This window comes from Acinetobacter towneri, assembly GCF_017498585.1.
Classification (GTDB): Bacteria; Pseudomonadota; Gammaproteobacteria; order Pseudomonadales; family Moraxellaceae; genus Acinetobacter; species Acinetobacter towneri.
The window spans coordinates 1,094,690-1,152,360 of the sequence record NZ_CP071766.1 but is presented as its reverse complement, the minus strand read 5'-3'; the positions used below and the strand labels follow the sequence as shown (position 1 = coordinate 1,152,360).

General features: G+C 42.1%; 56 protein-coding genes and 2 pseudogenes (1 of these 58 cut by a window edge). 21 read left to right on the top strand and 37 right to left on the bottom strand.

The genetic code is table 11. From position 1 onward, the window contains the following. Positions 1–56: 56 nt before the first annotated feature. From acpP to J4G44_RS05470, 5 genes are all read right to left on the bottom strand, one after another. The gene (gene acpP / locus J4G44_RS05490) at positions 57–293 is read right to left on the bottom strand and encodes an acyl carrier protein (RefSeq protein WP_001279871.1); all 237 of its coding nucleotides are present in this window, start codon (positions 291–293) and stop codon (positions 57–59) included. An 83-nt stretch (positions 294–376) separates the two neighbouring features. Then, a complete protein-coding gene (gene fabG, locus J4G44_RS05485; protein WP_019837736.1) occupies positions 377–1,111 on the bottom strand; it encodes a 3-oxoacyl-ACP reductase FabG in 735 nt (244 codons plus the stop codon). Further along, positions 1,108–2,094 (bottom strand): ACP S-malonyltransferase, encoded by a 987-nt coding sequence (fabD, locus tag J4G44_RS05480; RefSeq protein ID WP_207973918.1) that lies wholly within the window; start codon positions 2,092–2,094, stop codon positions 1,108–1,110. Before fabD ends, fabG begins: the two co-directional genes overlap by 4 nt. 204 nt (positions 2,095–2,298) lie before the next feature. Then, positions 2,299–2,484 (bottom strand): 50S ribosomal protein L32, encoded by a 186-nt coding sequence (rpmF, locus tag J4G44_RS05475; RefSeq protein ID WP_000290730.1) that lies wholly within the window; start codon positions 2,482–2,484, stop codon positions 2,299–2,301. A gap of 76 nt (positions 2,485–2,560) precedes the next feature. Further along, a complete protein-coding gene (locus J4G44_RS05470; protein ID WP_179993626.1) occupies positions 2,561–3,118 on the bottom strand; it encodes a YceD family protein in 558 nt (185 codons plus the stop codon). Between the two features lie 98 nt (positions 3,119–3,216). On the opposite strand from J4G44_RS05470, the gene J4G44_RS05465 reads away from it, so the two are divergent. From J4G44_RS05465 to rluB, 6 genes and pseudogenes are all read left to right on the top strand, one after another. Continuing rightward, entirely contained in the window at positions 3,217–3,879 is a 663-nt protein-coding gene (locus J4G44_RS05465; RefSeq protein ID WP_207973917.1) for an elongation factor P hydroxylase, read from the top strand. Between the two features lie 91 nt (positions 3,880–3,970). After that, entirely contained in the window at positions 3,971–4,588 is a 618-nt protein-coding gene (locus J4G44_RS05460) for an L-threonylcarbamoyladenylate synthase (RefSeq protein WP_207973916.1), read from the top strand. A 68-nt stretch (positions 4,589–4,656) separates the two neighbouring features. Beyond that, a complete protein-coding gene (locus J4G44_RS05455) occupies positions 4,657–4,929 on the top strand; it encodes a hypothetical protein (protein WP_180059940.1) in 273 nt (90 codons plus the stop codon). A gap of 227 nt (positions 4,930–5,156) precedes the next feature. Next, entirely contained in the window at positions 5,157–5,951 is a 795-nt protein-coding gene (locus tag J4G44_RS05450) for a segregation and condensation protein A (RefSeq protein WP_179989214.1), read from the top strand. Continuing rightward, a complete protein-coding gene (gene scpB / locus J4G44_RS05445; RefSeq protein WP_154320996.1) occupies positions 5,948–6,541 on the top strand; it encodes an SMC-Scp complex subunit ScpB in 594 nt (197 codons plus the stop codon). Before J4G44_RS05450 ends, scpB begins: the two co-directional genes overlap by 4 nt. Positions 6,542–6,582: 41 nt before the next feature. Continuing rightward, positions 6,583–7,503: pseudogene (gene rluB / locus J4G44_RS05440) on the top strand (23S rRNA pseudouridine(2605) synthase RluB); the annotation flags it as partial. A 404-nt stretch (positions 7,504–7,907) separates the two neighbouring features. On the opposite strand, the gene bioD reads toward rluB, so the two are convergent. From bioD to ftn, 6 genes are all read right to left on the bottom strand, one after another. Beyond that, positions 7,908–8,558, bottom strand: a complete 651-nt coding sequence (bioD, locus tag J4G44_RS05435) for a dethiobiotin synthase (RefSeq protein ID WP_207973914.1) — start codon at positions 8,556–8,558, stop codon at positions 7,908–7,910. Next, positions 8,555–9,364: a malonyl-ACP O-methyltransferase BioC gene (gene bioC / locus J4G44_RS05430; protein WP_136144801.1), complete on the bottom strand. Its 810-nt coding sequence runs from the start codon at positions 9,362–9,364 to the stop codon at positions 8,555–8,557. Before bioC ends, bioD begins: the two co-directional genes overlap by 4 nt. An 8-nt stretch (positions 9,365–9,372) precedes the next feature. After that, positions 9,373–10,530 carry an 8-amino-7-oxononanoate synthase gene (locus J4G44_RS05425; RefSeq protein ID WP_004972348.1) on the bottom strand — a complete coding sequence of 386 codons (1,158 nt, stop codon included), beginning with the start codon at positions 10,528–10,530 and terminating at the stop codon, positions 9,373–9,375. Then, entirely contained in the window at positions 10,527–11,810 is a 1,284-nt protein-coding gene (gene bioA, locus J4G44_RS05420; protein WP_207973949.1) for an adenosylmethionine--8-amino-7-oxononanoate transaminase, read from the bottom strand. The genes J4G44_RS05425 and bioA overlap by 4 nt, the downstream gene beginning before the upstream one ends. A gap of 99 nt (positions 11,811–11,909) precedes the next feature. Beyond that, the gene (locus J4G44_RS05415; RefSeq protein WP_096902085.1) at positions 11,910–12,641 is read right to left on the bottom strand and encodes an alpha/beta hydrolase family protein; all 732 of its coding nucleotides are present in this window, start codon (positions 12,639–12,641) and stop codon (positions 11,910–11,912) included. Between the two features lie 188 nt (positions 12,642–12,829). Further along, a complete protein-coding gene (ftn, locus tag J4G44_RS05410) occupies positions 12,830–13,294 on the bottom strand; it encodes a heteropolymeric bacterioferritin subunit Ftn (RefSeq protein WP_004972356.1) in 465 nt (154 codons plus the stop codon). Positions 13,295–13,618: 324 nt separating this feature from the next. On the opposite strand from ftn, the gene J4G44_RS05405 reads away from it, so the two are divergent. Next, a complete protein-coding gene (locus tag J4G44_RS05405; RefSeq protein WP_004972358.1) occupies positions 13,619–14,680 on the top strand; it encodes an SDR family oxidoreductase in 1,062 nt (353 codons plus the stop codon). 88 nt (positions 14,681–14,768) lie between these two features. Here the strand turns inward: J4G44_RS05405 and ligA are convergent, their stop codons facing one another. The 5 genes from ligA to J4G44_RS05380 form a co-directional block, all read right to left on the bottom strand. Further along, complete coding sequence (gene ligA / locus J4G44_RS05400; protein ID WP_004972359.1) at positions 14,769–16,805, bottom strand: NAD-dependent DNA ligase LigA; 2,037 nt, start codon at positions 16,803–16,805, stop codon at positions 14,769–14,771. A gap of 184 nt (positions 16,806–16,989) precedes the next feature. Continuing rightward, positions 16,990–18,039, bottom strand: coding sequence for a cell division protein ZipA C-terminal FtsZ-binding domain-containing protein (locus J4G44_RS05395; protein WP_179988528.1), 1,050 nt, complete (start codon positions 18,037–18,039; stop codon positions 16,990–16,992). 1 nt (position 18,040) lies between these two features. Continuing rightward, positions 18,041–21,505 (bottom strand): chromosome segregation protein SMC, encoded by a 3,465-nt coding sequence (gene smc, locus J4G44_RS05390; protein ID WP_179988527.1) that lies wholly within the window; start codon positions 21,503–21,505, stop codon positions 18,041–18,043. Positions 21,506–21,515: 10 nt separating this feature from the next. Then, on the bottom strand, positions 21,516–22,211 hold the full coding sequence (locus J4G44_RS05385) for a GntR family transcriptional regulator (RefSeq protein WP_004972365.1): 696 nt from the start codon (positions 22,209–22,211) through the stop codon (positions 21,516–21,518). 219 nt (positions 22,212–22,430) lie between these two features. Beyond that, positions 22,431–23,240 carry a sulfite exporter TauE/SafE family protein gene (locus tag J4G44_RS05380; RefSeq protein ID WP_004972366.1) on the bottom strand — a complete coding sequence of 270 codons (810 nt, stop codon included), beginning with the start codon at positions 23,238–23,240 and terminating at the stop codon, positions 22,431–22,433. A gap of 28 nt (positions 23,241–23,268) precedes the next feature. On the opposite strand from J4G44_RS05380, the gene J4G44_RS05375 reads away from it, so the two are divergent. Both J4G44_RS05375 and J4G44_RS05370 read left to right on the top strand, forming a co-directional pair. Continuing rightward, positions 23,269–24,036 carry a biotin--[acetyl-CoA-carboxylase] ligase gene (locus J4G44_RS05375; RefSeq protein ID WP_004972369.1) on the top strand — a complete coding sequence of 256 codons (768 nt, stop codon included), beginning with the start codon at positions 23,269–23,271 and terminating at the stop codon, positions 24,034–24,036. Then, positions 24,033–24,773, top strand: a complete 741-nt coding sequence (locus tag J4G44_RS05370; protein ID WP_004972372.1) for a type III pantothenate kinase — start codon at positions 24,033–24,035, stop codon at positions 24,771–24,773. Before J4G44_RS05375 ends, J4G44_RS05370 begins: the two co-directional genes overlap by 4 nt. Positions 24,774–24,909: 136 nt before the next feature. On the opposite strand, the gene ffh is transcribed toward J4G44_RS05370, so the two are convergent. Next, positions 24,910–26,319, bottom strand: a complete 1,410-nt coding sequence (gene ffh / locus J4G44_RS05365; RefSeq protein WP_096902093.1) for a signal recognition particle protein — start codon at positions 26,317–26,319, stop codon at positions 24,910–24,912. A gap of 139 nt (positions 26,320–26,458) precedes the next feature. Here ffh and J4G44_RS05360 point away from each other — a divergent pair, with 139 nt between their 5' ends. Next, positions 26,459–27,268 (top strand): cytochrome C assembly family protein, encoded by an 810-nt coding sequence (locus J4G44_RS05360; protein WP_180168163.1) that lies wholly within the window; start codon positions 26,459–26,461, stop codon positions 27,266–27,268. Between the two features lie 316 nt (positions 27,269–27,584). Further along, positions 27,585–28,520, top strand: a complete 936-nt coding sequence (locus tag J4G44_RS05355) for a tRNA dihydrouridine synthase (protein ID WP_179989204.1) — start codon at positions 27,585–27,587, stop codon at positions 28,518–28,520. Between the two features lie 121 nt (positions 28,521–28,641). Here J4G44_RS05355 and J4G44_RS05350 read toward each other — a convergent pair. The 14 genes and pseudogenes from J4G44_RS05350 to acnD all read right to left on the bottom strand — a co-directional run bounded on the left by J4G44_RS05350 (position 28,642) and on the right by acnD (position 40,099). Further along, positions 28,642–29,709: pseudogene (locus J4G44_RS05350) on the bottom strand (DUF1176 domain-containing protein). Between the two features lie 146 nt (positions 29,710–29,855). Continuing rightward, the gene (locus tag J4G44_RS05345) at positions 29,856–30,197 is read right to left on the bottom strand and encodes a YegP family protein (protein ID WP_004972386.1); all 342 of its coding nucleotides are present in this window, start codon (positions 30,195–30,197) and stop codon (positions 29,856–29,858) included. Between the two features lie 240 nt (positions 30,198–30,437). Beyond that, a complete protein-coding gene (locus J4G44_RS05340) occupies positions 30,438–30,779 on the bottom strand; it encodes a zinc ribbon domain-containing protein YjdM (protein WP_004972388.1) in 342 nt (113 codons plus the stop codon). A 102-nt stretch (positions 30,780–30,881) separates the two neighbouring features. After that, a complete protein-coding gene (locus J4G44_RS05335) occupies positions 30,882–31,238 on the bottom strand; it encodes a DUF488 domain-containing protein (RefSeq protein WP_207973913.1) in 357 nt (118 codons plus the stop codon). 115 nt (positions 31,239–31,353) lie between these two features. After that, positions 31,354–31,731: a ribonuclease E inhibitor RraB gene (locus J4G44_RS05330; RefSeq protein WP_167845808.1), complete on the bottom strand. Its 378-nt coding sequence runs from the start codon at positions 31,729–31,731 to the stop codon at positions 31,354–31,356. Between the two features lie 166 nt (positions 31,732–31,897). Continuing rightward, positions 31,898–32,848, bottom strand: a complete 951-nt coding sequence (locus J4G44_RS05325) for an SNIPE associated domain-containing protein (protein WP_228291706.1) — start codon at positions 32,846–32,848, stop codon at positions 31,898–31,900. Between the two features lie 279 nt (positions 32,849–33,127). Then, positions 33,128–33,793, bottom strand: coding sequence for a pseudouridine synthase (locus J4G44_RS05320; protein ID WP_180059923.1), 666 nt, complete (start codon positions 33,791–33,793; stop codon positions 33,128–33,130). Positions 33,794–33,944: 151 nt separating this feature from the next. After that, positions 33,945–34,658, bottom strand: a complete 714-nt coding sequence (locus J4G44_RS05315; RefSeq protein ID WP_004972399.1) for an SIMPL domain-containing protein — start codon at positions 34,656–34,658, stop codon at positions 33,945–33,947. 119 nt (positions 34,659–34,777) lie between these two features. After that, entirely contained in the window at positions 34,778–35,029 is a 252-nt protein-coding gene (locus tag J4G44_RS05310) for a DUF6868 family protein (protein ID WP_004972400.1), read from the bottom strand. Positions 35,030–35,592: 563 nt separating this feature from the next. After that, entirely contained in the window at positions 35,593–36,165 is a 573-nt protein-coding gene (locus tag J4G44_RS05305) for a DUF4126 domain-containing protein (RefSeq protein ID WP_019837767.1), read from the bottom strand. 107 nt (positions 36,166–36,272) lie between these two features. Next, positions 36,273–36,416 (bottom strand): zinc ribbon-containing protein, encoded by a 144-nt coding sequence (locus J4G44_RS05300; RefSeq protein WP_096901556.1) that lies wholly within the window; start codon positions 36,414–36,416, stop codon positions 36,273–36,275. Positions 36,417–36,546: 130 nt separating this feature from the next. Next, entirely contained in the window at positions 36,547–36,966 is a 420-nt protein-coding gene (gene vapC, locus J4G44_RS05295; protein WP_004972405.1) for a type II toxin-antitoxin system tRNA(fMet)-specific endonuclease VapC, read from the bottom strand. Beyond that, positions 36,966–37,196: an antitoxin gene (locus tag J4G44_RS05290; RefSeq protein WP_004972406.1), complete on the bottom strand. Its 231-nt coding sequence runs from the start codon at positions 37,194–37,196 to the stop codon at positions 36,966–36,968. The genes vapC and J4G44_RS05290 overlap by 1 nt, the downstream gene beginning before the upstream one ends. A gap of 296 nt (positions 37,197–37,492) precedes the next feature. Then, entirely contained in the window at positions 37,493–40,099 is a 2,607-nt protein-coding gene (gene acnD, locus J4G44_RS05285; RefSeq protein WP_096901558.1) for a Fe/S-dependent 2-methylisocitrate dehydratase AcnD, read from the bottom strand. Between the two features lie 256 nt (positions 40,100–40,355). Between acnD and ygfZ the strand changes: the two genes are divergently transcribed. Together ygfZ and J4G44_RS05275 are read left to right on the top strand one after the other, a co-directional pair. Beyond that, positions 40,356–41,078: a CAF17-like 4Fe-4S cluster assembly/insertion protein YgfZ gene (gene ygfZ, locus J4G44_RS05280; RefSeq protein WP_004972410.1), complete on the top strand. Its 723-nt coding sequence runs from the start codon at positions 40,356–40,358 to the stop codon at positions 41,076–41,078. 191 nt (positions 41,079–41,269) lie between these two features. After that, positions 41,270–42,076: a tetratricopeptide repeat protein gene (locus J4G44_RS05275; protein WP_026438287.1), complete on the top strand. Its 807-nt coding sequence runs from the start codon at positions 41,270–41,272 to the stop codon at positions 42,074–42,076. 162 nt (positions 42,077–42,238) lie between these two features. On the opposite strand, the gene tnpA is transcribed toward J4G44_RS05275, so the two are convergent. After that, entirely contained in the window at positions 42,239–42,637 is a 399-nt protein-coding gene (tnpA, locus tag J4G44_RS05270; protein WP_004970281.1) for an IS200/IS605 family transposase, read from the bottom strand. Positions 42,638–42,696: 59 nt separating this feature from the next. Here tnpA and J4G44_RS05265 point away from each other — a divergent pair, with 59 nt between their 5' ends. Then, positions 42,697–44,004, top strand: coding sequence for an RNA-guided endonuclease InsQ/TnpB family protein (locus J4G44_RS05265; RefSeq protein ID WP_131260640.1), 1,308 nt, complete (start codon positions 42,697–42,699; stop codon positions 44,002–44,004). Between the two features lie 55 nt (positions 44,005–44,059). Here the strand turns inward: J4G44_RS05265 and J4G44_RS05260 are convergent, their stop codons facing one another. After that, positions 44,060–44,992 carry an AEC family transporter gene (locus J4G44_RS05260; protein ID WP_167845805.1) on the bottom strand — a complete coding sequence of 311 codons (933 nt, stop codon included), beginning with the start codon at positions 44,990–44,992 and terminating at the stop codon, positions 44,060–44,062. 124 nt (positions 44,993–45,116) lie between these two features. Continuing rightward, the gene (locus J4G44_RS05255) at positions 45,117–46,253 is read right to left on the bottom strand and encodes an NADH:flavin oxidoreductase/NADH oxidase (RefSeq protein WP_207973912.1); all 1,137 of its coding nucleotides are present in this window, start codon (positions 46,251–46,253) and stop codon (positions 45,117–45,119) included. Between the two features lie 288 nt (positions 46,254–46,541). Between J4G44_RS05255 and mutM the strand changes: the two genes are divergently transcribed. Together mutM and J4G44_RS05245 are read left to right on the top strand one after the other, a co-directional pair. Continuing rightward, positions 46,542–47,402, top strand: a complete 861-nt coding sequence (mutM, locus tag J4G44_RS05250; protein ID WP_207973911.1) for a bifunctional DNA-formamidopyrimidine glycosylase/DNA-(apurinic or apyrimidinic site) lyase — start codon at positions 46,542–46,544, stop codon at positions 47,400–47,402. After that, on the top strand, positions 47,399–47,677 hold the full coding sequence (locus J4G44_RS05245; RefSeq protein WP_004972420.1) for a peptidylprolyl isomerase: 279 nt from the start codon (positions 47,399–47,401) through the stop codon (positions 47,675–47,677). The genes mutM and J4G44_RS05245 overlap by 4 nt, the downstream gene beginning before the upstream one ends. A 91-nt stretch (positions 47,678–47,768) precedes the next feature. Here the strand turns inward: J4G44_RS05245 and mscL are convergent, their stop codons facing one another. Together mscL and typA are read right to left on the bottom strand one after the other, a co-directional pair. Continuing rightward, positions 47,769–48,203, bottom strand: a complete 435-nt coding sequence (mscL, locus tag J4G44_RS05240) for a large conductance mechanosensitive channel protein MscL (RefSeq protein WP_004972423.1) — start codon at positions 48,201–48,203, stop codon at positions 47,769–47,771. 199 nt (positions 48,204–48,402) lie between these two features. After that, positions 48,403–50,241, bottom strand: coding sequence for a translational GTPase TypA (typA, locus tag J4G44_RS05235; protein WP_180043559.1), 1,839 nt, complete (start codon positions 50,239–50,241; stop codon positions 48,403–48,405). A 172-nt stretch (positions 50,242–50,413) separates the two neighbouring features. Between typA and J4G44_RS05230 the strand changes: the two genes are divergently transcribed. From J4G44_RS05230 to J4G44_RS05220, 3 genes are all read left to right on the top strand, one after another. Then, the gene (locus J4G44_RS05230; protein WP_180006099.1) at positions 50,414–51,784 is read left to right on the top strand and encodes a uracil-xanthine permease family protein; all 1,371 of its coding nucleotides are present in this window, start codon (positions 50,414–50,416) and stop codon (positions 51,782–51,784) included. A 65-nt stretch (positions 51,785–51,849) separates the two neighbouring features. Beyond that, positions 51,850–52,887 (top strand): methyltransferase, encoded by a 1,038-nt coding sequence (locus tag J4G44_RS05225; protein WP_207973910.1) that lies wholly within the window; start codon positions 51,850–51,852, stop codon positions 52,885–52,887. Then, positions 52,884–54,347 carry an amino acid permease gene (locus tag J4G44_RS05220; RefSeq protein WP_136144722.1) on the top strand — a complete coding sequence of 488 codons (1,464 nt, stop codon included), beginning with the start codon at positions 52,884–52,886 and terminating at the stop codon, positions 54,345–54,347. Before J4G44_RS05225 ends, J4G44_RS05220 begins: the two co-directional genes overlap by 4 nt. A gap of 440 nt (positions 54,348–54,787) precedes the next feature. On the opposite strand, the gene omp38 is transcribed toward J4G44_RS05220, so the two are convergent. Next, on the bottom strand, positions 54,788–55,813 hold the full coding sequence (gene omp38, locus J4G44_RS05215; RefSeq protein WP_207973909.1) for an outer membrane protein Omp38: 1,026 nt from the start codon (positions 55,811–55,813) through the stop codon (positions 54,788–54,790). A 376-nt stretch (positions 55,814–56,189) separates the two neighbouring features. Between omp38 and J4G44_RS05210 the strand changes: the two genes are divergently transcribed. Continuing rightward, entirely contained in the window at positions 56,190–56,708 is a 519-nt protein-coding gene (locus J4G44_RS05210; protein ID WP_207973908.1) for a GspH/FimT family pseudopilin, read from the top strand. Between the two features lie 127 nt (positions 56,709–56,835). Further along, positions 56,836–57,671, top strand: partial view of a thiolase family protein gene (locus J4G44_RS05205; protein ID WP_207973907.1) — the 5' portion only. Its footprint extends 340 nt past the window's final position; 836 of the gene's 1,176 nt are visible here — the first part of the coding sequence; it begins with the start codon at positions 56,836–56,838; the stop codon falls past the right edge of the window.

Below are 57,671 nucleotides of genomic sequence, written 5' to 3'. Positions count from 1 at the left end.
CACATAAAAAAGCCACCTTGCGGTGGCTTTCATTTCAGCAGTGCTGAAATCAACAATTAACCAAGTTTTTTAGTTACGTAGTCAATTGCTGATTGAACTGTTGTGATTTCGTTAGAATCTTCGTCTGGGATTGTGATGTCAAAATCGTTTTCGAAAGACATTACAAGCTCTACTAAGTCTAAAGAGTCAGCACCTAAGTCATCCATAAAAGATGCTTCGTTTTTGATTTCTTCAGCTTTAAGACCAAGTTGTTCTGCAACCGCTTGTTTAACGCGTTGTTCGATATCGCTCACAGGAATTCTCCTCATTGCTTGTGGCGTTTTTAATGCCGTTAGTTTAATTGAATCTATAAAATTTTGAAAGTTTATACTTGAGCTTAGCTCATGTATAAACCACCATTTACGTGTAACACTGTACCAGTGATGTAACCAGCTTTGTCAGAAGCCAAGAAACTCACTGCATTTGCGATATCTTGTGGATCACCTAAACGGTTTAATGCCACTTGCTCACTCATTTTTTTGCGAATTTCTTCACTTAACTGATCTGTCATTTCAGTTGCAATAAAGCCCGGCGCAACCGAGTTTACTGTAATTTGACGACTGCCCATTTCTTTAGCAAGGCTTCGGCTGAATGCCTCAATACCGGCTTTTGCCGCAGAATAGTTGGCTTGTCCTGGGTTCGCAAAATGTGCCACCACAGAACTAATATTAATAATGCGTCCAAAACGTGCTTTGGTCATGCCTTTCAAGACACGTTTAGATAAACGGTAAACGGCCTTTAAGTGAATGTTGAGAATGTCATCCCAATCATCTTCTGACATACGCAGTAACAAATTATCTTTGGTGATGCCCGCATTGTTGACCAGCACCAAAACTGAACCATAGCTTTGTTCAATGTCAGAAACTAAGGCATCAATGGCAGCACCATCACGAACATCTAAAACTTTACCTGCACCGTTTTCTGCAAAACTTGCCGATAATTTTTCTGCGCCCGCTTCAGAAGTGGCAGTACCTACCACAAAAAAACCGTCTTGAATAAGTTGCTGAGCGATGGCGGCCCCAATCCCTCGGCTTGCACCTGTGACTAATGCAACTTTACGTTCTTGTGTCATGCAATTTTCCCTTCTGCCACCAAAATGGCATTTAGCGCATCTTCCATACGACTTTGTGTGTCGAGTGGGAATGCTTTTTCGATATTCGGTAAACGCTTCGCAAGATTCGCCAATACGTTGCCTGGCCCACATTCCACGATATATTCAATACCTTGATCTTGTAGGTATTGCATAGTTTGTGTCCACTGCACCGATTGATACAATTGCGCAGTGAGTGCCTGACCTAATTGCGCAACATCTGCCGCGATTCCAGCGTTGACATTTTGTATTACAGGAATACGCGGTAGCTCAATGGCAGTTTGTTCCAAAGCTTGTGCAAACTGTTCTGCCGCAGGTTTCATCAATGAACAGTGCGAAGGTACAGATACAGGCAGGGCAATGGCTTTACCACCATTTTCTTTGGCCAATCCCATTACAGCTTCGACTAAAGTTTTATCACCTGCAATGACCACTTGCCCTTGGGCATTGTAGTTCGCTGCTTCTACCGAGCCACGACCTTGCACATTCACTTGCTCGCATAGCTCAAGCACTTTGGCATCTTCTAGACCCAAAATAGCCGCCATTGCACCCTGACCTTGTGGTACAGCATTTTGCATTAACTTACCACGTAAGTTCACCAATTTGACTGCATCGCCCAAGCTTAGGCTGCCTGCTGCAACCAATGCGCTGTATTCGCCTAATGAGTGCCCTGCCAAGTATTTTGGTGCAACACCACCCAGCTCTAACCACACACGCCATAATGCGATACTTGCAGTGAGTAATACCGGCTGAGTAAATTCTGTTTGGTCTAAACCTTCACCACTTTGTGCAATGTGCCATAAGTCAAAGCCAATTGCTTCAGAGGCTTCTGCAAATGTTTCGCGCACACCGCTAAACTGTTCTGCAAGCTCAGCCAACATACCGGCTTTTTGTGAGCCTTGACCAGGAAAGACAAATGCAGTTTTAGTGGCTTGAGCTGCTTGCTCGAGTCGTTTAGCAGACATAAAAAATCCTTTAATTAAGATGCGCAAATTGTAGTTTTTAGCAGCTACAATCCACACCTTCTCATGTAAGCTCAGTTATGGAGCGAAAATTTAACACTTAATTTTGCTTTTAGTAATTGCCAAATACAACAAAAATCGGGCACAAAAAAAGGGAGCTTACGCTCCCATTTTTTCTACTAAGCTTGACGCTTAATACATCACCAATTATTCAGCATCTGCTGCTTTAGCGAATAATTGACGACCACGGTAGAAACCATCTTTAGTTACGTGGTGACGACGATGAGTTTCACCAGTAGCTTGGTCTACAGTTAATGCATTCTCGGTTAAAGCGTCATGTGAACGGCGCATGTCACGGCGAGAGCGACTTTTACGGTTTTGCTGAACGGCCATGATGGCTCCTTACAAAGATCGAAAAAATGGATCAGAACAAATTGAGTTGTCTTAACTGGAAATTATAACATAATTTTCAGTTAAGTTTACCTTTCAAACTTGCCAAAACATCAAACGGATTATCACGTTTTTCTTCAGCAATGTTCTGAATGGCAGGTTGATGCTTATGCTCGCAAGCATCATGCTTAGGAGATAAAGGCAACAACAATAACAATTCATCTTCTATAAGTGTCAGTAAATTAGCCGTCGCTGGCGAGTCATAATCGCCTTTGCAGGTGGCTTCACTTTCACCTAATACAATGAAATCAGCATCCTCATCCAAGCGCTCTATCAGTGACTCATCATCCACAAGAGCTAGATGAAAATCTGAAACGAGGTCTATTTCTACAGAACCCAAGCAACGCTGGCATTCCATTGGAACTTTCGTTTCAATATGACCATCTAGCCATGCAATGCGATGATACGCATCCATTGATAGCTTACAGTCTATGTTAACCAATTGATCATCAATTGATCCAACAGCTTCACGGGCGATACGAGCAAAGCGAGACAATGGCAGGTTACCTGACCATGTAAAGCCCTGTTCAGCCCATTTAAACGGCTCAATCTGTGCCGGAAAGGTATTTGCTGACATAATTAAGGCGGCAATTCTACAAATTCATCAGTACTCTGTCAAAGATTAAGATACAATTTTGTACTTATTTAGACAGACCAATTTTGGGTAACACAGTCATGCATCTGTTGCAGCCGCAAACAGAAGTGAATTTTTCATCACTTGTGAGCACACTTCCAACCACCAATTCTGACACTTCGCCCCCCCAAGTGCAACTCTCGGACTGGGCCAAACTGAATACAGAAGCGGAACAGGTGGACTGGCTCATCTTACACTTTAATCACTGGTTTTCCCACCTAAATGTGAACTTGGTCAAAGGTGATTTTGAACCTGAGTACTTTCCTGCCACAGCAACACAGCCTGCAAGAATTCAATTTGCACATGGTTTCTTTAATAGTGCCTTACATGAAATTAGCCATTGGAGCATCGCAGGCGAACAACGACGTTTACTGCCAGACTTAGGCTATTGGTATGCTCCCGATGGTCGTACTCAGGAACAACAAGCCTTATTTGAACAGGTTGAAATTAAACCTCAAGCCATTGAATGGCTGTTTGCTCAAGCGTTTGGACGAAAATTCCGTGTATCTTTAGATAACCTGACCGGTGAAGGTGGAGATGGCCGCACATTTAAAGACAATGTCTTTGCCCAAGTACAGCGTTATTTTAACGGAGAAGCCAAATTACCACGCGATGCAAAACGCTTTATTGAATGTATTTGTTACTGCACCCGAGGTGGCAAAACATTACAAATTGCAGAGTTTGAACGAAAAAATTTGGATTAAATGCAATAAAGCACAAGGCAATGATTGCAACTGACATCAATCCCCTTTCATAATGAGCCTAACGTCACACTTACGCTACTGAGGAATTCATATGTTGCATTTAAGAGTACATCCTGAAAATCCACAGCCGCGTCTAATCAGCCAAGCGGTTGAACGCATACGCGCAGGCGATGTGGTGGTCTATCCAACCGATGCTGCTTATGCGATTGGTTGCCAAATTGGTAATAAAAACGCGATGGAACGCATTTCACAAATTCGTGGTTTAGGCGCAAAACACCAATACGCTATTATTTGTGCCGATTTATCGGATATTGCCACCTACGCCAAAGTGGACAATGCCATATATCGTCTACTGAAAAACAATACGCCTGCGGTCACCACATTTATTTTACCTGCGACCAGTGAAGTTCCGCGTCGCTTGATGCATCCCAATAAAAAAACCATTGGTTTGCGTATTCCAAGCAACCCCATTTGTCGCATGCTGCTTAAAGAATTAGGCGAACCTTTACTGACCAGCACCCTGATTTTACCGGGGCAAGAAGACCCTTTAGATGATCCATACGAGATTGATCTACAACTCAACAAACGTATTGATGTACTGATTGATGGTGGCTTAGGCACACTTAGCACCACCAGTATTATTGATTTATCGGGCGACAACCCGCAAATTGTGCGTCGTGGTGTGGGAGATGTGAGTGCTTTTGAATAAGCATTCACCACCTGCAAAGCGATTGACAGCACTACGGTTTAAAAGCCTTACTTGCACGAATTAAACCCATGACTTTATTTCAGGTATTGTTAAATTTGCAGCAGTTTTCGGATGAGATGCACATTTATGTGCAACATCCGTGGACGCTAGAGTCCGATGCAATCGTGTGTTCCCAAACTGCATTCACAGCAACAATACCTGAACCTCCCGATTCTTATACTTACTTTTTAGATGCAGCACTATGTAAAGCACTTTTAGCGCAATCGCAAACTCGTAATCTGTGTTTACAAGACAGCTGCATGGCAATGATTGAATACGCATTACAGAATAAACAGAAATAAATACTTAAAGATTGAATGAGTTAATTTTTACAACTTGCCTTAAATCTCCCTCAATCCCGATTTATTTTAGGCTTTTTTTGATATTTGGTCGTAGAACAGATTTATTTCAATCACGATATCCTTTAGACTAACCGCTATTAATTCTGAGCTATTTCTCCATCTCCTTCTTATCTGAAGCGGAAATAGCATTTGCATGCTTTTGAAAATTCGCGTGGCCCAACACTGTAATGAATCAATCCCTCCACAATGCGATGGAACCTGCCCAACACATTCGTGTGTTAGATGAGTGGCAAGAGTCGATTCCTGAGGATTTGTATATTCCTCCTGCAGCATTTGAAATTCTGTTAGAGCATTTCGAAGGACCACTCGACTTTTTAATTTACCTGATTCAAAAAAATGGCTTCGATTTACTTCAGTTAGATATTGCCCCGATTGCATCGCAATATTTGTCGTATATGGATGCCATGAAATCGCTAAATATTGAACTGACTGCCGATTATATGGTGATGGCGGCATTACTGGCCGATTTAAAATCCCGCCTATTGTTGCCTAAACCTGCCAGTATCAGCAGCATTGAAAAAGACCCAAAACAAGAGCTGATTGACCGTTTAGAAACCTATTTAAGAGTCAAACAAGCAGCTGAACGCTTGGGGCAAATGCCTGTTTTAGAACGCGATACTTTTGCTACCAATGTTAGCTTAGGGCATACCGCAGTCAATAATGTCGGCTATGCAGCCGATCAATTACGTGATGCCTTGTTCTGCATTTTTAATCGTCCTGAACCTGTCACCCATCAAATTTTGCAAGAACCTGTTTTACTTGAAGAACGGATTGCATTTATTGAAGCCAAACTCGCATCGGGTGAAGTACTGAGTTTTGATGCGTTGCTAAAACCAAGTCAGGGACGCATGGGCATGGTTGTGACCTTTATGGCGATTTTAGAACTGACTCGCCAGCAAAAAGTGTGCATTATCAGCAGTGGGATTGAAACACCATTGAGCATTCAAGGGGCGCAGGCATGAATCCAGAACCCATGATTTCTAGCTTGTCTGAAGGCGAACAACAGCATGAAGTGCTGATGCAACTCGAAGCAATTATTTTTGCCAGTGACAGTGCTGTGTCTTTAGCGCGTCTGAAAGAAGCTTTTCAAGATAAATATAGCAAAGCGCAATTACGCCAGTTTTTACAACAATTGGCCATGTTACAACATGGTCGCTCGATTGAACTGATCGAAACCGCACAAGGTTTCCGTTTTCAGGTGCGGGCAAAGTATCGTACAATTATTACACAGGTGTGGCCTGAACGTCCGACCCGACTTTCGCCCTCACTGCTAGAAATACTGGCGGTGATTGCCTACCACCAACCTGTGACCCGAGCAGATATTGAACAAATTCGCGGAGTATCAAACAATAGTCAAATTTTACGCACATTGTTTGATTGGAACTGGATTAAAGAATCAGGTTTCCGAGAACTCCCAGGAAGACCTGCGTTGTTGGTTACAACGCCTCAATTTTTAAATGCGTTTGGCTTGAATTCCTTAAGTCAATTGCCTCCCCTACAGGATGCCAAGGAAGCTTTCATGGCACTCGATGCATCTGCGTCTGTGTCTTGAATAGGTAAACTGTTGATGATCATTTCTAAGGTTATGCTGTCATGAGTGAAAAGTTGCAAAAGGTACTCGCACGAGTAGGCTTGGGTTCTCGCCGTTATATGGAAGAAGTCATTGCCGCTGGTCGTGTGAGTGTCAACGGCCAAGTTGCCCAAGTGGGTGAACGTATCGAACCAGGTGATGAGCTTCGCATCGATGGTCGTAAAGTTCAGTTCCAAATTGAAGATGAAATTCGTCGTCGCGTTCTGATTTACTACAAACCAGAAGGCGAAATTTGCTCACGCAACGACCCAGAGCAGCGCCCAACTGTATTTGATAACCTGCCTGCAATTGCCAATGATCGTTGGGTAATGGTTGGTCGTCTGGACATTAACTCGACAGGTTTATTGCTATTCACCAACGATGGTGAATTAGCCAACCGTTTAATGCACCCATCGAACGAAATTGAACGTGAATATGCAGTTCGTGTGATGGGTGAAGTGACACCACAACTGAAAAACAACATGCTGCGCGGCGTAGTGCTAGATGATGGCCCTGCCAAGTTTGAATCTTTCTCTGAAATTGGCGGTGATGGTATTAACCGCTGGTATCAAGTGGTGGTAAAAGAAGGTCGTAACCGCGAAGTTCGTCGTATTTTTGAATCACAAGGTCTGAAAGTCAGCCGTCTATTGCGTACCCGTTACGGCACGGTAATTTTACCGCGTGAATTGCGTACAGGTCGCTGGATGGAATTGGATAAAAATGACATCGACAACCTTGCCAAAGCAGTTGAATTAAAACCACGTCAAGGCACAGGTTTGTACGGCATGGCAAAACGTCGCAATGAGCGTATGCAAGAAAAACCATTGGCAGCACGTCGTGGTGGTTTCTTGCGTCAGCAACGTCGTGACACCGAAGAAGCTGCACAAAACACAGGTTTTGAACCGCGTGAACGTCGTCAGGACGGTAACAGTTACGGCAACCGCGAACCACGCCAAGACGGTAACAGTTACGGCAACCGCGAACCACGCCAAGACGGTAACAGTTACGGCAACCGTGAGCGTCGTCAAGATGGTAACAGCTATGGCAACCGCGAACGTCGCCAAGACGGCAATAGCTATGGCAACCGTGAGCGTCGCCAAGACGGTAACAGCTATGGCAACCGCGAACCACGTCAGGATGGTAACAGCTACAGCAACCGTGAACCACGTCAGGATGGCAACAGCTACGGCAACCGTGAACGTCGTGACGAAAATGCACCACGCAAACCGTTTGGCAATAAAAGCTTTAAAAAATTCTAAAAGCTGAAATACGCCAAATTGATAAAAAGCCACACGTTCATGTGTGGCTTTTTTATTGGGCAAATTGGTTGGACAAAAAATAATAAAAATTAAATATTTGGCAATACAGGAATTTCAATCCACTGTGCTTTTGGAAAGCTTTTTAACAAATAATTTTTTAAATATTTGGCAGTATCCTGCGAAATTAAAGGGTCTTGTGATTCATCGTTCAAATTATATGCCAATGCATGTAAATTCAAACCACGTGTTTTTAAAGCTTCCAAACTGAGCAAAGTGTGGTTAATACTGCCCAAACGCCCAGAACTCACCAAAATAACAGGATATTGTTTTTGCTCAATATAGTCGATGGTGAGTAGGTCTGTGGTCAGCGGCACCATGAGTCCACCCGCACCTTCTAATAATACTGCATCATACTTTGCTGCCAGTTGCGCAGTCGCAGCCTCAATTTTAGCAAAGTCAATCTCACGACCATCAATTTGTGTAGCCAAATGCGGTGAAGCAGGATAGCTAAAAATTTCAGGCATGGTGAGTTTGTCATCATCTTCAGGCAACCATTCACTGCCCATAATTTTACGATGCTGCTCAATATCTTCTGAAACGTCTTGATTGCCTGTTTGAATCAATTTTTGGGTAATAGTCTGAATACCCTGTCCATTCATGGTCTTGGCCAAATAACCTGTGGCATAGGTTTTACCAATCCCTGTATCAATACCACTCACAAAATAAACTTGAGCTGTCATGGCATTCTCCGTGCAAGACAATAAATAGGATGATACGTGAGCGTATAACTTTTTTGCTGTGAGCTATGCTGCTGACTAAACTGTTCATAGCCCCGATAAAATTCGGTTAAAGTCGTTTTGTTCCAACGCTGCCCTTGCGCTGTACCCGTGACACCCGTGGCTTTTAAATGCTGCAAAATCTGTTTGGGATGTTCAAAACTTAATGATTCAAGCTGCTCTGAACAGTGTAATACTTCAAAGCCCTGCTGTTTAAGCTGTTGTTGTAACGCATCCATACTCAAATAATGTAAGCCTTGACCTGTTAATTGCTTAATTTCAGTCAAGTTTTGAGGGCCAAACGTCGAAAAGCACAAATACCCTTGCGGCTTTAACGCTTGATTCGCCTTGCACAATAATGCTCCAAAATCTTCCACCCATTGCAAAGCCGAACTCGAACAAATTAAATCCAAAGACTGCGGAAAATCGAGCTGTTCTATATCGCCAATTAAGCCATGTATTTGCGTACTAGTTGTTTGAGGATGATGCAGATACGCATGCAACACTTCGGCATATAAATCATTTAAAGTCAGCTGTTGAATTTGAAATTCACGCAGTAGCAAGTCGGTTAAATTCCCTGAACCACAGCCGATTTCCAAGACGTTTTCAAAGCAAGGCTGAGGTTGATCTGACAACTTTTGCTGCACAATATATTGCTGCATTTTTGCCATTAACTGCTGACAAATTTGCTGCTGTACCACGGCATGCGTTTTATAACTCTGATGAGCGCGGGCAAAACGCTGTGCCACTTGTGCCTTATCTATACGCATACGCACACTCAAAGCAAATCCAGTAACTGTGTTAAATCTGCCGTTTCAAATTGCGTATTTAAACAAATCCGCAGTCTTGAACTGCCTTGCGGCACAGTCGGTGGACGTACAGGCATCACATAAAAACCTGCAGTCTGTAACTGTCGGGCTTTGCTTACAGTTGCAGTAGAGTCGCCAATAATCACAGGTACAATTTGCGAAGTTGATGGGCAAGCAAAACCTTTGGCCTGAATCCCCTGCTGTATAGATTGGCTCAAGGCCGCCAAATGCTGACGCTGTGCCTGCATGTGCACAATCTGATTCAGCATAAACTGCGTCCACGCCATACAAATAGGTGGCTGTGCGGTACTAAAAATTAGCGGGCGCATCCGATTAATTAGGTAATCACGGATAATCGGATCACAGATCAAATATCCCCCAACTGAAGCAACGGCTTTGCCAAACGTCCCAACCAGAAAATCAATGGCATCAATCACGCCATATTGTTCGGCACAACCTAAACCTTGCTGCCCACGTACGCCAATCGCATGTGCTTCATCGACATATAACATGACTTTGGCAAAATGCTGTTTCAGCGCGACCAATGCGGCTAAATCAGTTTCATCACCATCCATACTAAAAATGGATTCAGTCACCACAATAATGCGTTCATAATTATCATCGGCATGATATTGCGTCAGCAATTGCTGCAAATGTGCCAAATCATTATGCCGATAACGCAAATATTTTGCAGATGACAAACGAATGCCATCAATCATGCTGGCATGTACCAGTTTATCGGCCAAAATTAGGGTTTTCGCATCTGCCAATGCAGGTAAAATACCAATATTCATGTGATAGCCGCTATTAAACAGCAAGGCAGCTCGCCCATGAAATAATTGCGTTAATGTGGCTTCAAGCTGTTCATAGGCAGGGAAATTTCCAGTCAGCAAACGTGATGAAGATGCACTCATTAAACGCTGTGCATTGGGCGTTTCATCAAAAAACTGTTCACGTAAGCGCAAATCAGAGGCTAAACCCAAATAATCATTGGAAGATAAATTCAGCATCTGCTGTTGCTGAATTTCAATTGTTTTACCTTGCTGCTGATTGCTGCGAAATTGACGAAAATTGCCCTGTTGGCGAAGCTGATCAAGCTGTTCTGCATAGTGATCGAGTAAACTCATGCGCTCGCTCCTTGCATACCTGTCACCACCTCAGCCAATTGCTGCAATAAAGTATTTAGTTCTGCTGCTGTAATCACATACGGCGGCATCACATAAACCAATTTACCAAATGGACGCACCCAAATACCGCGTTGCACAAATTCTTGTTGCAGGCTTTGCATATCGACAGCATGTTTAAGTTCTACCACACCAATTGCACCTAAAACTCGCACATCCTGCACCCATGCCAAATTAGCCAATGGTGTTAAATGCTGTTCAAGTTGCTGTTGTATACGTTGAATATTGGCTTGCCAGTCTTGTTCTAATAATAATTGGGTACTTTTTACTGCAACCGCGCAGGCCAGTGGATTTGCCATAAAGGTCGGGCCATGCATAAACACACCTGCCTCACCTTGCGAAATCGTTTCTGCAACATGCTTCGTGGTCAATGTGGCAGACAAGGTCATATAACCGCCTGTCAGCCCTTTGCCGATACACATAATATCGGGTTCGACCTGTGCATGTTCCCATGCAAACAACTTGCCTGTACGCCCAAAACCTGTGGCAATTTCATCAAAAATTAACAACACATCATATTGTTCACAGAGCAATTTGGCTTGACGCAAATATTCAGGATGATAAAAGCGCATGCCGCCTGCACCTTGCACAATCGGCTCAATAATCATGGCAGCAACCTGCTGATGATGCTCGGCCAAACTTTGCGCCAATTCTGCAATATCGGCAGGATTCCACTCTTGGTCAAAACCTGTTTGTGGTGCAGATACAAAATAACGACGCGCCAAACTTGAGCCAAAAACCTGATGCATCCCTGTAACAGGATCACAAACCGACATGGCATTCCATGTATCGCCATGATAGCCAGAACGGGTGGTAATAAAATTGGTTTTCTCGGTTTTGCCTTGTGCTGTCCAGTATTGCACCGCCATTTTCAGCGCCACTTCAACAGCAACTGAACCTGAATCTGCATAAAAAATTTTATCTAAACTCGGTGGGGTAATTTCGAGCAGCAAACGCCCTAACTCAATAGCAGGACGATGGGTCAATCCACCAAACATGATATGCGCCATACTGTCGAGTTGCTCGGTCACAGCACGGTTCAGTTTAGGATGGTTGTAGCCATGAATCGCACACCACCACGATGACATGCCATCAATCAACTGGCGACCATCTTCAAGTTCAATGGTGCTGCCAAATGCCCGCTTAACCTTAAAGGTTGTTAAGGGCTGAGTCATAGAGGTGTAAGGATGCCAAAGATGTTCACGATCAAAAGCCAAATCCATCTGTTCTGTCATCCCACCATCATCCTTGATCTTGTAAAAAACTTGATGTGCTAAATCTTAAACCTGTCTACAGATAAAATAAATTGCGAGATTTGTCACTTATGGACCTGTTGGCGGGTTTTTCTGTAAATATTGGCAGATTTTGCTAGTCAACTCATCGGCATGGAACAATGGCAGCCCATGCGAGCCTTGCAAAACATCTACGCTTAAAAACTTTGCAGCTAAATTTTGCAGTTTAGCTGCAACTTTGCAATCAACTAAAACATCCTGCTCGGCAAAAAGATGATACTGCAGACCTGTATAATTTTTAAGCTTAGTCACCAAGTTTAAGTTTTCCAATAAATCCAAACCGTGTTGAAGCAAAGATTGCGGCTGTGGCTGAACCAAACTTTGTAATTGTAATAGGTCGGTTTTACTACTAGTGACACCCTGACACACCATAAAACCAAAACGCTTTAGGGTCAGAATTGGGTCTTGTGCAAAAGATTGTTTAAACTGGGCAAACGTGGCTTGTGGCATAGCGGTATCCCAATCGGCTTGTGCAACAAAACACGGATTGGATGCAATGGTAATTAAGGTTTTATATCCTGCATATTGGCTGGCAATCGCATCGACCAGTAGCGTTGCCAATTGCCCACCCAGTGACCAGCCCATAATTACATCAAACTGACGTGCAAATTCAACCTGTTGCTGCATGACTTGAGCATCAGTAGCGTTAAAAATATTGATGAGCTCAACCCGAAAACCTTGTGCAGTTAAGGCTTGCTGTAACGGATTTAAGAGTGCAGTACCACCGCCCCAGCCTGTAATCAATAAAATCTGTTGTTGCACGTGGCTTGCTCTCAAGTTAGAAAATCACCTCAGTATAATACTGAATCGGCTCAATCGACATCTGCAAAGCACCAAGATACATCCTTAAAAAAACCAATTGATATAAAAAAGCCAATCTATAAAAACCGATCTATAAAAAAACCCGACTTATCATAAATCGGGTTTTGGTCTATTTTGCTTTGATCAGATTACATTTGCGATTGAATGTAGTTTTGTAAACCAATCAATTCAATTAAACGTAATTGTTTTTCCAACCAGTACGTATGATCTTCTTCTGTGTCGGTCATTTGCTGACGCAACATATCACGGCTGACATAATCGCCTTTTTCTTCACACAATTTTACGCCTTGCGCCAATTTTTCACGTACTTCGTATTCCAGTTTTAAATCGGCTTTTAAGCAAGACACCACATCTTCACCCACGTCGATGTCATCGCGCTGCATATTTGGAGTGCCTTCAAGGAACAATACACGACGAATTAAAGCATCGGCATGCTGCGCTTCTTCCTGCATTTCATGGTCAATGCGCTCAAAAATTTTGCTTAAACCCCAATCTTCATACATACGCGAATGAATCAGGTATTGATCGCGAGCAGCCAGTTCGCCACCAATCAACATATTTAAATAGTCTACGACTTCTGGATTGCCACGCATTTGCTGTACTCCCTTTCTTAATCCAGTCATTATGGACACATTCAGGCAAAATTGCAAAAGTTAATTATTGTAAACCCATGATTTTTATAAAATTAAAATGAGAAACATACGCATTTGCAATATAACTTAAAAATTCCCATATATAAAACAACTGCTTGGCAAAACTTAGCTTTAAAAATGACAATACAATGATTTTGCATCATTTTGTAAATATTGAAATAAACCATACTTTGACGCTCAAGTATCGTAAAAAACGCCTAAAAAGCGGATTTTAAAACCCAGCTGCTTTATGATAGTAACGAGTTCCATCACTTTCTTAAAATAATGACAAATCTAAATACATCTGCACCCATTTTAGTCACAGGCGCAACAGGCTATATTGCCAGTTGGGTCATTAAAAACCTGCTTGAACAAGGACATACCGTACACGCGACGGTGCGTGATCTGAATAAAACCCACAGTTTTCAACATCTGACTGATATCGCGGCAAAAAGCACAGGCAACTTACAATTATTCCAAGCCAACTTACTTGAAGAAGGTGCTTTTGATGCCGCCATGCAAGGTTGTGAAATCGTGCTGCACATGGCCTCGCCTTTTGTGGTCACCAATTATAAAGATGCAGTTAAAGACATTATTGAACCTGCCGTCATAGGCACCGAAAATGTATTAAACAGCGTTAATCGTACTGCATCGGTAAAGCGTGTAGTGGTGACTTCAAGTATTGCTGCAACCTACGGCGATGCGATTGATATTTTAAATACGGCCAATAATCGCTTTGATGAAAGTCACTGGAATACTAGCAGCAGCCCTGAGCATCAGCCTTATCCTTATTCAAAAGTGGCAGCCGAACGCAAAGCTTGGGAAATGGCAAAGGCACAAAACCGCTGGGATTTGGTCTGTATCAACCCTGCTTTGGTGCTTGGCCCATCGTTGACCAAAAACACCCAATCGGGCAGCGTGGAAGTGTTATTGCAGTTTGCCAACGGTATGACCTTGGCAGGTGTCCCTGCTATGTGGAATGGCATTGTCGATGTGCGTGATGTTGCCGATGCTCACATTCAGGCCGCATTCAACCCTGCTGCTGAAGGTCGCTATATTATTAGCGGTGGCACACTCAGCTTATTGGAAATGGGCAAAATTTTAGCGCAGCACTTTGGACGTAAATACCCTTTCCCACGCAATCAGTTACCTAAATTTGCCTTTAAAGCCTTTGGCCCTCTACTTGGTTTTTCCCGTAAATTTGTGGAACTGAATATGGGCTACCCAATTTATTTTAATGCGGAAAAAAGTCAGCGTGAATTGGGCATGCACTACCGCAATATTGAAACCAGTCTAGTCGAACATTTTCAGCAACTCATTGATGATGGGATTGTAAAGAAACGCTAAGTCCTCGGCATCTCTAAGCGAAAAACTAAGGCACTTCATCGTTGAAGTGCCTTTGTACTTAAATCAGATCAACAATGCCTAGAGATGCTTATTCAAGCACACCATATTCCTGCATCAGCTGAATAAACTCAGCTTCATTCATGACTTGCACACCCAACTTCTCGGCTTTTTCCAGCTTTGAGCCAGCTTTCTCACCCGCCACGACACATTTGGTTTTACCCGAAACACTACCACTCACCCGTGCACCCAAAGCCTGCAACAACTGAGTCGCTTCATCGCGTCCCATTTGGCTCAACGTCCCTGTAATCACCCAACTTTCACCATTCAAAGGCTGACGTGTCGGTGCAATCGGAGCATCCCAATGAATGCCTGCAGCTAATAAACGATCCAACACTTCTAAATTATGCGGCGCTTGGAAAAAGTCCAAAATCCATTCTGCCGTAATATCTCCCACATCTGGAGTTTTCTTTAACGCTTCTAAATCAGCTTCACGCAAAGCCTCTAAAGTCTGAAAAGTATTGGCAAGCATCCGCGCGGTGGTTTCGCCCACACCACGAATTCCCAAGGCATAAATAAACGCAGCCAAAGTAGTTTTTTTGCTGTTTTCAATCGAGTCAATCAAGTTTTGAACCGACTTCTCACCCATTTTTTCAATGCCGAGCAAAGTGTCGCGGTGTTCGTGTAAATGATAAATATCAGCCACATTTTGTAGCAAGTTCAGATGCAGTAATGACTCCACCCAACGATCACCCAAACCTTCAATATCCATGGCTTTACGTGACACAAAATGACGAATCGCTTCAATACGCTGTGCCGCACAATACAAACCGCCTGAACAACGCGCCAAAGCCTCACCTTCAGGCATCACCACAGGCGAATCACACACAGGGCATTGTTCAGGTAAATGCACTTCTTGCGCATCGGCAAGGCGAAATTCAGGCCAGACTTTTTCAACTTTGGGAATCACATCACCACTACGGTAAACACTGACCGTATCGCCTAAACGCACATCCAAACGGTGAATTTCACCAATATTATGCAAAGTAACATTGGATACCGTCACACCACCTACCGCAACGGGGTTTAAACGTGCCACAGGCGTCAACGTACCTGTGCGCCCCACTTGCCAATCAATATTTTCAATGGTGGTTAAAGCGGCAACTGCAGGGAATTTATAGGCAGTCGCCCAGCGCGGCTCACGACTTAAAAAGCCCAATTGCTGTTGCTGTTTCAAGTCATTGACCTTGACCACCATGCCATCAATTTCAACGCTTAAATTCGGACGCTCAAGGTTAATTTGCTCATAGGCCGCCTGAACATCTTGAATGCTCTTGCAGACAAAATGACGTTCGCCAATTTCAAAACCAAACTGCCCCAACCATGCCAAACTGTCGGACATGGTGCTTTGTCCATGAGGCGGCACACATTGCGCAATGCCATAAGCATAGAATGCTAAAGGACGTGAAGCCGCAATATTCGGGTCTAACTGACGCAAACTGCCTGCTGCTGCATTGCGTGGATTGGCAAAGGTTTTTTCACCTTTGGCTGTATTGGCCGCATTGAGTTTTTCAAAACCAAGTTTTGGCATCAACACTTCACCACGCACTTCCAAAAATTCAGGAATAGCCGTTTCTGTCGCACTCAAAACTTTCGGTAAATTGCGGATAGTTTTGACGTTGTGGGTAATGTCTTCCCCTGTTTCCCCATCACCACGGGTCACACCACGCACTAAAACACCATGTTCATACCAAAGTGAAATCGCCAAACCATCAAATTTGAGTTCGACATCGTATTCAATATTTTGGTTGGGCAAACGCTCTTCGACACGTCTTGCAAAGGCAAATAATTCTTCCTGATTAAACACATTGCCTAAAGACAACATTGGCACAGCATGTGTAACCGTGGTGAACTTTGCCAAAGGTGTGCCACCGACTTTATTGGTCGGTGTATCGGGTTGAACTAAATCTGGATACTGTTGTTCCAACGCTTTTAGTTGATGGAAAAGCTGATCATATTCACTGTCTGCAATTGTCGGTTGATCCATCACATAATAGGCATGATTGTGCTTGGCAAGCAGTTGAATCAATTGACGCATTTGTGCCACGACGGTTAAATCTACAGACATATTTTCCACCATAAAAAAGGGCGGTCTTGTTCCGCCCTTCAATTTTTTCTATGTAGCGCATGCTACAGCTTGTATTGCTGCGCACATTATAAAAATGCGGCTGCAAAGTTGCAATTTATCCTACTGCACTCAGTTCATTTGCCAAACACTTGACGTAGCTTATACCCAGTACGAGATCGCAATTCTAGACATGACTTGCCTGACCAGCACGATAATCTATCGCCTGATGACGCCAGTGTTCACGTAATTGTGGAGTAAACTCTAAATGGTTTTGGTCATAGACCGTTCCATCAATTTCACGTGCAATCAGTCCTGAAATGCTGACCATGGTATCAAAGGCATTTTGCACATCGCTGTGCGGCAAAGCGAGGAAGAACGCTAAACCTTTAACTTGTTCGCTCGATAAAGTTTCTAAATCAAAACCATCTGCGCCTTCATCATTAATTTGTAAAACTGAAAATAATAATTTAGTGCCATCTTCGTTATAGCGATGGAAACATGACATTTCACCGAAACGTAAACCATATTTCATCAAGACTTTTAAGGCTTTATCGCCCGAAAGTATGCGACGTTCAGGGAAGACATTCAGCGCGATAAAAGATTCAGCGGTTGCCAAGGCACTTTCTTCATCCATGATTTTTTGTTCATGCAAATGCGAATCTAAAATGCTGCTTTCTTCATTAAATTCTGAAATTTCGGCAGTTTCAATGTGTTGATTCAGGCTGTATTCAGTCGAAGCTTTGTTTTGCTCGACAGTCTGCGCATTCGGTTCAGTTTCTACAATCACTTGCTGAATTTCATCCGATAATGAATATTCTGAAGTTGTCGCTGTCGGGCTTGGCGTGTCTTGTGCAACTTCAGACTTCGATATCGTTGTGGATGGATCAAGCTCAGAATTTTCTGTATTTGCCTGCAAACTCGGTTCAACTTTGTCAGTTTCTGTGCTTGAAGAAGCCACGACATCATCCGTTAAAGCCTGTGGTTCAGACTTGGCAGGCGCATCTTGCGTAACTTCATCTACCGTTAAAGTCGGCTCCACACGCGGTGGCGTAGCGTCGCTTTGCAATTGGTCACGTACATGGCGTGGAATAATCGGTTTTTGGCTTTCTGCATTAAATTGCAGCTCCGAATCTAAGGATGGCGCTGAATCTACAGGTTTTTTTAGAATCATTTTCAAACCAAACGCCATGATCACAATAGCGATGACAATTCCAACGATTGTGGTGATTTCCATATTATGCCTCCGCGACTAGGCCGTATTCTGCGGCTTCTTCTAAATTTACGGTTACTAATTTTGAGGTTCCCGGTTCAGGCATGGTAACACCTAAGAGGTCGGTTGCCATCGTCATAGCAAGTTTATTATGTGTAATGTAAATGAATTGCACTTGTTCAGAAAGTTCTTTTACTAAATTACAAAAGCGCCCCACGTTAGCATCATCTAACGGTGCATCAACTTCATCGAGTACGCAAAATGGCGCTGGGTTTAAACGGAAGATTGCAAAAACCAAAGCCAAAGCTGTCAGCGCTTTTTCACCCCCTGAAAGTAAGGCCAAAGAACTGTTGCGCTTACCTGGTGGACGCGCCATCAATTTCACCCCAGATTGCCAGTCATCTTCCAAGCTCAGACTCGCTTCACCGCCATTAAAGACTTTAGGAAACAACTCCTGCAATTCGGTATTCACCTGATCAAAAGTATTCATAAACAGTTTACGAGTTTCCTGATCAATACTTTTCATTGCCGCCTGTAACTGCGAAACGGTATTTTCCAAGTCTTCAATTTGATGGCTTAATTCTGCAAAACGGGCAGATACTTCTTCATATTCTTCCGAAGCCGCCAAATTGACCGCACCCAATTTATCAAACTGTTGCTGCGCTTTCGCCAGTTTTTGTTGATGCGCAGCGACATCAATCTGCAAACCTGTGATGATCTCGCTGTTTAAATCTTTTAACTGTTCAGAATAATGCTGATAGTCCGACTTTGCCGATTGCCATGCCAAGCGCTTTTCTTCGAGTTTGGCACGTAATTGTTCATCTTGCTGCTGTTGCTGCTGCCGTTGCTCGGTCAGTTGCTGCTGTTTGGACTGCACACTGTTCAATTCCACTTGCCATTCCTGCCAAGTTTTTTGCAGCTTTTCAGTCTGCTGCTGCTGCTCTGAAAACTGAGTTTCCAAGTCAGGCAATTCCAACTGAACAGGATCGACAAACTTTTTGGCTTGTTCCATTTGCGCCACAATTTGTTGATATTGTGCTTTTAAGAAAGTGGCATCTTTTTCTAACAGTTCAATTTGCTGCTGAGTTTGTACCGCTTGACGACGTAACAGATCCACTTCTTGTTGCTGCTGCTGAAACTGTTGCTGTGAACTATCCAGCTGCTCATTCAGCTGCTCGACCTGAAATTGCAAGATTTTATACTGCGGTAAGGCTTGCTCAAGTTTAAAAGCCAAAGCATGCAAATCAATTTCCAGATCATCTTTTTGCATGGCATCTTCTTCAAGCTGCTCATCTAATTGTGCCAATTGATGCTGTAATTGCTGTTGCTGTACTGCAAAAGCCTGTGCCGCACTTTCGGCTTTCGCCATTTGCACATCTAGCGTTTGCAAGGCTTGCTGTTGCTGTTTGAGCTGTTGCTGTTGTTGCTGCAATTGCTGCTGCAACTGTTTTACCTGTTGCTGCAATTCAGGCAGTTGCTGTTCTGCTTGCTCATATTGTGGCAGTTGCAACGCCAACGCCTGTTCAATTTCATCCAAGCGAATCCGATGGCTTAATGCCCCTTGCCCTGCCTGTGCCGCTTCATCATAAAACAGCCCGATTACCCAGTCTGCTCCCACATGATAACCATCTAAACTAAGGATAGACTGCCCTGCTTGTAATTGCACTTGCAATGCCAAAGCCTGCGATAAACTTTCTGTAATTGCGACACTTTGCCACAAGCTACTTTGTGGTGAAGCAATCCAGTCACTGAGCGACTCACACCCCGAAAGCTGTATTTTTGATGTTTTTGAATCTACAGCCAAATGAATTTTTAGCTGACGTGCGCGGCTGTCCTGAAATTCAATATCTGCTTCTACCACCTGCGCAGATAACCATTTAGCCAAGAACTTTTCAATTAAATTGGCATGTGGTTTCGCCACATCTGCAAGTTGTAATACTTGCATCAACTGCACCACATCGGTTTGGGCTTTTGGACTTTGCTTAATGAGCAATTGATTGAGGTTTTTCTGTTCTGACTGCAAAATCTGAATCTCAGATTTTAAGGTCGCACACTGTGCTTTGTGCTCATTATAGTTGGTCTGCAACGTGGCGAGTTGCTGAGTGCTGTCTTGAATATTCTGTTCTAGTGTTAGCATTTCAGCCTGCAAGCGGGTCTTTTCGTCTTGCAGTTGTTGCATTCCCTCTTGCTGATCTTGCGGCTGAATTTGTGCAAACTGCTGTGTCAGGGTTTGTTTTTGCTGTTCAATACGGCTGATATTTTTGGCTAACTGCTCACTTTGCGCCTGCATGTGCACATGCTTTTGTTGTTGCTGTTCTACTTGCGCTTTGACTTGGGCATATTGTGCAGCTTGGGTTTGTTGCTGTGCTTTTAAATCCTGAAATTGCTGGCTCTGCTGCTGCGCCAAATGATCTTGCTGCTGTAGATTTTCCTGTTGGTTTTCTTGCTGATCGACCAAACTCTCTAGCTGCAATTCAATCAACTGCAAACGCTCTTTGGTTTGTGCTTTTTGTTGTTCAAGCTGCGATAAAGTCGCGGTATTTTGCTGAAACAAACTTTGTTTTTGTTCCAAAGTCATTTTCAGTTCAGCCAGTTTCTTTTCTGCCTGTTGCCATTCTTGCTGTAGCGGTGTCGATTGCTGAATCAAACGCTGAAACAACTCACTGGTCGCAGTTAAGTCATGTTCCAAAGTGGTCAGCTCAGAGCGCACCAATTTAAAACTTTCCCCTAACTCATTCATACTCAGGGTATATTCTTGCTGTAAACGCGCACTTTGTTCACACTGAAAAGACAACACTTCGACTTTAATGGTACGAATTTCACTCTCAAGCGCTTTGTATTGAATTGCTGTTTCTGACTGACGTTTTAAGGTTTTTAATTGCGATTTTAGTTCTGAAGCAATATCTTCCAAACGCGCCAAGTTCTGCGTGGTGTGATCCAAATGCAGCATGGTTTCACGACGACGCGCCTGATAACGTGACACGCCTGCCGCTTCTTCAATAAACACCCGCATTTCTTCAGGTTTAGCATCAACCAAACGATTAATCATGCCCTGTTCAATAATTGCATAAGAACGCGGGCCTAAACCTGTACCCAGAAAAATATCGGTGATGTCACGACGACGACACTTGGTTCCATTTAAAAAATATTCAGACTTACCATCACGGTTGACCTGCCGACGTACCGACAGTTCATTATAGGCGTTATAAGCACCGCCCAATTTGCCATAGGTATTGTCAAAACGCAGTTCCACACTGGCTACACCTACAGGTTTGCGTTTGGCAGTTCCTGTGAAAATTACATCCTGCATACTGCCGCCACGCAACTGGCGCGCACTAGATTCGCCCATCACCCAACGAATGGCGTCAATCACATTGGATTTACCACAACCATTCGGCCCCACCACAGCGGTACGGTTGGCTTTAAAATGTAAGGTCGTACTGTCGGCAAAAGATTTGAAGCCAGAAAGTTTTAAACTGCTTAAACGCATAATGTCCCAATTAACGGCGTGAACGTCTTGCCCATGCAAGCTCGATCTGTTTCATACGGGTCAGAGATTCCAACACCAAGTTGCGCAAGTGTCGGCAAAAATCTTCCATAAATAAAGTGGCTTGTTGTGATTTTCTGCTTAAAATTGCATCACTCACCAGTTTAAATAATTCAAAAGATTCTTGTAACTCCCGACGCGAAGTATTTAAGGTCAAAAAGTAACTGCGTCTTAACGATGGCAATAACTCTTGATAGAACTTCATTAAATATAAATTTCCCACCATATCAGGCTGCCGTGCCAGATATTGAAAAATTAAATCATAAAACTTTTCAGTATTGCCCAAGCGACATTGCTCTGCCAGTTGCAGCAAAAGTTGTTGTAAGGCTTCGGCTTCATGCATTCGCCACGTGTCCGCAATACGCTGCACAATATAACCCAATAACAAACTGCTGCTGTCAAACAAAGCTCGGACTTGCTGTGCCGACATTTCCGACACAATTGCACCACGACGTGGAAAAATTTCAATCAGATGAGTACGTTGCAATAACAACAGCGCTTCACGTACCGAACCACGACTCACGTCCAGTTCTTTGGCGATGCGCAATTCCTGAATACGCTCACCTTCAACCAAATCACCGCTAATAATCTGTTCTGCGATGTGTCGGGCAATTTGTTCCGATAAACTTTCTGATTCTTGTTGTTGCATACTGTTCCTATCTTGTTTTTATAAGATGCAGTGATGAAAATTCGGAGCTACTCTCATTTAAGACATCTCAGGATCATCCTTCGACTGCAAGCATAGCTCCGATACAAGCATCTTTCTTTTTACTGCGAAACAGATCACAACGCCATGACATTGTCCGACAATTTCATGGCGCTAGAGCCAATTTTACATGGCTTAAAACAAAGAAAATAGCGACTCAACTTAGAAAAATACTCGCATACCCTGATATACAAAATAACAGCCAACGGTGGTCAACAAGCAGGCAAAACATTTTTTCAACATCGCTGGCGATAACAAATGTGCCACTTTCGCACCAACTTTGGCAGTAATAAAGCTCATCACACTAATGCCTATAAATGCATAAATGTGGATATAACCAATGGTATTGGGTACTGCAACTTCGGCTTGCTTACCAAACCACATAAAGCCTAATGCGCCCGCCACCGCAATTGGCAAACCACAAGCGGCTGAGGTTGCTACCGCTTTTTGCATGACCACGCCGTAACGGTTTAAGTACGGCACTGTTAAACTGCCACCGCCAATCCCAAAAATTGCAGAGGCAATGCCAATCCCACCGCCCGCCATGACTTGCTTTGCAGTTGAAGGCAAATGATGTGAAGGATCAACCGCAATATTTGCGCCTCTAAACATCTTAAAAGCCACCCACAGTGCAAAACCGCCAATTAATAATTGTAAGCCTTGCCCCGAAAGGAAATCGGCAATACCTGCACCAACAAATGCACCCACAATTAAACCAGGCGCAAGATTACGAAATACAGGCCACATCACCGCACCTTTTTTATGGTGTGCCGTAACTGAGCTGATCGAAGTTACAATAATGGTTGCCAATGATGTCCCCACCGCCATGTGCATTAACACCGATGGGTCATAATTGAGTTGAGTGAACACAATATATAAAATTGGCACAATAATTAAGCCGCCGCCCACGCCAAACAGCCCTGCTGCAAATCCAGCAATTGCACCAATCAATAAATATATGATTAACTCCATAAATATATTCCACTATTTGTAAATTCGTATGGATGTAGAAACCCGACAACTGCAACAACAACTCACAGAAGCAGGACAGCTTCCAGAAGTACTCATCCTGAAGCCGATTACCACTTCCACCAATGATGATGTACGGGAAATTGCACAAAAAGGTGTGCAGAGTGTCTTGGTATGCAGTACCAGACAAACGCATGGTCGAGGACAACGTCAACGGCAATGGGTATCACCCGAAGGGAACATCTATTTAAGCACATTGCTAAATTTACGAACACCTGTAAATGGGCGTTTGGCTTTAGAAATTGCGTTAAATATCTTGCAAATGCCGAGTCTACAGGCGCTGAATCTACAAGTAAAATGGCCAAATGACTTATACAGCCCGCAAGGCAAATGGGGCGGCATCTTAATTGAGCCAATTTCTGCACAGCAAGTCATTGTTGGGGTTGGGCTTAATCTTGCACCTGTCAGCTCAGCAGTTATTGATCAAAAAACCACATCTTTAACCGAACTGGGTTTGGTATCTATTGATCGTGTGCGCCTGATCGCAGAGCTTTATCTTGCCATTCAACAAGCCTGCGACTGGTTTAATCACGATTGCTATAATTTGGCATCTCGCTTCAATCATCATGCCGCATTTATGCAACAACAAGTTGAATTTGAACATTTTAAAGGTACTTGTCAGGGTACTTTTTTAGGCATTCAGGATGATGGCGCAGTGCAAATTGAAACGGCACAAGGGCTTGAAGTTTTTTATCAGGGACGTTTACGCCCTATCGATCATGCCGAGTCATCTTCATGAAAAATTTATGGCTAGATATTGGTAACACCCGCCTGAAATATTGGGTCACAGAACAAGACCGCATCATCGAACATGAAGCAGAATTGCATTTGCAATCTCCTGCCGATTTGTTGCTGGGTTTGATTCAACACTTTAAAAGTCTGAATGTGCATAAAGTAGGCGTGTCATCGGTACAAGATCAGAAGAATAATCAACGCATTCACTTGATTTTAAAAACCCTGAATGTGCCTGTGATTTATGCCAAAGTGCATGCAGATTATGCAGGTTTGCATTGTGAATATGATATTCAACAACTGGGGATAGATCGCTGGCTGCAAGTGCTTGCCGTGGCAAATGACCCACAAGAAAATTATTGTGTCATTAGTTGTGGTACGGCGCTGACTATTGATTTGGCGGATGGACTGACGCATTTAGGCGGCTATATTTTACCGAACTTATATTTGCAACGTGATGCACTGATTCAAAACACCAAAGGCATTAAAATTCCCGATGCTGCATTTGATGAACTCACCCCAGGACGCAGCACCATTGATGCTGTTCATCATGGTATTTTACTCGGCTTGCTCAGCACCATTGAGCATGTAATTCGACAGTCACCACGTAAACTGATTTTAACGGGTGGCGATGCACCGCTGTTTGCCAAATTCTTGCAGCAATATCAACCGCAAGTCGAGCAAGATTTATTGCTCAAAGGTTTGCAGCGTTATATTCAATATGCAACCCATGAAGTGCACTAAAAACCAAACATTGCTCCATCTACGCTGATAAATCTTTCGGTGTAGCTGTCATCTACGAATAAAGAACAACAAAAAAGCAGGCGCATTTTTATGCGCCTGCTTTTTTAACACTTTGATTCTAAGATGTTTTTAACAATTATTTCTTGGTTGGGTCGTTGCCACCAAACAATGGCCCCATACCGCCGCCACTGAATTGCTTTTGTAAACCGCCCAGTGAACGCATCATTTTTGCCATGCCCGATGGATTGGCAAATTTTTTCATCATTTTTGCCATTTGTGCATGTTGCTTGATCAACTTATTCACTTCTGACACATCCATACCACAACCCGCAGCAATACGTTTTTTACGGCTTGGATTCATCAGGTCTGGGTTACGACGCTCTTTGATGGTCATCGACTGGATAATCGCTTCCATCTTTTTCACTTGCTTTTCAGGATTGGCTTGCGCAATTGCATCTTGAATACCTGAGTTGCTCATGCCAGGCAACTTGTCTAAGAAGCCCATCATGCCGCCCATTTTATTCATTTGTTCAAACTGCATCAGCATATCTTCAAAGTTGAAGCTGCCGCCTTTTTGCAGTTTTTTCGCCATTTTTTCGGCTTTTTCTTTGTCGATTTTACGTTCAACTTCTTCGACCAAAGACAGCACGTCACCCATGCCCAAAATACGTTGTGCAACACGTTCTGGGTGGAATGGCTCTAGGGCATCGAGTTTTTCACCCATCCCCAAGAATTTAATTGGTTTACCCGTAATCGCACGAACTGAAAGTGCTGCACCACCGCGCGCATCACCATCAGTTTTAGTAAGGATTACACCTGTTAATGGCAAGGCATCATTAAAGGCTTTGGCTGTATTTGCCGCATCCTGACCCGTCATGGCATCGACCACGAACAAGGTTTCAGTCGGTTTAATCGCTGAATGTAATGCCTTGATTTCATCCATCATGTCATCATCGACGTGCAAACGACCTGCAGTATCGACAATTAACACATCAGCAAACTGAATTTTTGCCTGTTCGATGGCACGGTTGGCAATATCGACAGGGTTTTCATTGGCATTTGAGTCAAAGAAAATTGCGCCAACTTCGCCTGCAACCGTTTGTAGCTGTTTAATTGCCGCAGGACGGTAAACGTCGGCAGACACCATCGCCACTTTTTTCTTTTGACGTTCTTGTAAGAAACGTGCCAATTTTGCTGCAGTGGTGGTTTTACCCGCACCCTGCAAACCTGCCAATAACACCACAACCGGTGGCTTGGCAGCAAGGTCAAGGCTTTCATTGGCCTCGCCCATCATTTTTGTGAGTTCGTCATAGACAATTTTGACGAACGCCTGACCAGGGGATAACTGAGTCATCACTTCCTGACCCAATGCCTCTTCCTTAACTTTCGCGATGAATTCACGAGTTACAGGTAACGCCACATCGGCTTCAAGAAGTGCCATACGTACTTCACGTAACGTATCTTTAATATTGTCTTCGGTTAGCTGCCCTGAGCCAGTAACATTTCTTAAACTCTGCGTGAGTCGTTCTGTTAAGGTATCAAACATTGCAAATTCCGCTTAAAATAGCCATTAGCAAAAAAATGTTTCTTTAAAATAGAAAATTTATGCACAAGATGCTATAGGATACTGTAGTTCGCATCGAATTTATATAAATGAATATTCATCATCCTGAAAAAGGTTTGACATGATCAGTCTCCCCTTGGTTTATACGATTTTAGCATTAATCGCTTATACCAGTTCTTTTTGGTATTTATTTTCACATTTAATGTCTAAACGTGCGCCAAATCACTGGTTTATTCGTTCTCTGCTCAGTTTGGGCTTATTGCTGCATGCTGCCGTGTTGTATAACGATATGTGGACGCCGATGGGTGTCAACTACAACGTGTTTAACCTAATGTCATTTACTGCGGGTTTAATGTTGTTATTGAGCTTGCTGTTCAGCAGTTACCGACCTGTAATTGCGCTAAATTTGATTGGTATTCCTGTAGCAGCAGTGGGTTTAATTGCAGGTTTTTCATTCAGCCAACATAATTTATTTATTAACCAAAACTCGATTGGTTTAGATATTCATATTATTTTATCGCTGTCTGCTTATGCCGTATTGTTGATGGCGACCATTCATGCCGTGCTCATGTGGTTTCAAAACCGCGAACTGAAAAACAAACAAAAACGTCGGGTTTGGGTAAATTTGCTGCCGTCTTTGCAAGATATGGAATCTTTGCTGTTTGATATGTTGATTGCAGGTTTTGCCTTACTCACAGTCGCACTAGGTTTTGGTTTCTTTACGGTAGAACATTTCTTTGCACAGCATTTAGCACATAAAACTGCCTTTAGTATTATTTCTTGGTTTGTCTATGGGGCGTTGTTACTTGGGCGTTATAAGTTTGGCTGGCGTGGACAAAAAGCGATTCGCTTTACCATTATTGGCTTCTTTTTATTGGCGCTCGGTTTTATTGGTTCTAAATTTGTGTTGGAAATGATTTTGAGTAAGTAAGGTGTTTTTATTTTGCTCATTCAAAGTGTAGGATGATCAATTATTTAATAGCATAGTCGAGGGGGAATGGGCTGTTTAAATTAAGCCAATCATTTAAATGATTTCTAACGATGTAAGAACTCAATTAAAAGATCTAGTCTAGGATGCACATCAACTGCATGGACTAGATAAAACTTGAGATACAGATCACTGTGTCAAATAAAACAGCTTAAATACCAGAACCTTAGCTACAACCACTTCAATTCAAAACCCTTTTCCTAGACAACCCACAGAAAAAAACGTATAACTCCACTTTTGTTTGAACTGGCAGCATCTTGTGAAACTGATTCTTGCACCCATGGAAGGCTTAACCGACCCCATCATGCGTGATGTACTCACGTCTGTCGGCAGTTTTGACTGGTGCGTGACAGAGTTTATTCGGGTCACAGACAGCATTCTGCCAGACCATATCTACCACACTTATTGCCCTGAACTACTTACCAACGGCAAAACTGCTGCAGGTACGCCTGTGCATGTTCAGTTTTTGGGGAATAATCCTGAAATGTTAGCCGCCAATGCAGCCAAAGTTGCGGCTATGGGCGTACCTGCAATTGATATGAACTTTGGCTGTCCTGCCAAAACAGTCAATCGGCATCGTGGCGGTTCAGTTTTACTCGATGAACCCGAAGTAGTATATGAACTGGTTAAAGCGGTTCGCGATGCCGTTCCTGCTCATATTCCAGTTTCCGCCAAAATGCGTCTAGGCTATATGGATCGGAACTTCATGCTAGAAAATGCGCATGCCATTGAAGATGCAGGCGCAGCATGGGTTACAGTGCATGCACGTACCAAAGCCGATGGCTATACCCCTCCTGCATTTTGGGATCAGCTACGCCCTATTCGTGAAGCATTGAAGATTAATGTCATTGCCAATGGTGAAATTTGGAACAATGCCGATGCCAAACAATGCCAGTTAGAATCGGGCTGTGAAGATTTGATGATTGGCCGCGGTGCAGTCACCACTCCAGATTTGACCCAATGTATTCGTCAAAATTCAGACCTGCCTTTGCTGAGTTGGCAAGATTTGCTGCAACTGCAAATTCGCTTTATTCACGGCCCTGCCAAAACTGAAATTGGCATGCTAGGACGTTATAAACAATGGCTCGGTATGATGTCGAAACATTACCCCGAAGCCAAAGCTTTATGGGATGAAATCAAGCGTCTGAAAAAGTTGGATGAAATCATTGAAAAATTAGTCGCACACGCGACTTAAACAGTGCATCCAGCGAGCTCCAGATTTATCTAAAAAATTTCAGCTTTTATTAGGGTCTGCTCAGTTTTAGCCTACAGCACAAGCCATTTATGAAATGTCAACAGACCCTAGTGAATGTCATTTATTCAACCTTGCTGACAAAGCTTGGCATTTCCCATGCACTGCCTGCAAAACCTTTGCATTGTCCTGCATCGAATTGATAGCTTTTGACAAACTGCTGACCATTCCACGCCCACTCAATTTGACTGAAACAATCGCCAATTCCACGCCCTTTTTGATAGGCAAAAATCTGTCCATTGCTAAATTCTGAAGCAGAATCAGTTACAAATTGCTGTATCTTTTGCAGTTTTTTATCCATAACCCAATAAGCCACACCCCAATTATAAGCCCCTCGCCAACAGCTTGCCTCAACCAACACGCTATCTTGATTTAAGGGATAAGTATGAATCTGCTGTTCTGCTTGTTCAGGTTCAAACAGCATATAACAATCTTCACGATCTACAGTTTTTTGTAAAATTGGATATAACTTTTCTGCACTGGCCGCGGTAAGCACCTGTGCTTTGGCGGTTCGGTGTTGAGGCTGCATGAGAATGTTAATTTTAGGCATCGCTTGCGCTTTTAAGACCTGCGTGGATGCTTGATTGCCTTTTGCCAATATTGCGGAGTCTGTACCCACACGTTTTTGAAATTCATCCATTTTTAGCAACACTGCACTCATGCCTGCATCAGACAATTTTCAGCGTTGTTGACCATGTTTTAACTCGATCACGACATGCTGACGCGCCTGCGCCAACAGCTTTTGCACACTGGCAGCAGATAAATTGGCGATACTTTCATGAAAGTTTAATTGTTGCAAAGTGCGTCCATTTAAAAATAAAGTCGCTTGAGCAATATCTTCTTGAATTTGCAATTGCCCTTGTACAGCACTCTTTGCACCTGCTTGACGGGTCAATAACATACTGATCGGTTGTTCAAAATCATCATCGCTTTGGTAGCCTGCGGCACGGCAGGTTCCTGTATTATCACAGGCCAACTCCCAATCTTGATGCTGAAAATACAGTCCTTGCAAAGCAGTCGACTGGCTTGAAGCAATCGTTTTTTCAGCAGTGATCGGTGCTGCAAAAATACCAACACTACCGAATAAACCACTGATCGCCAGCAATATTTTTAGATTGCATCTGAAATTCATAATCTTCGCAACTCCTGAAATGGTCATCTATAATTCAACGGCTCAATCAAAGCTAAATTTAGCACCTTGCCTACTCAGCTCAATAAAAAAGCACGCCAGAGCATGCTTTTCTAATGCAATTGAACATCAAGATTTAATGTAAAAAATTACGATTCCTGTGTTAAATCCTTGACCGTGGTGCTTGCGCCATTGGTTTTCACTGACTCAATTCCTTTGTCACGTGATTGTTCAGAAGTATAGAGCTGACTCGTACCAATAATCTGATGGTTGGCAGCTTTTAAATTAAAATACGGCTTATCATTCTTAGATGTCAGTCGATCATAACGCCCATCATCCTGACTGTTCTTTTGTACCGAAGCGATGCCATTTTTTGCCGATGCTTTCGCCTTATACTGTTCACTGGTTAAGATAATTTCGCCATTCCCAGCTTTAAGTACAAAGCGGTACTGACCATTGCTTGCTTGTGAAATCTCAAACCATCCTGACATACTTGCCCCCAGTTTTCTTATGAGTGGTGAAGTGTGTTGTTGAATGATGCTAGGCTTTAAACTGCCTAAAAATTATTCTTTTCACTTAAAATATAAAGGACTTAGGCACAAGAAAACAGTATTAATTTTGTACACTCTTAAAGTTATTGTTGCTCAATTTGAATACTAAAATACTTTTATAAACTCCATAAAAAAGCGCAGGCAACTCAAGTCGCCTGCGCTGTTGAAATCTGCTTAAACTTAAGCTTTTTTCACATATTCAGATTTTAATTTCATAGCCCCCATGCCATCAATCTTACAATCAATGTCATGACCATCTGCTGCATCTGGAATTAAGCGAATATTTTTCACTTTCGTTCCCACTTTTACAGCAGCCGAAGAACCTTTAATCTTCAGGTCTTTAATCACAGTCACCGTGTCGCCATCTGCCAACACGTTGCCGTTTGCATCTTTAATCACAGCAGCAGTTTCTTCTAGCTGTTCCCCTTCTTTCCACTCATGTGAGCATTCAGGACAAATCAGTAGGTCGCCATCTTGGTAAGTGTATTCTGATTGGCATTTTGGGCAATTTGGCAAAGACATAAAAAACCTCAAAAACTATATTATAGCATTTTTTACTGAATTTTCATAAACTTAAAATCCTTATAAAGCACAAGGATAATCAAATAAAACTCTTTAATTGGACTATGCTAAGCGTTGCAGCATCACGCGTTTTAATACCACTACATGATTGTGCTGCTCATCTTTAGCTGCTGTGACCAGAGTGATTTTTTGCTGCTGTGCCAGTTCACACAACGCCTGTAAAGCCTCTTCTTGCTCTGCTAATTCAGCTATATAACGCTGCTGAAACTCATCCCAATGTTGTTCAGGGTTTTGATGATACCATTTGCGCAATTCAGTCGAAGGCGTAATTTCTTTGGGCCATAAGTCAATACGAGCACGTTCTTTGCTCACACCTCGCGGCCATAAACGATCAACCAACACTCGTGTCCCATCTGCCTGAGTCGCTTCAAGATAAGCGCGTTTCATTGCAATATCCATATTTGCACCTCTGCATCTTTTATGACGACGTCATCAGCGCCAAAGTTTTAGGCAGCAGATTATGTATCACAAATAAAAAAGCATGTGATCAACACATGCTTTTAAGATACCCGATTTAATCTTCGTAATCGTCTTCGTCTTCATCATCGTAGACGTAAGCCATACAGCCCCAGCCATCGTATTCACCGCCATGTTCTGCAGCAATTTTGCTAAACCATTGCTCTAAATCGACAATGTCTGAATACTCTGGTTCCATGTAAACATAAATGGTGATGATCCATTCAACTGCGTCAGATTCTTCATCTTGGAATAATGAAATTTTTTGTTCTTCGGCCAACAAATACAAAGCACATTTTTCAGCTTGTTCTTGTGTGGTAAAAGCGATGGAGTACTCAATCTCATGTGGCTCTGTCAGGTCATCCCCATCTTCATGCATTTGCCAAAGTACATTGCCATTATCATCATCAGGGAATTGTTCATAGTCACGTGTCATGCGAATATCCTTGTTATCTTTTTAGCCAATATATATCTGGCAAGTGACAAAATAGTGAATTCAACATAGCACAAATTTGCCCGAAGGACTCAATTTTCATCTCGTTTTACACTGACTTTAGTCTGAATTACCCAGAAGATTGCTTTTACATGACACTGCAATTGCTCTAAGCATTTGCAGCCAGTTTAATTTGTGGCATCTGACAAGAGCTTTCCTGTTTAAATGCCAACAGCAAAGCGGCAAACTTTAATTCTTCTTGTCGGAGTGTCAAATAAGAGTCTAGAACTTTTGCGTGTCCAAATGCAGCCGCATAATGATTGAGCAAAGTAAAATCATCCTGCAAAGCTTGAAGCGATTCAGCCAAATTATGTTCAGTCAGCTGCGCCAAATATAAATCTGCTTTACTATTAAATGCTTGAGCCAGCAAAGTCACTGCCGCTAGACGGCGTTGCTCATCGACAAAAGCACAATGCGCAACTTCTTGATTTTTGACCGCATCTTGAATCTTGTGTCGTACTTGCTGCAGGTGTTGTGCTGCATCACTATAGCCATAACCTTCAATCAGATCATCCAATAGCTGCTGTGCAGGCAACTGAAAAGCAGGCGTATGATGTTCAATTTTATGATACAGCGCGGTCATAATCTGTTCGAGTTGCTGACGTTCTTCAACCAAGTTATAAAAAGCACCCAATTGATCTTGTGCTGTTTTAAGCGTTTTGGCTTTGGTTTTTTGCTCATGCTCGGCTAAAAAATCTCGAACTTTTTCAACTTGTTGCTTGCACTGCTCCCGCGTATTTTCCGCTTCGGATTTAATCATTTCTACAAACATTTCTACTTGTTGGCGACGTTCTAATACATATTGCTCAACGTCTAAAATATGTTGATAGTGCTGCAAGGTTTCTAAACGACCTTTTAAACTGCCTATTTCGATGCGTAGCACAGTCAGCTGATGCTCTAATTCATTACTTTCCAACTCATCGGACGCTAAATTGGAGCGAGTGCGGTCTAAATTACTTTGTAAAGATTGAATGCTGGCAGACAACTCACGGCGGCGCTGAGATTGCCAAAAAATAATCACCACCAAAACAATAATGATTGCACCCAATATATACAGCATATAACTTCTCCCACCGCATTGGTCTGCCATATTTTAAAAAGTCATCTTCAGTTTTAAAGACGCTTTCTAACCCGCTTTGACAGCCCACCACACTCAAAAACACAAAATTTTAAAACAGCGAGTTATTCACTTCCTTCATTTATGCCAAGGCAAATGAATAACGATAGCTCTAAAGATACGTTAGCGAGTTAGCGGCACGAAGACTATCCCAATTTTTGAGTATTTTCACAAAAAAATTGAAAAATATGCGCCTGTTAGAAAAATTGAATCCCAAAATCTCTAAAAAGGAAGCTGTGCTCGAATTGCAACAGGAACTTGGCTTAAAGGTTGCGTAAAAGCCAAATAACTAGCATGCAGCGCCATCCGACCTAAAGTGCTTTTTTTCGGTTCAGGATGATATAACTTATCGCCTGTAATGGGATGTCCAATATATTGCATGTGTACTCGTAACTGATGTGAGCGCCCTGTAATCGGGGTGAGCAATACACGGGTAATATCTTCAACCGCACAATATTCCAAAGCCTGATACAGCGTTTGCGCAGGCTTGCCTAAATCGAAATGCACAATTTGGCGTGGACGGTTTTCCCAATCGGTAATTAAAGGCACATCGACACTGCCCTCACCTTCAAGTTTGCCTTGAATTAAAGCAATGTAGTTTTTTTCTACTGTTCGCGCCTGAAACATTTTACTCAATGCGACTTCTGCATCACGATGCTTGGCGAACATGAGAATGCCTGAGGTCGCCATATCTAAACGATGGGCAATTTTTGCCTGAGGATAATCTGCGAGTACTCTTAAATATGCGCTGTCCTGATGTTCGGGCAAACGCCCAGGCACCGACAATAAACCTGCGGGCTTATCAATCACCAATAAATCGTCATCTTCATAGACAATTACTAAGGGATCTTGTGGAGGTGCATAAATAAAGTTGTCGTTTAAAGCCATGAACATACAGCATACAAAGCGGTGCGGGCAAAATATCAAGCACAGCCCGAACTGTCAATTCAGTCGGGCGATGTACTTTTTAGTGTAAAGATTTAGATTTTAAATTGGCTGAGTCTGCCAAGCTTAATCTGTCAAACTTAGTCTGCGAAACTTAGTCTGCTAAATAGTATTCCACCGTAGACACCACACGTACTTTTTTCAAATATGGCGTGTTGCTGTCACGATCTTCAATACTAAATACACCCTGATTGGCTGATTTAATTTTACCTAGACGACTGTCAGAATCTGCGGCAAATTTTTCTGCAACACTGCGGGCATTTTGTGTGGCTTGCTCAATCATGGCAGGTTTAATGTCATTTAGTTGTGTATATAAATATTCGGTACGTTGCCCGTAATCTTCACCACCAAAGGCAATTCCATTTTTGCCTAAATCGACCAAACGGCTTTGTGCGCTGCGCACTTTATCAATATTTTTGGTATAGACCGTAATGGTTTGATGTGCGGTATAACGCAAAGCAACATTGCCATCGCCACCATATTGCTGGGCGTATTTATCGGTAATTACAGGAGCAGCAATGGTGATTTCTTCAGGACTAAAACCTTCATTTTTTAAAAAGTTTTGAATCTGGGATGTTTGGCTTTGCATGGTGTCGTACAGCGCGGCCAAGTCTTGACTGGCGGTACTAAAACGAATTGGCCACACCGCGACATTGGCTTTTACTTCACGTTCAGACAAACCTTTGACTGAAACCACACGCTCATATTGTTTAATTTTGAGTGCGCTATTGCCCAATATCCAACCTGCGAGCACCATTCCCAAACAAATTAGACCGCCTAAAATCAATGCAGGTTTAAATTGATTCATGTTTGCCAACTCCTCAAATTGCGGGCTTTTCGCCTCTATTTCAATGACCGTGTGTTTTTAATGTACTGTCTAAAGCGGTTGTTTCTATGCTTTTCGATGCTTGTTTATAGAGTTTTAAATTAAGGTCGCATCATATACAGCGCAATGAGTGGCGCAATATTCAATAGCAATACCCCAATTTTATAGACTGCCATGCCGCCATAATGAATGGCATCAAAACTTGCATCTGACAATTTGAACCATCTGCCATGTAACTGTCGCAGCCAGTCATGCGCGAAAATCACCACCACAAACCACAGCATTAAAATGGCATAGTTAATCAGTGCGCAGGTCAGTAATAAACGACACCAAAAATCGTAATCAACACTCATATCACACCTAATTAGATGTAGATGATTATTGCAAATTAACAGATTTGAATGAAAAATTTGATGGGAGTTTTGTAGCAGAAAGATGGTTTAAAATTCATTTAAGCTTTTATTTTGTCTGGATTTTATTGTCTTGATCTTGTTTTGTTTTTTATATTTTTAACAATATTCTTTAGGGTGTTAGGGAAAACAACTGTGGTTTACTTCAACTATCATGCTGGATAAGCCATGATCTTATAGCCTATAAACTTCTGGTTTATAGCGTCCTAAGCCGAATCGAGACCTTTTGGGTAAGTACTACACGCACGTTGTACGCAACTGGTAGCAATCTACTCTTTTCGATCCCCATCACACCCTTGAGATATATAGTAGTGATTTGAGGATGGGATTGTTTCCCCGTAATGATTTTATTTTGATTAATTTTTAAAATTTTTATCACTTTTTAAGTCATATTTTAAAAAATTTTCCAAATAGACATTTTTTATGCACTTAAATCATCAAATAAAGCTTAAATATTGAATTTATTACCATGATTATTTTCAAATGTTTTCAAACTGACCAAAAATCTATGTGGAGGATTCAACAACTTTCTTTTTGCCTCGAATCCAGCGAGTTGCCCAAATTAAGGTCAGTAGCACTACAAAAACCACCAATACAGGCACAATGAAAGACAACACTGAAAGTACGGCAGCCCCAATCCACTCTCCTGTAGAAATCACAGGATTAGCAACACCGCCTGTGGTTGCGGTTGATACGCCACGTGCCGCAACTGTACTCATTTGCACCACACCCGCTGTACCGCCACCGACAATAATGGCCGAAGCCCAACTGGCAAATTGCGACATTTCGCCACTGCTTACAGCCATTGTAGTGAGTGTACCTGCAATCATGGCGGCAGGCGTTGCAACAGTGTCGAGCAAATTATCGACCCACGGCACATAATACGCAGCAATTTCACTGATTGTTGCCACGGTCAAAGCTAGACAAACAGCAGGCATCGCCAACCATTCAAAACCTTTCAAGGGTTCAAACCAACCCATGAGTGCTGCGACACTCATGACCAGCAAAGGCACGAAAACCCGAAAACCACTGGCAGCACTTAGTCCAATGCCGACACATAAACCGAGTATTGTTTCCATGTTGTACCTCATTGCCTTGGGTTTTCTATGGCTAAAATAGCAAAAAGCCCCATCGGGTGATAGGGCTTTAGATTAAAAACAGGATCAGCTGTTTTAAGTCGTCTAGCTTAGGCAACCTTGTTGTTATATTCGGTGCCATGGCATTTGGTACACGGTGGTAGACGGTCTGTACCAATTTCTAAGTAAACGCGATGCCCGCATTGGACACAAAAATAGAAGCCTGTTCCTGGTTTATCACCTGCAGTTACCATCTTTGTTCTCCGTGTGGTTTAGAAATGGTCAATCCAGTATATCTATTCTGTGATGATTGTCTATTGTCCATTTTGACGGGTGATGAGGGCAGTTAGGCAAAGGATGATTTTTATAAAAAATCTAACTCACTTACAAAGGATTAGATACCCAGTTTTCGACTTTTAATCCATCGACACGAGTAAATTCTTTTTCGTTATTGGTGACCATGACCCAATGATTTGCACGTGCATGTGCTGCTAACCATAAGTCATTTGCGCCAATGATCTGCCCCTTAGATGCAAGGTTCTGGCGTATTTCTGCATAATGGTGTGCAACATTTTCATCCAATTCAACCACTTGAATCATTGATGTTAATTCATCTATGACTTTTAAAGCCTTTTCTTTATGTTGACTTTTTTCTGCACCAAAACGTAATTCTCCCAACGTAATGACAGAAATTAATATATTTCGATGCGGAAGATGTTTTTCAAAATGCTGACGCACAATTTCAGGTCGGTATTTAATAATGTAAATACAAATATTTGTATCTAATAAATATTGTACTTGCATTAGAACATTTCCCGTTCTTGAGGCGGCAGATCTTCTCTTTCATCTGCATAAAAGTCATTTGGCATTTGGGATAACGCTTTAAATAACCGATCTACTGTGACGGGTTTTTCACGGAGAATGACTTCATCACCACGACGAAAAATTTCAACTTCTTTGCCTTCAAAGCGAAATTCTTTAGGCAATCGAATGGCTTGACTTCGTCCTGTCATAAAAACTTTTGCGGTAGTCATTGGGCTACTCCATCGTTTTTGATACATATCTTATGATAGGTATTTATTGGGTGTTTTTCAACCAAATAAACTTCTACTTTTAAATTTTATTGTTTTTGATAACTGCTGATTTTTTGAATGAAAGATACTTTTTAGAAAATTAAGTTAGGTTTACAAGGAGTTTGCTGTTTAATTCACAATATATTCATCTTCCAAAAAAAAAAGACCTCACTTAACAATGAGGTCTTTTCTCAACAATAATCATTCTCTAACATTTCTTTAAAGAAGAAAAATTAAAGAAGATTCTTAAAACATCATCAAGCCACATTCCCTTCCAAGAAATCCTGCGCAAAGCGTTGCAATACACCGCCCGCCTCATACACAGATACTTCTTCTTCGGTATCTAAACGACAAGTTACTGGCACTTCAATTGTTTGGTTTTTACCATCATCCGTTGAACGCTCAATCACCAAAGTCAAAGTCGAACGTGGCGCAATATTACCAATCACGCTATAAAGTTCCGTACCATCCAAACCTAAAGTTTTACGGTTAACACCCGCTTTAAACTCAAGTGGCAATACGCCCATACCCACCAAGTTGGTACGGTGAATACGCTCAAAACCTTCAGCCACAATCGCTTCCACACCCGCAAGACGCACGCCTTTTGCAGCCCAGTCACGGCTTGAACCCTGACCATAATCTGCACCCGCAATAATAATTAACGGCTGCTTACGGTTCATATAAGTTTCAATCGCTTCCCACATACGCATTACTTCGCCTTCTGGCTCAACACGCGCTTTAGAACCTTGCTTAATTGTGCCGTCTGAACGTACCACCATTTCATTAAACAATTTCGGATTCGCCAAAGTTGCACGCTGTGCAGTCAAATGATCACCGCGATGCGTTGCATAAGAGTTGAAATCTTCTTCTGGCAAGCCCATTTTTGCCAAATATTCCCCTGCTGCCGAGTCTAAAATAATCGCATTCGATGGAGATAAATGGTCTGTGGTGATGTTATCGCCCAAAATTGCCAACGGACGCATATTGGCTAAAGTACGTGGCGCAGCCAATGCACCTTCCCAATATGGTGGACGGCGGATATAAGTACTTTGTGGACGCCAGTCGTAGAGTGGACTTTCAGATTTTTCCGACTCTCCCAAATCGAACATTGGAATGTACACTTGGCGGAATTGTTCAGGTTTAACCGATTCTTTCACCAAAGCATCAATTTCAGCATCAGATGGCCAAATATCTTTCAGATAAATCGGGTTACCATTTTGATCTGTGCCCAAAGCATCTTTTTCGATGTCAAAACGAATCGTTCCTGCAATCGCATAAGCCACAACCAACGGTGGCGATGCCAAAAATGCTTGTTTCGCATACGGATGGATACGACCATCAAAGTTACGGTTGCCCGACAGCACCGCAGTCGCATACAAGTCACGGTCAATGATTTCTTGTTGAATCGCTGGGTCTAATGCGCCCGACATACCGTTACAGGTGGTACATGCATAAGCCACAATACCAAAACCAAGTTTTTCTAAGTCTTTCAGTACGCCTGCTTCTTCCAAATACAATGCAGCCGCTTTAGAACCTGGTGCAAATGATGATTTCACCCAAGGCTTACGCACTAAACCTAACTCATTGGCTTTACGTGCCAACAAACCTGCTGCTACAGTATTACGCGGGTTTGAGGTATTAGTACAAGAGGTAATCGCAGCAATGATGATGGCACCATCTGGCATTAAACCATCAGTACGGTTTTCAACCACACCTGCAATGCCTTTTTCTTTTAAGTCTGCAGTTGAAACACGCGCATGCGGATTCGATGGGCCTGCAATGTTACGAGTTACTGTTGAAAGGTCAAAACGTAATACACGTGGATACTCTGCCTGTGTCATTTCAGATGCCCAAAGACCAATTTCTTTAGCATAAGTTTCAACCAGTTTGACCTGATCTGCTTCACGACCTGTTAAGGTTAAATAGTCGATGGTGTTTTGATCGATGTAGAACATAGCGGCAGTTGCACCATATTCAGGTGTCATGTTGGAAATCGTGGCACGATCCCCCACCGACATGCTATCTGCACCTTCACCAAAGAATTCTAAATATGCACCGACCACACGTTCTTTACGCAAAAACTCGGTTAAAGCCAATACGATGTCCGTTGCCGTAATACCAGCCTGACGCTGACCGACCAACTCCACACCAATAATGTCTGGCAGACGCATCCAAGAAGCACGACCCAACATCACGTTTTCAGCTTCAAGACCGCCTACACCTACAGAAATGACACCCAAAGCATCGGTATGTGGTGTGTGTGAGTCTGTACCCACACAAGTATCTGGGAATGCAATGCCTTCACGGTTTTGAATGACTGGTGACATTTTTTCCAGATTAATCTGGTGCATGATGCCGTTGCCTGCAGGAATCACATCAACATTTTCAAATGCAGTTTTCGTCCATTCAATAAAGTGGAAACGGTCTTCATTACGACGATCTTCCACTTCACGGTTTTTACGGAAAGCATCTGGGTCAAAACCGCCATATTCCACAGCTAAAGAGTGATCGACAATTAACTGGGTAGGTACGACAGGATTCACTTTAGAAGGATCGCCGCCCTGATCGGCAATCGCATCACGTAAACCTGCCAAGTCAACGAGCGCAGTTTGCCCCAAGATGTCGTGACACACCACACGCGCTGGATACCACGGAAAATCATGCTCTTGTTTACGCTCAATCAATTGTTTTAAAGATTGTTCTAAAATTGCAGGGTCACAACGGCGCACTAACTGTTCTGCAAGTACTTTTGAGGTATAAGGAAGTTTGGCATAAGCGCCTGGCTGGATATCTTCAACGGCTTGTCGCACGTCATAAAAATCGAGCTGAGTGCCTTGCAGTGGTTTGCGGTAGTTGTTATTCATCTGGTATTCGCCCTTACTCTATTGTTCTCAACATCTTATGGGATGATTGTTTCCACCCGTCGAAAGCATTGTACGCTGCCAAAAACCCATTTCCCAAATCCTATATATTTCATATACTTAAATATAAAAACAGGGGTTTTTGAAACATTTAATTACATTTTGAGTAAAATTCTTGCCCTAAAAATGCTTTTTTTTGAAAAATAGCGCAAAATTGACCTCATTCTTTAGTCTTAGATTTCAATGTGAAAGGTTATTCATGCGCGATTTAGCTTTCAGTGCTTTAAGTTTAAACGGTGTCGATGCACAAAAATTCCTGCAAGGTCAGGTAACAGTCAATGTCGAAACATTAGCTGAAAATACAACCTGTTATACCGCAATTTGCAGTTTAAAAGGACGCGTTCAGTTTGGCTTCTGGCTTAAAAAAATCTCGTCCGAATGTTTTGAAATCATCAGCACAGCCGACCAAGCCGAAGATTTAGCCAAACACATTAAAAAGTTTGGTGCATTTTCAAAAATGCAGCTTGAAACCATCGGTACGGTTTACCCAACCATTCAGGGCAATCAAACTGAATTTTCAGCTGAAGTGACTGATTTAAACGCATGGCAACTACAAGCGATTGAAACAGGTCAGGCATGGATTCAAGCCTCAACAGCAGAAGTGTTTCAACCGCAGGAATTGCGTTTGCATCAACGAGATGGCGTGCATTATGACAAAGGCTGTTATTTGGGTCAGGAAGTCGTGGCACGTTTATGGTTTAAAGCCAAACCAAAACATTGGTTGCATTTAATTCAGGGTTCAGGCGAAGCACCTGCACCTGCCGCCAAACTGAATAATGATGTGGAAGTGGTGAATAGCATAGCGACTGCAGAAGGTTTTAAAGCGTTGGTGGTTGCCAAACCAAGTGCTTTGGAAGAGTTAGCTGTACAAGTATTGGCTTTGCCTGAACATTTGAATGGCGATGTTGCACGTCCGCAATAAAATAGATTCCACCCGCTCAGGTTAAGGGAGTCGCAAGATTCCCTTCAAATGACAATGAAAAAAAAAAGCATTCGTACACATTTTTTATATTTACATTCACACTTTTCAACTTATGATGAATGCACCACTGTAAAAACAAAACGCACATCAACGGAATGATGTGTAAAAGAGAACAAGGTACAACTCAAATGATGAAAAAACTACTCATTGCGGGTGCAATCGCCCTATCTAGCAGCATCAGTATGGCAAATAGTAACATTCCAACCGATCCTGCTTTTGCCAAAATTGAACAATTAATGCAAGCCAACAAGGTTAAAGATGCCTATCAGGAATTAGAAAAGCTTGCCAAAACAGGCAATGCGCAAGCCATGTATAACTTAGGCTATTTGACACAAACTGGACAAGGCACAGCAAAAAATGAAAAGAAAGCCATTCAGTTGTATGAGCAATCTGCCCAAAAAGGCTACCCAGTTGCGAGTTATGTTTTAGGCAAAAACTATCTTACTGGCGCACTGGGTTTAAAACAGGATGCTGCTAAAGCCAAACAATATTTACAGACGGCATCCAATCAGGGTTTTAATGATGCCACAGTCGATTTAGCCGTTTTATATTTCTCGGAAAATACGGCAGCATCTGACCAAAAAGGTTTAAAACTATTACAACCTTTAATTGCCAAAGATCATTATCAAGCCATACATGCAAAAGCCTTGTACGAAATTAGCACAGGCTTTAAAAACAAAGATGAAGCACCAATTAAGCAAGGGCTGCAAAGCATTCAAAACTTGGCGCAAAAGGGTTATATTCCTGCACTCATGGCAGTGGGCAATATGTTTGTGAATGGCAATATCGTGCCGCAAAACTTGCCTGAAGCGAAAAAGATTTTTGCCTCACTGGCACAGGAAAATGTAGCGCAAGCCAAAGAATCATTGGCTGTGGTTGAAAAAATGATGGCAGATCAAGCCAAAGCTTCCAACAAGGCAACCGCTAAGAAAAGTTAAGATAGTTTCTTTATAAAGGCTATTAATCAGAGAAATTTTAAAAAAAGTCTGTATCAGCATGGTACAGACTTTTTTATGATTTGAGCACTTCGATACCGTTGCTATCTCCAAGTGAAAGAGGACTCCACCCGTCAGTCAGGGTGGAGGTGAATTTCACAAATTTCAACCTTGTTGATTCTGAATATATTGTTTGATTATTTCCAAAGGCGCACCACCACAAGACCCTGCAAAATATGATCTTGACCATAAAACAGGTTTTGTATAATTCCCTCTCAAGTCTAAAAACTCATTTCGCATTCTTCTACTTGTTACAGACTTTAAATTATTAACCAATTTGCTTAACTGTACCGTTGGTGGATACTGAATAAGCATGTGAACATGGTCGGATTCACCATTACATTCCTTTAATTCAGCATCAAAATCTTTACATATTTCAGTTGCACACTCATTGAAATATTTATGATGCAACTCACCTAGTATTTTTTTTCGATATTTCGTTATAAAAACTAAATGAACATGAAGATTAAAGGCTGAATGTCGGTTTTTATATATCTCACTCATTGAAAAAATATACCTAAAATGTTAGAATCAGCACCATATTAACAGATACACACTCATTAATGAAAATCAACAAAGCGTATAAATTTAGGCTTGAGCCTAATGTCGAGCAAGAGGTTATTTTAAATAATCTCGTTGGCTCTGCACGCTTTGTTTGGAATCAAATATTAGCAATTTCATTTGAAATGTTTGCTCAAAATAAACACATTAATGCGGTGAATCTAGTAAAAAAGATAACAGCACTGAAAAAGAATCCTCAGTTTAGCTTTTTAGATGGAAATTCAAATGCTGTGTCACTTCAACAAAAAGTTCGTGATCTTGCATCAGCATGGGGGAAGTTTTTCAACCCTAAAGAACATGCTCGACTAAAAGAAAAAAAGCGCAAACCTAAGAAACCTAAATTTTTTAAATTGGCTGATGGTACTGAGGTTCAGTTGCGCCCACTTATGCCTAGATTTAAGAAAAAATCAGACGGTTATGATTCCATTCGCCTTGTACAATTCGATAAATACTGTTGGGTTAAAGGAAATAAACTCAAACTCCCTAATGGCGTAGGTGTTATTAAATTCAGGAAGTCGCAAGAGATTCTAGGCACAATAAAAAATGTGACGATCAGTAAGGTGTCAGGACGTTGGTACGTTTCATTCTGTACTGAAACAGAACTTACTGAAATGCCGATCCACCCATCAAAATCAGCGATTGGTGTTGATCTTGGTGTTAAGAAATTAATCACTACCTCAAATGGTCAGGTCTTTGACCCGATCAATAGCTTTAAAACCAATCAGATTAAATTAGCTAGACTTCAACGGAAGCAGAGAAAGAAAGTTAAATTTAGTCAAAATTGGAAAAAACTGAATTTTAAAATCAATAAACTACATCATCACATTGCCAATATTCGTCATGACTACTTGCAAAAAATCACTACAACGCTCAGCAAAAACCACGCAATGATTGCTGTTGAGGATTTAAAAGTAGCAAATATGTCGAAGTCGGCAAGTGGCACAATCGAAAATCAAGGAAAGAATGTAAAAGCTAAGTCAGGCTTAAACAAATCAATCCTAGATCAAGGTTGGGGCATGCTCGTTAGTATGTTGGAATATAAGCAACAATGGCGAGGTGGATTACTTGTAAAAGTTGATCCGAAGTACACAAGTCAAACCTGCTGTGAATGTGGTCATGTAGCAAAAGAAAACCGACAAACTCAAGCTAAATTTGAGTGTGTCGGATGCGGTTATGTTGCGAATGCGGATTTAAACGCATCTCGTAATATATTGTCGGCAGGACATGCCGTTTTGTCTGTGGAGGGTGGATGCGGTAAAGGTCGCCCTAAGAAGCAGAAAGCAAGCGAAATCCGTGAGGAAGTCGCCTAAGAGCTTTGCTTTTAGAATCCCCCACTTGAGTGAAAACGAAAGTGGTGGGAGTATGTCAAAAATACTTACCCGATTGTGTCAATAAAATCGCCACCATCACAAAACCAAAAACTGTACTCAACACCAAGGGGGCTAAGGCTTTTTCATGTAAACCATAGTGCTGCCCGAAAATACCAAAGGCAATTGGCATTGGTAAAGCCGCAAGCAAAGTCCCGACAAATAGCATTTCTCGGTTCACATCTAATGCCCATAAAATTCCAAAAATCGTGAGTGGCATCAGCAATACTTTGAATGCAACCAAAACAATACTTTGCAAATTCACCGACTTGATTTGCATGCCGACCAAACTTCCACCAATCACAAATAAAGCCAAAGGTGAAGCAGTTTTGCCCAACATTTCCAGCACTTGTGCAATAGCTTGCGGCAGTTTGAAATTCAACAATACGCACAGCATACCCAATAAAATAGATAAAATTACTGGATTTTTCAGTAAGCGCTGCACAGTTTCGGCATACACCTGCCAACCTGATTTCGCTGAAGATTGTAGCCCTCGTTCTGCCAAAATCAGCATCAATGCCACAATAATTAAATTTTCGACAATTAAAGTTAAAGACAAATAAATTGCCGATTGACTGCCAATCAACAAAGTCAAAATAGCAGTGCCAATAAACCCTGTATTTGACATTGATGCACCCATTGCCAAGACACTGGCATGGGTTAAGTTTGAATTAAAATAATGCCGATACAGTAAAAAGGCAAAGATAAACAGCAGAATAGAACCGCCACCGTAACCTAAAAAATAAGCGGGATGCCAGATTTCTGACAAACTTTTACTGGCCAATGCCTGCAATAGAAATGCAGGCAACGCCACTTTCATGACAAATTGACCTAGAAACTGAATCGCACTGGTCTCAATAAATTGGCTTCTGACGGCAAAATATCCCAACAGTACTACGGTACAAATGGGAAATAAAATACTCAGTAACACCCTGACATCCTTTTTCAGTGTTGCCCATGATCGACATGGTTTTTACTGATTTACCTTACACCGAATCTCCCTATAAAGCACGGCAAAATAGTTTAAGTTTCACTTATTTTAAGCAGATAAAATATTAGGATTCCACTTCCGTATCTGTGGATTTAAACGGCGCAAATAAAGTACGAAACCCATGCGGCTGACAGCGCAAATATTGCGGGGCAATCTCAATTTTTTCACCCAATTCTGCCGCAGCATGCCATGGCCAACGAGGGTCATATAAAATCGCACGTGCGATCGCAATCGCATCGGCCTGTTCATATTGCAAAATACCTTCTGCCTGCATCGCTTCGGTAATCAAACCCACCGCAATTACAGGAATTTTTACAGCTTGCTTAATGGCATGTGCAAATGGTGTTTGATAACCCGCATGTAAATCAATTTTTTGATCGACATGCAAACCACCGCTCGACACGTGAATATAAGCCGCACCTAAATGCTCCAGTGCTTTTGCCAAACCTACTGAAGATTCCACATTCCAACCCTCTGCATCATCCATCCAGTCTGTTGCAGAAATTCGCACCCCAATTGGATAGCCTTGTGGAACAGCATTTTGAATCGCTTGAAATACTTCCAATGTAAGGCGAATCCGATTTTCCAAACTGCCGCCATATTCATCTTGGCGGTGATTAGACAATGGCGACATAAATTGATGCAATAAATAGCCATGTGCGGCATGAATTTCGATTAAGTCAAAACCTGCATCCACCGCTCGTACTGCGGCGCTGGCAAATTCTGCAATGACCTGTTGAATTTCATCTTGCGTTAAAGCATGCGGTGGATGTTCGTGCGATTGAAATGGCAACTCACTGGCCGATACCGTCTGCCAACCATGTTCTTCATTCGGTGCAAACTGTCCTATGCCCTGCCACGGTTTATCGGTTGAAGCTTTACGACCCGCATGTGCCAACTGCACAGCAAATGGCATAGGCGATATACTTTTGACTTTATGCAATAGTGCTTTCATCTGCGCACGCTGCATGTCATTCCATAAGCCTAAATCTGCATAACTAATACGTCCTGCTGCCTGCACTGCCGTGGCTTCTACAATACACATCCCTGCGCCCGATAAGGCATAATTGGCCCATTGCTGCTCATGCCAATAGCTCAATTCACCTTGTTCATTGGCAGAATATTGACACATCGGGGCGATAACAATTTTGTTGGCAAGTTGCAGTGATCCAAATTGAATCGGCTGAAAAAGTAATGTCACGCTGCAAGCCCTCATACAGTGCGATTCACCAAAAGCGAATCATTAAATAAAAAAGAAGTAATCACTCAGAATCTGCCATCTGTTTTAGATGGTTTTTCTATAATAGATGTTCAAAAATGATTTATTTATAACGTGTTGTATGGTTTTTGCAAAGTATGCTTTTGCTTTTCACAGAATAATTTTGCGATGGCAAGCTATGGCTTGTATTCTATAGGTTATCCCCAATATTAAGCGCATTACTTTATGCCCTTGCCTGCTTAATTTCCACAAGCGGATTGAATTTGTACCATGCCTGAATTACCCGAAGTTGAAACCACTAAAACCAGTTTATTGCCGCTGCTGGATCAAAAAGTCCTGAATGTAGAAGTACGCCAAGCCAGCTTACGCTGGCCCATTCCAGAAAACCTGCATAAACTCACAGGACAAAAACTTCTGCAATTGACCCGCAGATCCAAATACATTCTGGCGCAATTTGAGCAAGACAGCATGTTATGGCATTTAGGCATGTCAGGTAGTTTTCGTCTTTGCGATGCGCAGGAAGATTTACGCAAACACGACCATTTGATTATTCAGTTTGAAGATATACAATTGCGCTACCACGACCCACGTCGCTTTGGCTGTATTTTATGGCTAAATGAAAGCTCTCAACGCAAACTGATAGATCCACTTGGCCCTGAGCCGTTGAGTGATGCCTTTAACCCCGACTATCTTGCACAGAAGCTCAAAAACAAAAATGTTGGCATCAAAGTTGCAATTATGGATAACCATGTCGTGGTGGGTGTGGGCAATATTTATGCCACGGAAAGTCTGTTTAATTTAGGTATTCACCCTGCACAACCTGCATCATCACTCAGTTTGAAACAGATTGAAAAACTAGTGCTCGAAATCAAACGCATTTTAAAACAAGCGATTGATTTAGGCGGTTCGACCTTACGTGATTACAGCAATGCGATGGGCGAAAATGGCTATTTCCAACAAACCTTGTTGGCGTATGGACGTGCAGGTGAAATGTGTGTGAACTGTGAAACCACACTAGAAAATTTAAAACTGGGCCAACGTGCCTCGGTATTTTGTCCTGAATGTCAGCCTTTGAAAAAAGTACCTACCGCGACCAAAGCTGCAACAAGCAAACGAGGTAAATCAATATGAGAACCGCAATTGTGCGTCATATCTTAGTGAAAGATAAAGAAACCTGTGAGCAACTGAAAAAGCGGATTCAATCGGGTGCTGATTTTGCCAAAATTGCCAAACAATTTTCGACCTGCCCTTCAGGAAAAAAAGGTGGGGAATTGGGTGAGGTCAAAAAAGGACAATTGGTACCCGTCATTGATAAATTAGTGTTTACCGCAGCAGAACGCGTACTACACGGACCTGTAAAAAGTCAGTTTGGTTTTCATTTGGTAGAAGTAAAGTTTCGGATGTAATTTTTATGCCTTCAGCGCCTCTCCATCCTAGAGAATAGGGTGCAAACAAACGGCGCATAAAGCGCCGTTTGTTTTGATTGCGTATTAAAAATTATTGACGTTTTTTCAATTCATCACGAATTTCACGTAGCAACGCGATATCTTCTGGCGTTGCTGCTGGTTCTGGCGCTGCTTCTTCTTGTTTACGGCGCATACGATTAATCATTTTCACCATTAAGAACACCACCCATGCCAAAATAATGAAGTTAATTAAAATCGTAAGGAAGTTACCATAGGTCAGGACATTTACACCTGCTTTGGTTAACTCATCTAAAGACTGTAAATTGTTTGGGTTATCGCCCAAAACAAAGAACTTTTGTGTGAAATCCACACCACCGCCAGTGATCACAGTAATCAATGGCATGATGATATCTTTCACTAATGAGTCAACAATTTTACCAAATGCCCCACCAATAATAACACCGACAGCCAAGTCGATCATGTTACCTTTTACCGCAAATTCGCGGAACTCTTGAATAATACTCATTTAAATCTCCAGTTTTTTTGACTTTAATTTATGTGACGAAGTATACATTAATTTTATAGCTTCATTTCCACGTAATTTACTCGGAAATCATCTGCTTTTATATATTGGTTTGCTAATTTTAAACAAAAAATGCCATCAATAAATTGATGGCATTTTTAAATTTTGCTGCCCCGCATGAGGACAACATCATTTTTAAAACTTATTTACCAGAACGGTTACGTTTACGTTCGTTTTCAGTCAACCAGCGTTTACGGATACGGATTGACTTAGGTGTTACTTCAACTAATTCATCATCTTCAATAAATTCAAGCGCTTGTTCAAGCGTGAATTCAATTGCAGGTACCAATGTCAACGCATCATCAGTACCAGAAGCACGTACGTTAGTTAACTGTTTCGCTTTAGTTGGGTTAACTGTCATGTCGTCTGAACGAGAGTTAATCCCTACGATCATACCTTCGTAAACTTCTAACTGAGGTTTAGCAAATAGACGACCACGGTCCTGCAATGTGAACAATGCATAGCCAAGGCAAGTACCTTGAACCATAGAAATCAACACACCGTTTTGACGTTTCGCAACTTGACCTGCTTTCATTGGGCCATAGTGTGAGAAGCTTGACGTCATGATACCCGTACCAGAAGTCATGGTCATGAATTCAGAACGGAAACCAATTAAACCACGTGAAGGCACAGTGGCTTCAATACGGATACGACCTTTACCGTCTACTTCCATATTGGTCATCTCACCTTTACGGTTACCCATTTGTTCCATCACAGCGCCTTGGTGCTGTTCTTCTACGTCAAAAGTCACGTTTTCGTATGGTTCTTGCATTTCGCCATCAATCTCTTTCAAGATGACTTGCGGACGAGATACACCCATTTCGAAGCCTTCACGGCGCATGTTTTCAATCAATACAGAAAGGTGAAGCTCACCACGACCAGATACTTTGAAACGGTCTGGACTGTCAGTATCTTCTACACGAAGTGCAACGTTGTGAATTAATTCGCGGTCTAGACGTTCACGAATGTTACGTGAAGTCACGAACTTACCTTCTTTACCCGCAAAAGGTGAGTTGTTGACTTGGAATGTCATCGATACGGTTGGTTCGTCTACAGAAAGCGGCGGTAAAGCTTCTACATTTTTCGGATCACAAATCGTGTCAGAAATATGTAATTCGTCCATGCCTGTTACACAAACGATGTCACCTGCAGATGCAGATTCGATGTCGATACGCTCTAAACCGTGGTAACCCATGATTTTTAAGATACGACCGTTACGTGTTTTGCCTTCTTGGTCAATCACGGTTACAGGTGTATTCAATTTCACAGAACCACGTTGAATACGACCCACACCAATCACACCCACGAAACTATTATAGTCAAGTGAAGAGACTTGCATTTGGAATGGACCATCAACATCAACTGCTGGTGGCTCAACGATATCTACAATTGTTTGGAACAACGGTGTCATATCTTCCGCTAATTCGTCTGGCGCAGGACCAGCAACACCACGTAAGCCTGATGCATATACGATTGGGAAGTCTAATTGATCATCGGTTGCACCCAAGTTATCAAACAAGTCAAATACTTGATCAATAACCCAGTCTGGACGCGCGTTTGGCTTGTCTACTTTGTTGATGATCACGATTGGCTTCAAACCGCGTGAGAACGCTTTTTGCGTTACGAAACGTGTTTGTGGCATTGGACCTTCTTGTGAGTCAACCAAAAGAAGTACGCAATCCACCATCGACATTACACGTTCAACTTCGCCACCGAAGTCGGCGTGTCCCGGGGTGTCCACAATGTTAATGCGGTATTCAGTATCAGTACGTTTGTCTAACCATTTGATTGCAGTGTTTTTTGCAAGAATGGTAATACCACGTTCACTTTCAATAGCGCCTGAATCCATGACACGCTCAATCTCGCCCGCTCGTTCACCGAGTGCGCCCGATTGTTGTAAAAGTTTATCCACAAGAGTTGTTTTTCCGTGGTCAACGTGCGCAATAATTGCGATGTTGCGGAGAGTTTTAATATCAGACATTTAAATTCAATACGCTATAAATTTGAGGGCAAATTATACAGAAAAATACTAAAGTTTTATAGTGACACTTTATTGACACACACAATTTTTTTTGATGAGTGGCGTGCTTTGGGTTTTGTAAAGCTGTGTAACTCGATTAGAATAGCGCCACTTTTGCAATTTTTTATGACTCATGTCTGATTTAAACCACTCTCCCCACCCAAAAGACCAGCTCGATTTGGTCTATGGTCTGAATGACCGTCCAAAACCATTCATCGCTTTTTTAGCAGCTTTTCAGCATTTACTGGCAATTATTGTTCCAATTGTCACACCAGGTCTCTTAATTTGCTTGGCTTTAGGTGTTTCCAAACAAGATACCAACATGATCTTGTCAATGTCTTTGGTCATTTCAGGCATTGCAACCTTTTTACAATGTAAAAAAGTCGGCCCTTTTGGTGCAGGTTTGCTCATTGTGCAAGGCACCAGTTTTAACTTTATTGGCCCAATCATTGGTATTGGCTCTGCTATGGTCGCCGCAGGCACACCTGTTGAATCGGTCATGGCGGCAATTTTTGGCGTGGTCATTGCAGGTTCGTTTATTGAAATGGGCGTATCGCAAATTTTACCGTGGGTCAAAAAGCTGATTACCCCATTGGTCACTGGTATTGTGGTACTTCTCATTGGTTTGACCTTAATTAAAGAAGGTTTAATCAGTATGGGCGGTGGCTACCAAGCCATGAGCAATAATACCTTTGCCAATACCGACAACCTGATTATGTCGTGTACCGTCTTGGCAATTATTATTATTTTGAACCGCATCAATATTACGTGGATTAAAAGCTCTGCCATTTTAATTGCCTTGGTGATTGGTTATGCAATGGCAGGCATGATGGGTCATCTCGACTTTTCAGGTCTGAAAGATGCCCCTCTGGTACAAGTGCCGACTCCGATGCATTTTGGACTGGATTTCTCTTGGAGCTTATTCATTCCATTGGCATTTATTTATTTGGTGACGTCATTAGAAGCCATTGGTGATATTACCGCGACCTCTAAACTCTCCAATCAACCTGTCGATGGCCCACAATGGATACAACGCATTAAAGGCGGTGTATTGGTAAATGGCGCTAACTCATTCTTGGCAGGGATTTTCAACACCTTTCCAAGTTCGGTATTTGCCCAAAATAATGGCGTGATTCAACTTACAGGTGTTGCTAGCCGTTATGTCGGTATCTGGATTGCTGCCCTGCTCATCATTTTAGGTTTACTTCCTACAGTCGCGGGTGTGATTCAGGCTGTGCCTCAAGCCGTACTAGGTGGTGCTGTGATGGTGATGTTTGGTGCTGTTGCCGCTTCGGGAATCAATATTCTTTCAGGTGTCGCTTTAGATCGTCGTGCCTTGCTGATTATTGCAATTTCATTGGGCTTAGGTTTAGGTGTTGCACAAGTGCCACAAATTCTGGAACACTTACCTGAATTATTCCGTAATATTTTCAGTTCAGGCGTTGCAACAGGCGGTATTGCAGCACTCATTTTAAATATTGTGCTTCCTGAAACTAAAAAGTAATTGCATGTCCAAAAAACACTGTCTGAGCTGAACTTAGACAGTGTTTTTCTATTGGAGAGAGAACCATGAACCCCCAAAGCGAAGTTTTACTCAGACAATACGACTATTTGTCTGGTCGCGTTCTACTGATCAATGCCCCGACCGATCAACTCCTCGCAGAATTGGGTGACTCAATCCAAGCTTCTGTTTGGACATGGAATTTTAACGACTATCAATACTTTCAAAATCAACAGGCGCAAGTGCATTTTGGTGCAGAATTGCCTGTCGGTGAATTTGATCAGGCTGTTATTTTTGTACCGAAATCCAAGGAACTGCTCAATTACCTGATTCACACCATTGCCGCACAACTCCCACAAGGCAGCAGCGTATTTTTAGTCGGTGAAAAGAAAGCAGGAATTGAACGGGCTGCAAAGCAATTACAACCTTATGGCAAAACACTCAAACTAGATAGCGCCCGCCACTGCCAACTATGGCAGCTGATTTTAGACTGCAAGGTTCAAACTAAAGCCTTAGCAGATTGGGCGCAAAACTATACAGTTGCTACACCTAAAGGCGATTTACAGATTTGTGCCTTGCCGGGTGTATTTAGCCAAAAACACTTGGATGTTGGCACGGCTGTATTACTGCCTTATTTGAATCAGGTTACTGCTGGGAAAATTGCAGATTTTGGCTGTGGTGCGGGTGTGATCAGTGCTTACTTAGCCAAACTTAACCCTGAAAATCGTATTTTTGCCTTAGATGTCGATGCCTTTGCTTTAGCGTCAACGCAAATGACGTTTGAAAAAAATCAGCTCAATCCACAACAGCTTGAAATTAAAGCCGTGACAGGCATTGAGGATGCACCGCTATTTTTGCATGCCATCGTGAGTAACCCCCCGTTCCACCAAGGCATTCACACACATTACGATGCCAGTGAAAATCTGTGTAAAACCTCACATCGTCACCTGAAATCGGGTGGTGAACTTTGGATTGTGGCCAATCGCTTTTTGAATTATCCACTCTTAATTGAACAAAGTTTCGGTCAATGCACAATCAAGGCAGATCAACAAGGCTTTAAAGTGCTGTTTGCCAGCACGCAGAAAAATACAAAGGAAGTAGGATGAGCGACTCACACAACAGTAGAAAACTGCAGCGTAAGCTCGGTGCGCGTCATTTAAACATGATCGCCATTGGTGGCTCAATTGGTACAGGTTTATTCCTTGCTTCAGGTGCGACCATTGCCAATGCAGGTCCTGGTGGCGCCTTGCTTGCGTATGCCCTAATTGGCGTCATGATTTATTTTTTGATGACCAGTCTAGGCGAACTTGCAACGCATAATCCAACTTCAGGCGCGTTCTTTACCTATGGCAGTAAATATGTCGAAGGTGGTTTCGGTTTTGCACTCGGCTGGAACTATTGGTACAACTGGGCTATTACCGTGGCATTTGAATTGGTTGCGGTGCAATTCATCATGAAATTTTGGTTTCCTGATATTCCTGGCTTTTACTGGAGTGCATTATTTTTAGCGGTGGTTTTCGCAATTAACGCATTAACCGTCAAAGGTTTTGGTGAGTCTGAGTTCTTCTTTTCTTTGGTCAAAGTACTTGCGATTGTGGCATTCATCATTATCGGTATTTTTATGATTGTCAAAATCATGCTCAACCCTGATGTTGCTACATTTGCCAATTGGAGCAAAGGCGAAGCGCCATTTGTAGGTGGACTATCTGCCTTAATTGGTGTGGCGATGATTGCAGGATTCTCATTTCAAGGTACTGAAATGGTTGGCGTTGCAGCGGGTGAATCTAAAAATCCCAAGAAAACCATTCCAATTGCAATTAAACAAATCTTCTGGCGTATTTTGTTGTTTTATATCGTGTGTATTTTTATTATTGGTACCTTAATCGCCTATGATGACCCACGTTTACTTCAAGCAGCCGCCACCGATAACATTGCACTCTCTCCGTTTACTTTACTATATGAACAGGCAGGCTTTGCCTTTGCCGCAAGTGTCATGAATGCAGTAATTTTAACTGCGATTCTTTCTGCTGGTAACTCGGGTATGTATTCATCGACCCGTATGCTATTTGATATGGCACGTAAAGGCAGTGCACCAAAAGCTTTTGCCCGCTTGGATGCTCGTGGCGTCCCAATGAATGCACTGTATGCCACAACAGCAATCGCTGCACTATGTTTTTTAACAACATTTATTGGTGAAAAACAAGTATTTAACTGGCTTCTGAATATGTCAGGCATGTGTGGCTTTATCGTTTGGCTCGGAATTGCTGTATCGCATTACCGCTTCCGTAAAGGCTATTTGGCACAAGGCTACAAACTTGAAGATTTAGATTACCGCGCCAAATTCTTTCCTTTTGCGCCATGGTTTGCCTTTATTTTATGTGCGATTGTTGTATTAGGGCAAAACTACCAAGCAGTGCTTGAAGGTGAATGGCTCGCTGTTTTATCGACTTATATTGGTATTCTTTTGTTCTTGGTCATTTGGTTAGGCTATAAATGGAAACACAAAACCAAACTGATTGCATATCAGGAGATGGATGTGAAACCACTACACCCTGATCATGACTAAAGTAAATCTTCTTCTATTGCACTTCATTTGAGAAGCTAAGATTCTAAAACAGCCAACATTTGGCTGTTTTTTTATGGCGTAAATTTAAGACAAATTTTATTTTAAAGCAATTTCGTTATTGATAATACGGCGAGAAATCACGCCACAAACTGCTCAATGTTGATTTTCATAATCGCTAATCAACTACTTGATTGACTGAGATACATCAAGTCTATATGTCTTGTCTAAAAAATTTGACTTAGTTTAGGGTTCAACAGACCAAAATATTAAGTACTATCAGCCCCTACTCTATTTACCCTTTATTCTGCAAGATCATACTTTTACAGTATTTTTAAAGCATATTGAATATGGATCATTTTAGGCTCTCTGATCGATACACGCCATAAAAAATAAGCATAAAAAAACGACTCCGAAGAGTCGTTTTTTCAACTTAACTCAAATTATTGAGCTTGTTGTTCAACAGTCACTGTACGGCTGCCAGTGATCGTCGCGAATACACGACGGTTCATAGCACGACCTTCTTTAGTGTTGTTGTCAGCAATCGGTTGATCCCAAGCGAAACCTTGAGTAGACAAACGAGCTGGATCTACATTGTATTCATTTACAAGTGAAGATTTAACAGAATTCGCACGAGCTAAAGATAAACGTTCATTCAATGCACGTGGACCAGTGTTGTCAGTGTGACCTTCGATGCGAGCAGTAGCGTTTGGATATTCTACTAACTTCTCAGCAACTTTAGCGATTTCTGGCTTGTACTGATCTTTGATATTTGATTTGTTCGTATCAAAGAACACACGAAGTTCCATGTTCAAGTCTTCAGTTAACTCTTGTGGAGCTGGTTGAACTGGAGCAACAGGTTCAACTGGAGCAACTTCTACTACTGGAGCAGCAGGCTTCAAGTGACCGCCAAGAACTACGTTAAGACCAGCTAAAGCTGTATAGTTCCAGAATTTTTCGTCAAAGTGGTAAGTACCACGCGCTTCTGTACGAAGAGATAAAGCATCGTTTAAGCGGAAGAACGCACCAACGCCTGCATTACCTAGAGTACCTTCTTCACCATCACGGTAACCTAAAGCAGCATCTTCAAATTGATACTCATAGTGACCAGCACCTAAAAGTACGTATGGTTTGATTTTGCTGTCATAGTTTTTAGTGATTAAGTCAGAAGTTGCATAGAAGTTACCTGCAATATTCTTAGCTTTATATTCACCAGCGCTTGGATCAACATCACCTTTAACTTGGCTATATTCAGCTTCAAAACCTAACCAAGGAGTAAGTTCAACACCTAGTGCAGCGCCAACAAACAAATCATCTTGTAGTTCATGACTAGTTGTCAATTTGTCGTTGTTGTGCTCAGTATCTTGAAATGTGTAACCAAGCATTAATGGGGTAACAGTTACGCCCGCGTTTGCAGCAGCTAAAGGAGCAGCTACGAGCATTGCTAATGCAATACGACTCATTTTCATGGATTTATCCTCCAGAGATAACAATTGTTGTTCAAGCTCAAGCCTAAATTTTCGACTACCCTGAGATAGGCTTTTTTTACCCCAGTATTATTTTTAAGCTAGTCACTTTGAATCATACAAACACTTTATTTGTTTTCCAAGTGCTTGATAATTTTAATCAAGTAAATTATTGACAAAATTACTTACAATTTCCGTTGTAATTCGGTAACTTTCTACTCAATTATTTGTGGCGAATAACCTATCTTTCTTGCTGTTTATTTTAACACTTTCTCGAGAAGTTGTTTAGTAATTATTATACACGGCAGATAAAGCACTATAAAACAACAAATTACTCAAATTAATCATAAAAAAACACAACAATAACAGGTAAAGACTTATGTCGAGTGTAAGAAAAAACGGTTTCACGCTGTTTGAATTGATCGTCACGTTAGCGATTAGTGCGATTTTAGTCATGATAGCCCTGCCACATTTTCATCAACTGATGGCAGAACAAGAACTCAAACGAATTCAGTATTCATTACAGTCCAGCCTGAAAATAGCACGTTCTCATGCCTTCACTCATCACAGCAATGTGGTGATTTGTCCTACACAAAACTTTGTTCAATGTAGCAAGCAAAACTGGAATACTGGTTTTTTGATCTTTATGGATCGTAATCGAAACCGCCAAATTGACGATAGTGAATACATTCTTTATACAGAAAAAACTGCACTTAAATACGGAACCTTGGATTGGCGTGGAACTTTAAACATTCCTAGTGTGACTTTTAATGCTCAACAAGGTTTGCCGATCGGCTCAAATGGTAGCTTCTTTTACTGCTCCACTCACCTTACAAGCAAGCGCTTAGTACTCAGTAAAATGGGGCAAACCCGAGCTGAAGACATCAATATATGTTAACTCAGCAGTCTAAACGATCTTTACATTGTCACATTATTCTTATCTTTTTTTGCCTATACTGCAGAAGTGATCTATTCCTGCTTGGAATTCAATCTAAACAAGAGCACAAATAAATTGGGAGAATAAAATGATGGATATCGTGATTGTGAATGGCGCTCGTACTGCTATGGGTGGTTTTCAGGGTAGTTTAGCCACACTAAGCGCACCTGAACTGGGTGCAGCAAGTATTCAAGCCGCTATTCAACGTGCAGGTCTGCAACCCACAGATATCGAAGAAGTCATTATGGGCTGTGTTTTACCTGCTGGCTTAAAACAAGGTCCTGCACGTCAAGCCATGCGTCAAGCTGGTTTGCCAGATTCAACAGGCGCAGTGACCATCAACAAACTCTGTGGTTCTGGTATGAAAGCTGTCATGCAAGCAGCCGATGCAATCAAAGCAGGTTCTGCCTCAATCATTGTCGCTGGTGGTATGGAGTCAATGAGTAATGCACCTTATGTACTGACCAAAGCACGTGCTGGGTACCGTATGGGACATGGTGATGTGAAAGACCACATGTTCTTAGACGGCCTTGAAGATGCTGAAACAGGTCGTTTGATGGGCTCATTCGCACAAGATATGGCCAATAGCAAAGGTTACACACGCCAACAAATGGATGACTTTGCGATTCGCTCACTCAAACGTGCACAAACTGCAGTCAATGAAGGCTATTTCGCTGATGAAATCGTCCCTGTGACAGTTACAACTCGTAAAGGCGATGTCATTGTAGATAAAGATGAACAACCTTTTAATGCCAATATTGAAAAAATTCCAACACTTCGTCCTGCCTTCGCTAAAGATGGCAGTATTACTGCTGCAAATGCCAGTTCTATTTCGGATGGTGCATCGGCACTCGTACTCACTTCTGCTGAACATGCTGCTGCCAAAGGGTTAAAGCCTATGGCAAAAATTGTGGCTTATGCAAC

What these genes read in the sequence shown, in the direction of transcription:
- omp38 (WP_207973909.1), bottom strand. Translation starts at nt 55,813, where the DNA reads ATGAAAATGAGTCGTATTGCATTAGCAATGCTCGTAGCTGCTCCTTTA.
- mscL (WP_004972423.1), bottom strand. Translation starts at nt 48,203, where the DNA reads ATGAGTATTATTCAAGAGTTCCGCGAATTTGCGGTAAAAGGTAACATG.
- J4G44_RS05230 (WP_180006099.1), top strand. Translation starts at nt 50,414, where the DNA reads ATGTCTGATTTAAACCACTCTCCCCACCCAAAAGACCAGCTCGATTTG.
- smc (WP_179988527.1), bottom strand. Translation starts at nt 21,505, where the DNA reads ATGCGTTTAAGCAGTTTAAAACTTTCTGGCTTCAAATCTTTTGCCGAC.
- J4G44_RS05425 (WP_004972348.1), bottom strand. Translation starts at nt 10,530, where the DNA reads ATGAGTTTACTCGATCACTATGCAGAACAGCTTGATCAGCTTCGCCAA.
- acnD (WP_096901558.1), bottom strand. Translation starts at nt 40,099, where the DNA reads ATGAATAACAACTACCGCAAACCACTGCAAGGCACTCAGCTCGATTTT.
- J4G44_RS05290 (WP_004972406.1), bottom strand. Translation starts at nt 37,196, where the DNA reads ATGACTACCGCAAAAGTTTTTATGACAGGACGAAGTCAAGCCATTCGA.
- J4G44_RS05245 (WP_004972420.1), top strand. Translation starts at nt 47,399, where the DNA reads ATGAGAACCGCAATTGTGCGTCATATCTTAGTGAAAGATAAAGAAACC.
- bioD (WP_207973914.1), bottom strand. Translation starts at nt 8,558, where the DNA reads ATGACAGCTCAAGTTTATTTTGTGAGTGGTATTGATACAGGGATTGGT.
- J4G44_RS05460 (WP_207973916.1), top strand. Translation starts at nt 3,971, where the DNA reads ATGTTGCATTTAAGAGTACATCCTGAAAATCCACAGCCGCGTCTAATC.
- J4G44_RS05395 (WP_179988528.1), bottom strand. Translation starts at nt 18,039, where the DNA reads ATGGAAATCACCACAATCGTTGGAATTGTCATCGCTATTGTGATCATG.
- ftn (WP_004972356.1), bottom strand. Translation starts at nt 13,294, where the DNA reads ATGCGTGGCAATCCAGAAGTCGTAGACTATTTAAATATGTTGATTGGT.
- J4G44_RS05360 (WP_180168163.1), top strand. Translation starts at nt 26,459, where the DNA reads ATGATCAGTCTCCCCTTGGTTTATACGATTTTAGCATTAATCGCTTAT.
- J4G44_RS05300 (WP_096901556.1), bottom strand. Translation starts at nt 36,416, where the DNA reads ATGGTAACTGCAGGTGATAAACCAGGAACAGGCTTCTATTTTTGTGTC.
- J4G44_RS05220 (WP_136144722.1), top strand. Translation starts at nt 52,884, where the DNA reads ATGAGCGACTCACACAACAGTAGAAAACTGCAGCGTAAGCTCGGTGCG.
- J4G44_RS05310 (WP_004972400.1), bottom strand. Translation starts at nt 35,029, where the DNA reads ATGAGTGTTGATTACGATTTTTGGTGTCGTTTATTACTGACCTGCGCA.
- J4G44_RS05375 (WP_004972369.1), top strand. Translation starts at nt 23,269, where the DNA reads ATGGATGTAGAAACCCGACAACTGCAACAACAACTCACAGAAGCAGGA.
- J4G44_RS05275 (WP_026438287.1), top strand. Translation starts at nt 41,270, where the DNA reads ATGAAAAAACTACTCATTGCGGGTGCAATCGCCCTATCTAGCAGCATC.
- J4G44_RS05465 (WP_207973917.1), top strand. Translation starts at nt 3,217, where the DNA reads ATGCATCTGTTGCAGCCGCAAACAGAAGTGAATTTTTCATCACTTGTG.
- rpmF (WP_000290730.1), bottom strand. Translation starts at nt 2,484, where the DNA reads ATGGCCGTTCAGCAAAACCGTAAAAGTCGCTCTCGCCGTGACATGCGC.
- ffh (WP_096902093.1), bottom strand. Translation starts at nt 26,319, where the DNA reads ATGTTTGATACCTTAACAGAACGACTCACGCAGAGTTTAAGAAATGTT.
- fabG (WP_019837736.1), bottom strand. Translation starts at nt 1,111, where the DNA reads ATGACACAAGAACGTAAAGTTGCATTAGTCACAGGTGCAAGCCGAGGG.
- J4G44_RS05385 (WP_004972365.1), bottom strand. Translation starts at nt 22,211, where the DNA reads ATGCAACAACAAGAATCAGAAAGTTTATCGGAACAAATTGCCCGACAC.
- J4G44_RS05470 (WP_179993626.1), bottom strand. Translation starts at nt 3,118, where the DNA reads ATGTCAGCAAATACCTTTCCGGCACAGATTGAGCCGTTTAAATGGGCT.
- J4G44_RS05315 (WP_004972399.1), bottom strand. Translation starts at nt 34,658, where the DNA reads ATGAATCAATTTAAACCTGCATTGATTTTAGGCGGTCTAATTTGTTTG.
- J4G44_RS05405 (WP_004972358.1), top strand. Translation starts at nt 13,619, where the DNA reads ATGACAAATCTAAATACATCTGCACCCATTTTAGTCACAGGCGCAACA.
- J4G44_RS05370 (WP_004972372.1), top strand. Translation starts at nt 24,033, where the DNA reads ATGAAAAATTTATGGCTAGATATTGGTAACACCCGCCTGAAATATTGG.
- J4G44_RS05305 (WP_019837767.1), bottom strand. Translation starts at nt 36,165, where the DNA reads ATGGAAACAATACTCGGTTTATGTGTCGGCATTGGACTAAGTGCTGCC.
- mutM (WP_207973911.1), top strand. Translation starts at nt 46,542, where the DNA reads ATGCCTGAATTACCCGAAGTTGAAACCACTAAAACCAGTTTATTGCCG.
- J4G44_RS05335 (WP_207973913.1), bottom strand. Translation starts at nt 31,238, where the DNA reads ATGGATATTGCAATGAAACGCGCTTATCTTGAAGCGACTCAGGCAGAT.
- bioA (WP_207973949.1), bottom strand. Translation starts at nt 11,810, where the DNA reads ATGGATTTGGCTTTTGATCGTGAACATCTTTGGCATCCTTACACCTCT.
- J4G44_RS05330 (WP_167845808.1), bottom strand. Translation starts at nt 31,731, where the DNA reads ATGACACGTGACTATGAACAATTCCCTGATGATGATAATGGCAATGTA.
- J4G44_RS05265 (WP_131260640.1), top strand. Translation starts at nt 42,697, where the DNA reads ATGAAAATCAACAAAGCGTATAAATTTAGGCTTGAGCCTAATGTCGAG.
- typA (WP_180043559.1), bottom strand. Translation starts at nt 50,241, where the DNA reads ATGTCTGATATTAAAACTCTCCGCAACATCGCAATTATTGCGCACGTT.
- ygfZ (WP_004972410.1), top strand. Translation starts at nt 40,356, where the DNA reads ATGCGCGATTTAGCTTTCAGTGCTTTAAGTTTAAACGGTGTCGATGCA.
- tnpA (WP_004970281.1), bottom strand. Translation starts at nt 42,637, where the DNA reads ATGAGTGAGATATATAAAAACCGACATTCAGCCTTTAATCTTCATGTT.
- bioC (WP_136144801.1), bottom strand. Translation starts at nt 9,364, where the DNA reads ATGCGTATAGATAAGGCACAAGTGGCACAGCGTTTTGCCCGCGCTCAT.
- J4G44_RS05380 (WP_004972366.1), bottom strand. Translation starts at nt 23,240, where the DNA reads ATGGAGTTAATCATATATTTATTGATTGGTGCAATTGCTGGATTTGCA.
- fabD (WP_207973918.1), bottom strand. Translation starts at nt 2,094, where the DNA reads ATGTCTGCTAAACGACTCGAGCAAGCAGCTCAAGCCACTAAAACTGCA.
- J4G44_RS05340 (WP_004972388.1), bottom strand. Translation starts at nt 30,779, where the DNA reads ATGTCTTTGCCAAATTGCCCAAAATGCCAATCAGAATACACTTACCAA.
- vapC (WP_004972405.1), bottom strand. Translation starts at nt 36,966, where the DNA reads ATGCAAGTACAATATTTATTAGATACAAATATTTGTATTTACATTATT.
- J4G44_RS05325 (WP_228291706.1), bottom strand. Translation starts at nt 32,848, where the DNA reads ATGCTGTATATATTGGGTGCAATCATTATTGTTTTGGTGGTGATTATT.
- J4G44_RS05450 (WP_179989214.1), top strand. Translation starts at nt 5,157, where the DNA reads ATGAATCAATCCCTCCACAATGCGATGGAACCTGCCCAACACATTCGT.
- J4G44_RS05320 (WP_180059923.1), bottom strand. Translation starts at nt 33,793, where the DNA reads ATGGCTTTAAACGACAACTTTATTTATGCACCTCCACAAGATCCCTTA.
- J4G44_RS05210 (WP_207973908.1), top strand. Translation starts at nt 56,190, where the DNA reads ATGTCGAGTGTAAGAAAAAACGGTTTCACGCTGTTTGAATTGATCGTC.
- ligA (WP_004972359.1), bottom strand. Translation starts at nt 16,805, where the DNA reads ATGTCTGTAGATTTAACCGTCGTGGCACAAATGCGTCAATTGATTCAA.
- scpB (WP_154320996.1), top strand. Translation starts at nt 5,948, where the DNA reads ATGAATCCAGAACCCATGATTTCTAGCTTGTCTGAAGGCGAACAACAG.
- J4G44_RS05225 (WP_207973910.1), top strand. Translation starts at nt 51,850, where the DNA reads ATGAACCCCCAAAGCGAAGTTTTACTCAGACAATACGACTATTTGTCT.
- J4G44_RS05455 (WP_180059940.1), top strand. Translation starts at nt 4,657, where the DNA reads ATGACTTTATTTCAGGTATTGTTAAATTTGCAGCAGTTTTCGGATGAG.
- J4G44_RS05345 (WP_004972386.1), bottom strand. Translation starts at nt 30,197, where the DNA reads ATGTCAGGATGGTTTGAGATTTCACAAGCAAGCAATGGTCAGTACCGC.